Annotated in this window: 50 protein-coding genes; 34 read left to right on the plus strand and 16 right to left on the minus strand. The window is 52.4% G+C overall.

Annotated elements, in window-relative coordinates; translation table 11 throughout:
- Positions 1-159: 159 nt before the first annotated feature.
- On the minus strand, positions 160-1,818 hold the full coding sequence (gene sgrR / locus OQV04_RS09755; RefSeq protein WP_032280246.1) for a DNA-binding transcriptional regulator SgrR: 1,659 nt from the start codon (positions 1,816-1,818) through the stop codon (positions 160-162).
- A gap of 88 nt (positions 1,819-1,906) precedes the next feature.
- On the opposite strand from sgrR, the gene sgrT reads away from it, so the two are divergent.
- Positions 1,907-2,038: a glucose uptake inhibitor SgrT gene (gene sgrT / locus OQV04_RS09760; RefSeq protein WP_001248768.1), complete on the plus strand. Its 132-nt coding sequence runs from the start codon at positions 1,907-1,909 to the stop codon at positions 2,036-2,038.
- A 107-nt stretch (positions 2,039-2,145) separates the two neighbouring features.
- Here sgrT and leuD read toward each other — a convergent pair whose 3' ends face one another.
- The 5 genes from leuD to leuL form a co-directional block, all read right to left on the minus strand.
- The gene (leuD, locus tag OQV04_RS09765) at positions 2,146-2,751 is read right to left on the minus strand and encodes a 3-isopropylmalate dehydratase small subunit (RefSeq protein WP_032280247.1); all 606 of its coding nucleotides are present in this window, start codon (positions 2,749-2,751) and stop codon (positions 2,146-2,148) included.
- A 10-nt stretch (positions 2,752-2,761) separates the two neighbouring features.
- Complete coding sequence (gene leuC / locus OQV04_RS09770) at positions 2,762-4,162, minus strand: 3-isopropylmalate dehydratase large subunit (RefSeq protein ID WP_001140652.1); 1,401 nt, start codon at positions 4,160-4,162, stop codon at positions 2,762-2,764.
- A gap of 2 nt (positions 4,163-4,164) precedes the next feature.
- On the minus strand, positions 4,165-5,256 hold the full coding sequence (gene leuB, locus OQV04_RS09775; protein WP_000042351.1) for a 3-isopropylmalate dehydrogenase: 1,092 nt from the start codon (positions 5,254-5,256) through the stop codon (positions 4,165-4,167).
- Entirely contained in the window at positions 5,256-6,827 is a 1,572-nt protein-coding gene (leuA, locus tag OQV04_RS09780; RefSeq protein WP_000082846.1) for a 2-isopropylmalate synthase, read from the minus strand. The genes leuB and leuA overlap by 1 nt, the downstream gene beginning before the upstream one ends.
- A gap of 92 nt (positions 6,828-6,919) precedes the next feature.
- Entirely contained in the window at positions 6,920-7,006 is an 87-nt protein-coding gene (gene leuL, locus OQV04_RS09785) for a leu operon leader peptide (protein WP_001300467.1), read from the minus strand.
- Positions 7,007-7,663: 657 nt separating this feature from the next.
- Between leuL and leuO the strand changes: the two genes are divergently transcribed.
- Positions 7,664-8,608 carry a transcriptional regulator LeuO gene (gene leuO / locus OQV04_RS09790; protein ID WP_001115472.1) on the plus strand — a complete coding sequence of 315 codons (945 nt, stop codon included), beginning with the start codon at positions 7,664-7,666 and terminating at the stop codon, positions 8,606-8,608.
- A gap of 154 nt (positions 8,609-8,762) precedes the next feature.
- Here the strand turns inward: leuO and OQV04_RS09795 are convergent, their stop codons facing one another.
- Positions 8,763-8,807, minus strand: coding sequence for a hypothetical protein (locus tag OQV04_RS09795; protein WP_128566915.1), 45 nt, complete (start codon positions 8,805-8,807; stop codon positions 8,763-8,765).
- Positions 8,808-8,925: 118 nt separating this feature from the next.
- Here OQV04_RS09795 and ilvI point away from each other — a divergent pair, with 118 nt between their 5' ends.
- From ilvI to mutT, 23 genes are all read left to right on the plus strand, one after another.
- The gene (gene ilvI, locus OQV04_RS09800; RefSeq protein WP_032280248.1) at positions 8,926-10,650 is read left to right on the plus strand and encodes an acetolactate synthase 3 large subunit; all 1,725 of its coding nucleotides are present in this window, start codon (positions 8,926-8,928) and stop codon (positions 10,648-10,650) included.
- A gap of 2 nt (positions 10,651-10,652) precedes the next feature.
- Complete coding sequence (ilvN, locus tag OQV04_RS09805) at positions 10,653-11,144, plus strand: acetolactate synthase small subunit (RefSeq protein ID WP_001252744.1); 492 nt, start codon at positions 10,653-10,655, stop codon at positions 11,142-11,144.
- Between the two features lie 11 nt (positions 11,145-11,155).
- A complete protein-coding gene (locus OQV04_RS09810) occupies positions 11,156-11,242 on the plus strand; it encodes a fruR/shl operon leader peptide (protein WP_001303787.1) in 87 nt (28 codons plus the stop codon).
- 81 nt (positions 11,243-11,323) lie between these two features.
- Positions 11,324-12,328, plus strand: a complete 1,005-nt coding sequence (gene cra / locus OQV04_RS09815; protein ID WP_000762401.1) for a catabolite repressor/activator — start codon at positions 11,324-11,326, stop codon at positions 12,326-12,328.
- Between the two features lie 601 nt (positions 12,329-12,929).
- A complete protein-coding gene (mraZ, locus tag OQV04_RS09820; RefSeq protein WP_001295770.1) occupies positions 12,930-13,388 on the plus strand; it encodes a division/cell wall cluster transcriptional repressor MraZ in 459 nt (152 codons plus the stop codon).
- 1 nt (position 13,389) lies between these two features.
- Positions 13,390-14,331 (plus strand): 16S rRNA (cytosine(1402)-N(4))-methyltransferase RsmH, encoded by a 942-nt coding sequence (rsmH, locus tag OQV04_RS09825; RefSeq protein ID WP_000970479.1) that lies wholly within the window; start codon positions 13,390-13,392, stop codon positions 14,329-14,331.
- Positions 14,328-14,693 (plus strand): cell division protein FtsL, encoded by a 366-nt coding sequence (gene ftsL / locus OQV04_RS09830; RefSeq protein ID WP_000625658.1) that lies wholly within the window; start codon positions 14,328-14,330, stop codon positions 14,691-14,693. The genes rsmH and ftsL overlap by 4 nt, the downstream gene beginning before the upstream one ends.
- A gap of 15 nt (positions 14,694-14,708) precedes the next feature.
- Positions 14,709-16,475, plus strand: coding sequence for a peptidoglycan glycosyltransferase FtsI (gene ftsI / locus OQV04_RS09835; RefSeq protein WP_000642196.1), 1,767 nt, complete (start codon positions 14,709-14,711; stop codon positions 16,473-16,475).
- A complete protein-coding gene (gene murE / locus OQV04_RS09840) occupies positions 16,462-17,949 on the plus strand; it encodes a UDP-N-acetylmuramoyl-L-alanyl-D-glutamate--2,6-diaminopimelate ligase (protein ID WP_274446661.1) in 1,488 nt (495 codons plus the stop codon). The genes ftsI and murE overlap by 14 nt, the downstream gene beginning before the upstream one ends.
- Positions 17,946-19,304, plus strand: coding sequence for a UDP-N-acetylmuramoyl-tripeptide--D-alanyl-D-alanine ligase (gene murF / locus OQV04_RS09845; protein WP_028132504.1), 1,359 nt, complete (start codon positions 17,946-17,948; stop codon positions 19,302-19,304). Before murE ends, murF begins: the two co-directional genes overlap by 4 nt.
- Positions 19,298-20,380 (plus strand): phospho-N-acetylmuramoyl-pentapeptide-transferase, encoded by a 1,083-nt coding sequence (mraY, locus tag OQV04_RS09850; protein ID WP_000964134.1) that lies wholly within the window; start codon positions 19,298-19,300, stop codon positions 20,378-20,380. Before murF ends, mraY begins: the two co-directional genes overlap by 7 nt.
- Before the next feature lie 2 nt (positions 20,381-20,382).
- Positions 20,383-21,699, plus strand: a complete 1,317-nt coding sequence (gene murD / locus OQV04_RS09855) for a UDP-N-acetylmuramoyl-L-alanine--D-glutamate ligase (protein WP_000796483.1) — start codon at positions 20,383-20,385, stop codon at positions 21,697-21,699.
- Positions 21,699-22,943 (plus strand): cell division protein FtsW, encoded by a 1,245-nt coding sequence (gene ftsW, locus OQV04_RS09860; RefSeq protein ID WP_032280251.1) that lies wholly within the window; start codon positions 21,699-21,701, stop codon positions 22,941-22,943. Before murD ends, ftsW begins: the two co-directional genes overlap by 1 nt.
- Complete coding sequence (murG, locus tag OQV04_RS09865) at positions 22,940-24,007, plus strand: undecaprenyldiphospho-muramoylpentapeptide beta-N-acetylglucosaminyltransferase (RefSeq protein WP_000016559.1); 1,068 nt, start codon at positions 22,940-22,942, stop codon at positions 24,005-24,007. The genes ftsW and murG overlap by 4 nt, the downstream gene beginning before the upstream one ends.
- A gap of 53 nt (positions 24,008-24,060) precedes the next feature.
- Complete coding sequence (gene murC / locus OQV04_RS09870) at positions 24,061-25,536, plus strand: UDP-N-acetylmuramate--L-alanine ligase (RefSeq protein WP_001096044.1); 1,476 nt, start codon at positions 24,061-24,063, stop codon at positions 25,534-25,536.
- Positions 25,529-26,449 (plus strand): D-alanine--D-alanine ligase, encoded by a 921-nt coding sequence (gene ddlB, locus OQV04_RS09875; RefSeq protein ID WP_000130056.1) that lies wholly within the window; start codon positions 25,529-25,531, stop codon positions 26,447-26,449. The genes murC and ddlB overlap by 8 nt, the downstream gene beginning before the upstream one ends.
- Before the next feature lies 1 nt (position 26,450).
- Entirely contained in the window at positions 26,451-27,281 is an 831-nt protein-coding gene (gene ftsQ, locus OQV04_RS09880; protein ID WP_000075744.1) for a cell division protein FtsQ, read from the plus strand.
- Positions 27,278-28,540, plus strand: a complete 1,263-nt coding sequence (ftsA, locus tag OQV04_RS09885; RefSeq protein ID WP_000588474.1) for a cell division protein FtsA — start codon at positions 27,278-27,280, stop codon at positions 28,538-28,540. Before ftsQ ends, ftsA begins: the two co-directional genes overlap by 4 nt.
- Positions 28,541-28,600: 60 nt before the next feature.
- Positions 28,601-29,752: a cell division protein FtsZ gene (gene ftsZ / locus OQV04_RS09890; RefSeq protein ID WP_000462775.1), complete on the plus strand. Its 1,152-nt coding sequence runs from the start codon at positions 28,601-28,603 to the stop codon at positions 29,750-29,752.
- A gap of 100 nt (positions 29,753-29,852) precedes the next feature.
- Complete coding sequence (gene lpxC, locus OQV04_RS09895; RefSeq protein ID WP_000595482.1) at positions 29,853-30,770, plus strand: UDP-3-O-acyl-N-acetylglucosamine deacetylase; 918 nt, start codon at positions 29,853-29,855, stop codon at positions 30,768-30,770.
- A gap of 230 nt (positions 30,771-31,000) precedes the next feature.
- Entirely contained in the window at positions 31,001-31,513 is a 513-nt protein-coding gene (gene secM, locus OQV04_RS09900; RefSeq protein ID WP_000014320.1) for a secA translation cis-regulator SecM, read from the plus strand.
- Between the two features lie 61 nt (positions 31,514-31,574).
- Positions 31,575-34,280, plus strand: a complete 2,706-nt coding sequence (gene secA / locus OQV04_RS09905; RefSeq protein ID WP_000905780.1) for a preprotein translocase subunit SecA — start codon at positions 31,575-31,577, stop codon at positions 34,278-34,280.
- Between the two features lie 59 nt (positions 34,281-34,339).
- Complete coding sequence (mutT, locus tag OQV04_RS09910; RefSeq protein ID WP_000736046.1) at positions 34,340-34,729, plus strand: 8-oxo-dGTP diphosphatase MutT; 390 nt, start codon at positions 34,340-34,342, stop codon at positions 34,727-34,729.
- Between the two features lie 331 nt (positions 34,730-35,060).
- Here the strand turns inward: mutT and yacG are convergent, their stop codons facing one another.
- From yacG to coaE, 3 genes are read right to left on the minus strand one after another with little or no spacing between them, the layout of a single operon-like run.
- Entirely contained in the window at positions 35,061-35,258 is a 198-nt protein-coding gene (gene yacG, locus OQV04_RS09915) for a DNA gyrase inhibitor YacG (protein ID WP_000005042.1), read from the minus strand.
- Positions 35,259-35,267: 9 nt separating this feature from the next.
- Positions 35,268-36,011: a cell division protein ZapD gene (gene zapD / locus OQV04_RS09920; protein ID WP_001194734.1), complete on the minus strand. Its 744-nt coding sequence runs from the start codon at positions 36,009-36,011 to the stop codon at positions 35,268-35,270.
- Positions 36,011-36,631, minus strand: a complete 621-nt coding sequence (gene coaE / locus OQV04_RS09925; protein WP_001269510.1) for a dephospho-CoA kinase — start codon at positions 36,629-36,631, stop codon at positions 36,011-36,013. The genes zapD and coaE overlap by 1 nt, the downstream gene beginning before the upstream one ends.
- Before the next feature lie 24 nt (positions 36,632-36,655).
- Between coaE and OQV04_RS09930 the strand changes: the two genes are divergently transcribed.
- Entirely contained in the window at positions 36,656-36,700 is a 45-nt protein-coding gene (locus tag OQV04_RS09930) for a protein YacM (RefSeq protein WP_120795372.1), read from the plus strand.
- Between the two features lie 155 nt (positions 36,701-36,855).
- Positions 36,856-37,899: a GMP reductase gene (guaC, locus tag OQV04_RS09935; RefSeq protein ID WP_032222088.1), complete on the plus strand. Its 1,044-nt coding sequence runs from the start codon at positions 36,856-36,858 to the stop codon at positions 37,897-37,899.
- 34 nt (positions 37,900-37,933) lie between these two features.
- On the opposite strand, the gene hofC is transcribed toward guaC, so the two are convergent.
- The 4 genes from hofC to nadC all read right to left on the minus strand — a co-directional run bounded on the left by hofC (position 37,934) and on the right by nadC (position 42,057).
- Positions 37,934-39,136: a protein transport protein HofC gene (gene hofC / locus OQV04_RS09940; RefSeq protein WP_032280252.1), complete on the minus strand. Its 1,203-nt coding sequence runs from the start codon at positions 39,134-39,136 to the stop codon at positions 37,934-37,936.
- A complete protein-coding gene (gene gspE, locus OQV04_RS09945) occupies positions 39,126-40,511 on the minus strand; it encodes a type II secretion system protein GspE (protein ID WP_112919056.1) in 1,386 nt (461 codons plus the stop codon). The genes hofC and gspE overlap by 11 nt, the downstream gene beginning before the upstream one ends.
- 9 nt (positions 40,512-40,520) lie before the next feature.
- Positions 40,521-40,961, minus strand: a complete 441-nt coding sequence (gene ppdD, locus OQV04_RS09950; RefSeq protein WP_032280254.1) for a prepilin peptidase-dependent pilin — start codon at positions 40,959-40,961, stop codon at positions 40,521-40,523.
- A gap of 202 nt (positions 40,962-41,163) precedes the next feature.
- The gene (nadC, locus tag OQV04_RS09955) at positions 41,164-42,057 is read right to left on the minus strand and encodes a carboxylating nicotinate-nucleotide diphosphorylase (protein WP_001135168.1); all 894 of its coding nucleotides are present in this window, start codon (positions 42,055-42,057) and stop codon (positions 41,164-41,166) included.
- Between the two features lie 87 nt (positions 42,058-42,144).
- On the opposite strand from nadC, the gene ampD reads away from it, so the two are divergent.
- Together ampD and ampE are read left to right on the plus strand one after the other, a co-directional pair.
- On the plus strand, positions 42,145-42,696 hold the full coding sequence (gene ampD / locus OQV04_RS09960; RefSeq protein WP_000923726.1) for a 1,6-anhydro-N-acetylmuramyl-L-alanine amidase AmpD: 552 nt from the start codon (positions 42,145-42,147) through the stop codon (positions 42,694-42,696).
- Positions 42,693-43,547 (plus strand): beta-lactamase regulator AmpE, encoded by an 855-nt coding sequence (ampE, locus tag OQV04_RS09965; RefSeq protein ID WP_045176705.1) that lies wholly within the window; start codon positions 42,693-42,695, stop codon positions 43,545-43,547. The genes ampD and ampE overlap by 4 nt, the downstream gene beginning before the upstream one ends.
- Positions 43,548-43,589: 42 nt before the next feature.
- Here the strand turns inward: ampE and aroP are convergent, their stop codons facing one another.
- Entirely contained in the window at positions 43,590-44,963 is a 1,374-nt protein-coding gene (aroP, locus tag OQV04_RS09970) for an aromatic amino acid transporter AroP (protein WP_000969915.1), read from the minus strand.
- A 540-nt stretch (positions 44,964-45,503) separates the two neighbouring features.
- Here aroP and pdhR point away from each other — a divergent pair.
- From pdhR to lpdA, 4 genes are all read left to right on the plus strand, one after another.
- Entirely contained in the window at positions 45,504-46,268 is a 765-nt protein-coding gene (gene pdhR / locus OQV04_RS09975) for a pyruvate dehydrogenase complex transcriptional repressor PdhR (RefSeq protein WP_000331776.1), read from the plus strand.
- A gap of 160 nt (positions 46,269-46,428) precedes the next feature.
- Positions 46,429-49,092: a pyruvate dehydrogenase (acetyl-transferring), homodimeric type gene (gene aceE / locus OQV04_RS09980; RefSeq protein WP_000003820.1), complete on the plus strand. Its 2,664-nt coding sequence runs from the start codon at positions 46,429-46,431 to the stop codon at positions 49,090-49,092.
- 14 nt (positions 49,093-49,106) lie between these two features.
- Entirely contained in the window at positions 49,107-50,999 is a 1,893-nt protein-coding gene (aceF, locus tag OQV04_RS09985) for a pyruvate dehydrogenase complex dihydrolipoyllysine-residue acetyltransferase (protein WP_001624559.1), read from the plus strand.
- Between the two features lie 207 nt (positions 51,000-51,206).
- Entirely contained in the window at positions 51,207-52,631 is a 1,425-nt protein-coding gene (gene lpdA, locus OQV04_RS09990) for a dihydrolipoyl dehydrogenase (protein ID WP_000102485.1), read from the plus strand.
- A gap of 70 nt (positions 52,632-52,701) precedes the next feature.
- Here the strand turns inward: lpdA and OQV04_RS09995 are convergent, their stop codons facing one another.
- Complete coding sequence (locus OQV04_RS09995) at positions 52,702-54,555, minus strand: DUF3300 domain-containing protein (RefSeq protein ID WP_032280257.1); 1,854 nt, start codon at positions 54,553-54,555, stop codon at positions 52,702-52,704.
- A 354-nt stretch (positions 54,556-54,909) separates the two neighbouring features.
- Here OQV04_RS09995 and acnB point away from each other — a divergent pair, with 354 nt between their 5' ends.
- Positions 54,910-57,507, plus strand: a complete 2,598-nt coding sequence (gene acnB / locus OQV04_RS10000; protein ID WP_032280258.1) for a bifunctional aconitate hydratase 2/2-methylisocitrate dehydratase — start codon at positions 54,910-54,912, stop codon at positions 57,505-57,507.
- The last annotated feature ends 164 nt before the right edge of the window (positions 57,508-57,671 follow it).

Genomic DNA, 57,671 nt, shown 5'->3' on the forward strand with positions numbered 1-57,671 from the left:
CTGATAGAAACAGAAGCCACTGGAGCACCTCAAAAACACCATCATACACTAAATCAGTAAGTTGGCAGCATCACCAAACAGAGAAAATATAAAAGTAATGTATTTTATTCATTCCGTCTGAATATAAAAAACGCGCTCATGACCGCCAAAAGGCGCAAGCTACTCTGGATCCGGCGGCGCAAACCACGCTGATTTAAAATCGAACCAGCCGAGGGTATTCATACGCAGGCCGCGCATACTGCGTTGCCCCTGAATGATCAGCCAGTGGTGGATAAGCGGCACCATTGCTTTGCTGGCGACCAGTTGTTGGCACCAGTTCGCCAGGTTCATTTCGCCATTGCGCCAGCGGGCGGCGTCGGCTTGCCAGTCGATCGGAATACAGTGTTGGAGCAGCGGTACCTCGCACAAGTGCGCGAACAGCGAAAAATCCAGCGGCAGCGTAAAGTTGGCGCTGTTAAGCCAGATATCGCTCTCGATCTCTCCTTCATGCCACTGATCGTAGCTGATCTCTTTGATTTCCAGTGTGACCTGGTGGCTTGCCAGAATCTGCTGCATGATCCCGGCAATCACCCGATGCTCACTGTGATCCTGATAAAAGGTCAGGGTGAGGCTTTCCAGACCAGCCGGTTTTTCGCTCTTTATGGTGCGGGCATGGTGCCAACGGGGGAGCAGTCCATAAGCCGGGAACCACAGTTGCTGGTACTGTTCCTCAGCGAAATAGACCAGATTAGTTGGAGAAAGCACATAGCTTACCCAGTCCCTGACTTGCTGATTCGCCCCGCGGTGGGTGCGGTTGTCGAACAGTAAATAGTAGCAACCTTCCTCCAGCCGACTTTCAATTTCTTTTTCCTCGCCCTGCGGCCCTTTCAGCATCAGGCCTCCGGCTGGTTCATCGGCAATTTCCGGCAGAACCCAGACGTTAACTTCGTCGATTAATGCCCGATAACCAAAGAAGTCGTCGAATGCCTGAATTTTCAGTTGATTGCTGCTGTTGCGGATCACCGCATACGGACCAGTGCCGATGGGATGGCTGGCAAAGTTACTGAGGGTTTCCCATTCGCGCGGCAGGATCATCGCCGGAACTTGCCCCAGCAGTAATGGCAACCAGCGGTCCGGCTGCGTGAGATGGATATCCAGCGTCCAGGGCGTCGGTGACAAAATATCAGCAATGTGGGAATAGAGCGGCAGCGTGTTGATCCGTTTCAAAGAGGCGATCACGTCGTCCATTTCCAGTTCACGACCATGATGAAAATGGACTCCTGGTCGCAAAAAGAAGCGCCAGTGAAGCGGTGAAATTTGCTGCCAGTGGTGGGCGATGTCCGCCTCCAGTTCCCCATTTTCCTCATTTACGCGCGTTAGCGAACTGAAGATTTGTCGGGCGATATGGGTTTCTGAACGGCGTAATGCGCTACCCGGTAGTAAGTTACGCAACGGACGATAGTAGAGCACACGCAAAATATGCCGCCCTTGACGAAATGAGCGCCCCAGATGGGAAACCAGCATTTGCCGCACAGCCGCTTTATCGCCAACTAACTGCACCAGTTGGTCTATATGGTCCTGCTCAAGTAAATCTTCCGCGCGTTGTTGCTGGAGCGCCAGCCCGGTATAGAGGAACGTCAGGCGTGAACGTTTACCACGCCCAACTTCCGCTTCCCATGTCAACCAGCCGCGCTCCTGCATGGTGTTGAGCAGGGTGCGCATATGACGACGCGAGCAGCTCAATAACGCTGCCAGTTCGTTGAGCGTTGTGTCCTGCGATTTACCCTCGCAGCATTGCCACAGGCGGATGAACTGTTGTTGCAGACGAGCAGATGGCATAAAAGGGGAACTCCTGCGCAAAAGACAGCAATTTTATTTTCCCTATATTAAGTCAATAATTCCTAACGATGAAGCAAGGAGGTGCCCCATGCGTCAGTTTTATCAGCACTATTTTACCGCGACAGCGAAGTTGTGCTGGTTGCGTTGGTTAAGCGTCCCACAACGATTAACCATGCTTGAAGAACTGATGCAGTGGGAGGGGAGTCATTCTGACTACTGATTTGCGGACATCATGTGTGACTGAGTATTGGTGTTAATCGCCACGCCAGCAGTGATTATCTGCTGGCTTTTTTCTTTTTGGCGATTGAGTACCGGACGGTGTACAAACTAACGCATAAACGCGGGTTGCTTCGCTTCATAAGCCGCAATGGCGTCGTCGTGCTGCAAGGTAAGCCCAATGCTGTCCAGACCGTTCATCATGCAGTGGCGACGGAAGGCATCAATGGTAAAGCGATAGGTTTTCTTACCCGCTTTCACCTCTTGCGCTTCCAGGTCTACATCAAAATGAATCCCTGGATTGGCTTTCACCAGCGCAAACAGCTCATCCACTTCTGCATCGCTTAATTTCACCGGCAGCAGCTGGTTGTTAAAGCTATTGCCATAGAAGATGTCAGCAAAACTCGGCGCAATCACCACTTTAAAACCGTAGTCGGTCAATGCCCAGGGCGCGTGCTCACGCGAGGAGCCACAGCCGAAGTTTTCTCGTGCCAGCAAAATGGAAGCGCCCTGATACTGCGGGAAGTTCAGCACGAAGTCCGGGTTTGGCTGTTGGCCTTTTTCATCCAGAAAACGCCAGTCGTTAAACAGATGCGCGCCAAAACCAGTACGGGTCACTTTCTGCAAAAACTGTTTCGGGATGATTGCATCGGTATCGACATTGGCGGCATCCAGCGGAACCACCAGGCCTGTGTGTTTGATAAATTTCTCTGCCATGGTGTGCTCCTTATTTAATGTTGCGAATGTCGGCGAAATGTCCGGTCACAGCCGCGGCGGCAGCCATTGCCGGGCTGACCAGATGCGTGCGCCCGCCGCGCCCCTGGCGGCCTTCAAAGTTACGGTTGCTGGTGGAGGCACAACGTTCGCCCGGATTCAGACGGTCGTTGTTCATCGCCAGACACATTGAGCAGCCAGGCAAGCGCCATTCAAAACCGGCTTCAATAAAGATTTTGTCCAGACCTTCCGCTTCCGCCTGGGCTTTTACCGGGCCAGAGCCGGGAACCACCAGTGCCTGCACGCCTGGCGCGACTTTCCGGCCTTTGGCGATTTCAGCCGCCGCGCGTAAATCTTCAATGCGCGAGTTGGTGCAGGAGCCGATAAACACTTTGTCGATAGCCACTTCGGTCAGTGGAATGCCCGGTTTCAACCCCATATAGGCCAGCGCTTTTTCTGCTGACGCGCGTTCAACCGGATCGGCAAACGAAGCCGGATCGGGAATATTGTCGTTCACGGAAATCACCTGGCCTGGATTGGTGCCCCAGGTGACCTGCGGCGAAATCTCTTCTGCTTGCAGAGTGACAACGGTATCGAAAGTTGCGCCTTCGTCGGTTTGCAGGGTTTTCCAGTAGGCAACGGCGTCGTCGAAATCTTTGCCTTTCGGCGCATGCAAACGGCCTTTGACATAGTTAAAGGTGGTTTCGTCCGGTGCAACCAGACCGGCTTTCGCGCCCATTTCGATTGCCATATTGCACAGGGTCATCCGACCTTCCATGCTTAAATCACGGATTGCTTCGCCGCAAAACTCCACCACATGCCCGGTACCGCCTGCGCTACCGGTTTTACCGATAATTGCCAGCACGATATCTTTCGCGGTAATGCCCGGCGCAGCTTTGCCCTGGACTTCAATTTTCATGGTCTTCGCACGGCCCTGTTTCAGGGTTTGCGTTGCCAGTACGTGTTCAACTTCGGAAGTGCCGATACCAAAGGCCAGTGCGCCAAACGCGCCGTGAGTGGCGGTATGCGAGTCGCCGCAGACAATGGTCATCCCCGGCAAGGTCACGCCCTGTTCCGGCCCCATTACGTGGACGATCCCCTGATACGGGTGATTCAGGTCATACAGCTCGACGCCAAATTCTTTGCAGTTTTTGATCAGCTCCTGCATCTGGATGCGCGCCATTTCACCACAGGCATTAATGTCTTTGGTCTGGGTAGAGACGTTGTGATCCATGGTGGCGAAGGTTTTGCCCGGCTGACGTACCGGGCGACCGTGGGCGCGCAGACCATCGAACGCCTGCGGTGAGGTCACTTCATGCACCAGGTGGCGGTCGATATATAACAGCGGGGTTTCGTTTTCGGCTTCGTATACTACGTGAGCGTCGAATAATTTTTCGTATAACGTCTTAGCCATGATTACACCCCTTCTGCCACATAGCGGGCAATGATATCGCCCATTTCATCGGTACTAACGGCGGCAGCGCCACGGGCTAAATCCCCGGTGCGAATGCCTTCTTCTAATGCGCGGTTAATGGCGCGTTCAATGGCGGAAGCCGCATCATCGGCATCCAGGCTGTAACGCAGCAGCAGTGCCAGCGACAGGATTTGTGCAATCGGGTTGGCGATGTTTTTGCCTGCGATATCTGGTGCCGAGCCGCCTGCCGGTTCATACAGACCAAAACCTTGCTCGTTCAGGCTGGCGGAAGGCAACATGCCCATCGAGCCAGTGATCATTGCGCACTCGTCAGACAGAATGTCGCCAAACAGGTTGGAGCACAGCAGGACGTCAAACTGTGATGGATCTTTAATCAGCTGCATGGTGGCGTTGTCGATGTACATATGCGCCAGTTCGATATCCGGGTATTCCGTGGCGATCTCGTTGACGATTTCACGCCATAAAATAGAGGATTGCAGCACGTTAGCTTTGTCGATTGAGGTGACTTTGTGGCGACGCTTGCGAGCAGATTCAAACGCGATGCGGGCGATACGTTCAATCTCAAAACGGTGATACACCTCGGTATCAAACGCTTTTTCATATTGTCCGCTACCTTCGCGGCCTTTTGGCTGACCGAAATAGATGCCGCCGGTCAGTTCGCGCACGCACAGGATGTCGAAGCCGTTAGCGGCAATGTCAGCACGCAGCGGACAGAATGCTTCCAGCCCCTGATACAGTTTTGCCGGACGCAGGTTGCTGAATAATTTGAAGTGCTTACGCAAAGGCAACAGTGCGCCGCGTTCTGGTTGCTGGTCCGGTGGTAAATGTTCCCACTTCGGGCCGCCTACCGAGCCAAACAGCACGGCATCGGCTTGCTCACAACCTTCAACCGTCGCAGGCGGCAGCGGCTGCCCGTGGTTATCAATGGCTGCGCCGCCTACATCGTAATGGCTGGTGGTGATGCGCATCGCAAAGCGGTTGCGCACGGCATCCAGCACTTTCAGCGCCTGGGTCATCACTTCCGGACCAATACCGTCCCCCGGCAATACGGCAATATGGTAATTCTTCGACATCACACGGTTTCCTTGTTGTTTTCGTTGTGTTGAGCTTTGCGTTGCAACTCTTTTTCGACTTCTGCGGCGCGCCAGATATTGTTCAGTACGTGCACCATGGCTTTGGCGGAGGACTCGACAATATCGGTGGCCAGGCCGACGCCGTGGAAGCGGCGACCGTTGTAGTTGGCGACAATATCCACCTGACCCAGCGCATCTTTACCGTGACCTTTAGCGGTCAGGCTGTATTTCACCAGTTCGACGTTATAGTCAGTGATGCGGTTAATTGCCTGATAGACGGCATCGACCGGACCGTTACCGTTGGCGGCTTCTGCTTTGACTTCTTCGCCACAGGCCAGTTTGACGGCGGCGGTGGCGATATCGTTAGAGCCAGACTGCACGCTGAAGTAATCCAGACGGAAATGCTCCGGCTCTTCTTGCTGCTTACCGATGAAGGCCAGCGCCTCCAGATCGTAATCAAACACCTGACCTTTTTTGTCCGCCAGCTTCAGGAAGGCGTCGTACAAATTGTCTAAATTATATTCACTTTCTTTATACCCCATCTCATCCATGCGATGTTTCACCGCCGCACGCCCCGAACGAGAGGTCAGATTCAGCTGGATTTGGTTCAGACCAATAGATTCTGGTGTCATGATTTCGTAGTTTTCGCGGTTTTTCAGCACGCCATCCTGGTGGATACCGGAGGAGTGTGCGAATGCGCCGCTGCCAACAATGGCTTTGTTTGCCGGGATCGGCATATTACAAATCTGGCTAACTAACTGGCTGGTGCGCCATATCTCCTGGTGATTAATGGCGGTGTGGACGTTGAGAATATCCTTACGAACTTTGATCGCCATGATGACTTCTTCCAGGGAACAGTTACCGGCACGCTCGCCGATCCCGTTCATTGCACCTTCCACCTGGCGTGCACCGGCATGTACCGCCGCCAGTGAGTTGCCGACCGCCAGGCCCAAATCGTCGTGGGTATGTACGGAAATAATGGCTTTGTCGATGTTAGGCACGCGTTCATACAGGCCGCTGATGATTCCGGCGAACTCAAACGGCATGGTGTAGCCCACGGTGTCCGGAATGTTGATGGTGGTGGCACCGGCATTAATCGCCGCTTCGACCACTCGCGCCAGATCGGCAATGGGTGTACGCCCGGCATCTTCGCAAGAAAATTCAACATCATCGGTGTAATTACGGGCGCGTTTCACCATATAGATAGCGCGTTCGATCACCTCGTCCAGCGTGCTGCGCAGCTTGGTGGCGATGTGCATTGGCGAAGTGGCAATAAAGGTATGAATACGGAAGGCTTCGGCGACTTTCAGGGATTCGGCCGCCACGTCGATATCTTTTTCCACGCAGCGAGCTAACGCGCATACGCGGCTGTTTTTAACCTGGCGAGCGATGGTTTGCACTGATTCAAAATCACCCGGCGAAGAGACGGGAAACCCGACTTCCATCACGTCAACACCCATACGCTCAAGGGCCAGCGCAATTTGCAGTTTTTCTTTCACACTCAAGCTTGCCTGTAACGCCTGTTCACCGTCGCGCAATGTGGTATCGAAAATAATGACTTGCTGGCTCATGGTTTGGGTCCTTGTCTCTTTTAGAGCGCCTCGCTTCGGGCATAAAAAAACCCGCGCAATGGCGCGGGTTTTTTGTTTGACTGCGTGCTGGCTTAATGCTGGATGCCGCTCACTCGTCTACCGCGCAAAGAAGATGCGTTTAGTAGTAGTAGACCGATAAAGCGAACGATGTGAGTCATTAAATCAGCTCCAGATGAATGCGATATGCTTTTAGAGTTACTGGATACAAAAACGGATGTCAACCCTGACGCAATAAAAACGTCCCGCCAGCATGAGTTCTGCATCCGTAAAATTAGCTAATTGTGCTGCTGTGGTTAAAACAAGCGATATTAATTTCTGCTTAACTACCGACGCTTTTCATCGGTTGACATATTTCAGAATAAATTTTTGCATCTAATCCACGAGGAAAAAGGGGACAAAATGCACGCGTTGCAAAACCTATCCTGATGATTTGTATTGAATTATATGTTTTGCGGATTTTTTGATATTGATTTGGTGAATATTATTGATCAATTAATGTTAAGAATTAATGCATTAAACATATAAATAAATTATTAAAAAGCACATTTAATCCATTTTGTGGATGATTGAGTATTCGCGGTAGTTATGATTAGATTGTTTTCGCAACAAAAACATTATGGATTATTATGCTGTGGTGAGTGACGCTTTCCACGGCAATGGATTCTGTTTTTATAAGAACCCGTATCTTTATGTTTTCCTAATTTTACTCATTTTCCTTTTTCTTATTTTATATGCATGATAAATCATATTCTCGAGGATTATTTCTCTGCATTCCAATAAGGGAAAGGGAGTTAAGTGTGACAGTGGAGTTAAGTATGCCAGAGGTACAAACAGATCATCCAGAGACGGCGGAGTTAAGCAAGCCACAGCTACGCATGGTCGATCTCAACTTATTAACCGTTTTCGATGCCGTGATGCAGGAGCAAAACATTACCCGTGCCGCTCATGTTCTGGGAATGTCGCAACCTGCGGTCAGTAACGCTGTTGCACGCCTGAAGGTGATGTTTAATGACGAGCTTTTTGTTCGTTATGGCCGTGGTATTCAACCGACTGCTCGCGCATTTCAACTTTTTGGTTCAGTTCGCCAGGCATTGCAACTAGTACAAAATGAATTGCCTGGTTCAGGTTTTGAACCCGCGAGCAGTGAACGTGTATTTCATCTTTGTGTTTGCAGCCCGTTAGACAGCATTCTGACCTCGCAGATTTATAATCACATTGAGCAGATTGCGCCAAATATACATGTTATGTTCAAGTCTTCATTAAATCAGAACACTGAACATCAGCTGCGTTATCAGGAAACGGAGTTTGTGATTAGCTATGAAGACTTCCATCGTCCTGAATTTACCAGCGTGCCATTATTTAAAGATGAAATGGTGCTGGTAGCCAGCAAAAATCATCCAACAATTAAAGGCCCGTTACTGAAACATGATGTTTATAACGAACAACATGCGGCGGTTTCGCTCGATCGTTTCGCGTCATTTAGTCAACCTTGGTATGACACGGTAGATAAGCAAGCCAGTATCGCGTATCAGGGCATGGCAATGATGAGCGTACTTAGCGTGGTGTCGCAAACGCATTTGGTCGCTATTGCGCCGCGTTGGCTGGCTGAAGAGTTCGCTGAATCCTTAGAATTACAGGTATTACCGCTGCCGTTAAAACAAAACAGCAGAACCTGTTATCTCTCCTGGCATGAAGCTGCCGGGCGCGATAAAGGCCATCAGTGGATGGAAGAGCAATTAGTCTCAATTTGCAAACGCTAACTGAATGCAGAATAGGTCAGACATGAATGTCTGGTTTATTCTGCATTTTTTATTGAATGTAGAATTTTATTCTGAATGTGTAGGCTCTCTATTTTAGGATTAATTAAAAAAATAGAGAAATTGCTGTAAGTTGTGGGATTCAGCCGATTTATTATCAATTTAATCCTTCGTAATGGAGGATTTTATCGTTTCTTTTCACCTTTCCTCCTGTTTATTCTTATTATCCGGCGTTTATGTCTCTGGCTGCCAATTGCTTAAGCAAGATCGGACGGTTAATGTGTTTTACACATTTTTTCCGTCAAACAGTGAGGCAGGCCATGGAGATGTTGTCTGGAGCCGAGATGGTCGTCCGATCGCTTATCGATCAGGGCGTTAAACAAGTATTCGGTTATCCCGGAGGCGCAGTCCTTGATATTTACGATGCATTGCATACCGTGGGTGGTATCGATCATGTTTTAGTTCGTCATGAGCAGGCGGCAGTGCATATGGCCGATGGTCTGGCGCGCGCGACCGGGGAAGTCGGCGTCGTGCTGGTAACGTCGGGTCCAGGGGCGACCAATGCGATTACTGGCATCGCCACCGCTTATATGGATTCCATTCCATTAGTTGTCCTTTCCGGGCAGGTAGCGACCTCGTTGATAGGTTACGATGCCTTTCAGGAGTGCGACATGGTGGGGATTTCGCGACCGGTGGTTAAACACAGTTTTCTGGTTAAGCAAACGGAAGACATTCCGCAGGTGCTGAAAAAGGCTTTCTGGCTGGCGGCAAGTGGTCGCCCAGGACCAGTGGTCGTTGATTTACCGAAAGATATTCTTAATCCGGCGAACAAATTACCCTATGTCTGGCCGGAGTCGGTCAGTATGCGTTCTTACAATCCCACTACTACCGGACATAAAGGGCAAATTAAGCGTGCTCTGCAAACGCTGGTAGCGGCAAAAAAACCGGTTGTCTACGTAGGCGGTGGGGCAATCACGGCGGGCTGCCATCAGCAGTTGAAAGAAACGGTGGAGGCGTTGAATCTGCCCGTTGTTTCCTCATTGATGGGGCTGGGGGCGTTTCCGGCAACGCATCGTCAGGCACTGGGCATGCTGGGAATGCACGGTACCTACGAAGCCAATATGACGATGCATAACGCGGATGTGATTTTCGCCGTCGGGGTACGATTTGATGACCGAACGACGAACAATCTGGCAAAGTACTGCCCAAATGCCACTGTTCTGCATATCGATATTGATCCTACTTCCATTTCTAAAACCGTGACTGCGGATATCCCGATTGTGGGGGATGCTCGCCAGGTCCTCGAACAAATGCTTGAACTCTTGTCGCAAGAATCCGCCCATCAACCACTGGATGAGATCCGCGACTGGTGGCAGCAAATTGAACAGTGGCGCGCTCGTCAGTGCCTGAAATATGACACTCACAGTGAAAAGATTAAACCGCAGGCGGTGATCGAGACTCTTTGGCGGTTGACGAAGGGAGACGCTTACGTGACGTCCGATGTCGGGCAGCACCAGATGTTTGCTGCACTTTATTATCCATTCGACAAACCGCGTCGCTGGATCAATTCCGGTGGCCTCGGCACGATGGGTTTTGGTTTACCTGCGGCACTGGGCGTCAAAATGGCGTTGCCAGAAGAAACCGTGGTTTGCGTCACTGGCGACGGCAGTATTCAGATGAACATTCAGGAACTGTCTACCGCGTTGCAATACGAGTTGCCCGTACTGGTGGTGAATCTCAATAACCGCTATCTGGGGATGGTGAAGCAGTGGCAGGACATGATCTATTCCGGCCGTCATTCACAATCTTATATGCAATCGCTACCCGATTTCGTCCGTCTGGCGGAAGCCTATGGGCATGTCGGGATCCAGATTTCTCATCCGCATGAGCTGGAAAGCAAACTTAGCGAGGCGCTGGAACAGGTGCGCAGTAATCGCCTGGTGTTTGTTGATGTTACCGTTGATGGCAGCGAGCACGTCTACCCGATGCAGATTCGCGGGGGCGGAATGGATGAAATGTGGTTAAGCAAAACGGAGAGAACCTGATTATGCGCCGGATATTATCAGTCTTACTCGAAAATGAATCAGGCGCGTTATCCCGCGTGATTGGCCTTTTTTCCCAGCGTGGCTACAACATTGAAAGCCTGACCGTTGCGCCAACCGACGATCCGACATTATCGCGTATGACCATCCAGACCGTGGGCGATGAAAAAGTACTTGAGCAGATCGAAAAGCAATTACACAAGCTGGTCGATGTCTTGCGCGTGAGTGAGTTGGGGCAGGGCGCGCATGTTGAGCGGGAAATCATGCTGGTGAAAATTCAGGCCAGCGGTTACGGGCGTGACGAAGTGAAACGTAATACGGAAATATTCCGTGGGCAAATTATCGATGTCACACCCTCGCTTTATACCGTTCAATTAGCAGGCACCAGCGATAAGCTTGATGCATTTTTAGCATCGATTCGCGATGTGGCGAAAATTGTGGAAGTTGCTCGCTCTGGTGTGGTCGGACTTTCGCGCGGCGATAAAATAATGCGTTGAGAATGATCTCAATGCGCAATTTACAGCCCAACATGTCACGTTGGGCTTTTTTTGCGAAATCAGTGGGAACCTGGAATAAAAGCAGTTGCCGCAGTTAATTTTCTGCGCTTAGATGTTAATGAATTTAACCCATACCAGTACAATGGCTATGGTTTTTACATTTTACGCAAGGGGCAATTGTGAAACTGGATGAAATCGCTCGGCTGGCGGGAGTGTCGCGGACCACTGCAAGCTATGTTATTAACGGCAAAGCGAAGCAATACCGTGTGAGCGACAAAACCGTTGAAAAAGTCATGGCTGTCGTGCGTGAGCACAATTACCACCCGAACGCCGTGGCAGCTGGGCTTCGTGCTGGACGCACACGTTCTATTGGTCTTGTGATCCCCGATCTGGAGAACACCAGCTATACCCGCATCGCTAACTATCTTGAACGCCAGGCGCGGCAACGGGGGTATCAACTGCTGATTGCCTGCTCAGAAGATCAGCCAGACAACGAAATGCGCTGTATTGAGCACCTTTTACAGCGTCAGGTCGATGCCATTATTGTTTCGACGTCGTTGCCTCCTGAGCATCCTTTTTATCAACGCTGGGCTAACGACCCGTTCCCGATTGTCGCGCTTGACCGCGCCCTCGATCGTGAACACTTTACCAGCGTGGTTGGTGCCGATCAGGATGATGCCGAAATGCTGGCGGAAGAGTTACGTAAGTTTCCCGCCGAGACGGTGCTTTATCTTGGCGCGCTGCCGGAGCTTTCTGTCAGCTTCCTGCGTGAACAAGGTTTCCGTACTGCCTGGAAAGATGATCCGCGCGAAGTGCATTTTCTGTATGCCAATAGCTATGAGCGGGAGGCGGCTGCCCAGTTATTCGAAAAATGGCTGGAAACGCATCCGATGCCGCAGGCGCTGTTCACAACGTCGTTTGCGTTGTTGCAAGGGGTGATGGATGTCACGCTACGTCGCGATGGTAAACTGCCTTCTGACCTGGCAATTGCCACCTTTGGCGATAACGAACTGCTCGACTTCTTACAGTGCCCGGTGCTGGCAGTGGCTCAACGTCACCGCGATGTCGCAGAGCGTGTGCTGGAGATTGTCCTGGCAAGCCTGGACGAACCACGTAAGCCAAAACCTGGTTTAACGCGCATTAAACGTAATCTCTATCGCCGCGGCGTGCTCAGCCGTAGCTAAGCTGCGAACAAAAATACGCGCCAGGTGAATTTCACTCTGGCGCGTAGAGTACGGGACTGGACATCAATATCCTTAAAGTAAATAAGACTATTCCTGACTATTATTGATAAATGCTTTTAAACCCGCCCGTTAATTAACTCACCAGCTGAAATTCACAATAATTAAGTGATATCGACAGCGCGTTTTTGCATTATTTTGTTACATGCAGAGATGAATTGCCGATTTAACAAGCACTTTTCTTTGCTTTTGCGCAAACCCGCTGGCATCAAGCGCTACACAGACGCAACAGGGACTGTTAACCGGGGAAGATATGTCCTAAAATGCCGCTCGCGTCGCAAACTGACACTTTATATTTGCTGTGGGAAATAGTGAGTCATTTTAAAACGGTGATGACGATGAGGTTTTTTTTCTTACAGCTATTCATAACGTTAATTTGCTTCGCACGTTGGACGTAAAATAAACAACGCTGATATTAGCCGTAAACATCGGGTTTTTTACCTCGGTATGCCTTGTGACTGGCTTGACAAGCTTTTCCTCCGCTCCGTAAACTCCTTTCAGTGGGAAATTGTGGGGCAAAGTGGGAATAAGGGGTGAGGCTGGCATGTTCCGGGGAGCAACGTTAGTCAATCTCGACAGCAAAGGGCGCTTATCAGTGCCTACCCGTTATCGGGAACAGCTGCTTGAGAACGCTGCCGGTCAAATGGTTTGCACCATTGACATTCATCACCCGTGCCTGCTGCTTTACCCCCTGCCTGAATGGGAAATTATCGAGCAAAAATTATCGCGTCTGTCGAGCATGAACCCGGTTGAGCGCCGTGTGCAGCGCCTACTGTTAGGTCATGCCAGCGAATGTCAGATGGATGGCGCAGGTCGATTGTTAATCGCGCCAGTACTGCGGCAACATGCCGGGCTGACAAAAGAAGTGATGCTGGTTGGACAGTTCAACAAGTTTGAGCTGTGGGATGAAACAACCTGGCATCAACAGGTCAAGGAAGATATCGACGCAGAGCAGTTGGCTACCGGAGACTTATCGGAGCGACTGCAGGACTTGTCTCTATAAAATGATGGAAAACTATAAACATACTACGGTGCTGTTGGATGAAGCCGTTAATGGCCTCAATATCCGTCCTGATGGCATCTACATTGATGGGACTTTTGGTCGCGGTGGTCACTCACGTCTGATCCTCTCGCAGCTTGGCGAAGAGGGGCGTTTGCTGGCGATCGATCGCGACCCGCAGGCTATCGCCGTTGCGAAGACTATTGATGATCCGCGCTTCTCCATCATCCACGGACCTTTCTCCGCGCTGGGCGAATACGTTGCCGAGCGCGATCTTATCGGCAAGATCGACGGCATTCTCCTCGATCTTGGCGTCTCTTCACCGCAACTTGATGATGCTGAGCGCGGCTTTTCCTTTATGCGCGATGGCCCGCTGGACATGCGTATGGACCCAACCCGTGGGCAGTCAGCCGCTGAATGGCTACAAACCGCAGAAGAAGCCGATATCGCCTGGGTATTGAAAACCTATGGTGAAGAGCGTTTTGCCAAACGCATTGCCCGCGCCATTGTCGAGCGTAACCGCGAACAGCCGATGACCCGCACCAAAGAACTGGCGGAAGTCGTGGCTGCTGCAACGCCGGTGAAAGATAAGTTTAAACATCCCGCGACCCGTACCTTCCAGGCGGTGCGCATTTGGGTAAACAGTGAACTGGAGGAGATAGAGCAGGCGCTAAAAAGCTCGCTCAACGTGCTGGCCCCGGGTGGGCGGCTTTCGATCATCAGCTTCCACTCGCTGGAAGACCGTATTGTGAAACGTTTTATGCGTGAAAACAGCCGCGGTCCGCAAGTTCCGGCAGGGTTACCGATGACTGAAGAGCAGCTCAAAAAACTGGGTGGCCGTCAGCTGCGAGCACTAGGCAAATTAATGCCGGGCGAAGAAGAGGTGGCTGAGAACCCTCGTGCCCGTAGTTCAGTTCTGCGTATTGCAGAGAGGACGAACGCATGATCAGCAGAGTGACAGAAGCTCTAAGCAAAGTTAAAGGATCGATGGGAAGCCACGAGCGCCATGCATTGCCTGGTGTTATCGGTGACGATCTTTTGCGATTTGGGAAGCTGCCACTCTGCCTGTTCATTTGCATTATTTTGACGGCGGTGACCGTGGTAACCACGGCGCACCATACCCGTTTACTGACCGCTCAGCGCGAACAACTGGTGCTGGAGCGAGATGCTTTAGACATTGAATGGCGCAACCTGATCCTTGAAGAGAATGCGCTCGGCGACCATAGCCGGGTGGAAAGGATCGCCACGGAAAAGCTGCAAATGCAGCATGTTGATCCGTCACAAGAAAATATCGTAGTGCAAAAATAAGGATAAACGCGACGCATGAAAGCAGCGGCGAAAACGCAGAAACCAAAACGTCAGGAAGAACATGCCAACTTTATCAGTTGGCGTTTTGCGTTGTTATGCGGCTGTATTCTCCTGGCGCTGGCTTTTCTGCTCGGACGCGTAGCGTGGTTACAAGTTATCTCCCCGGATATGCTGGTGAAAGAGGGCGACATGCGTTCTCTTCGCGTTCAGCAAGTTTCCACCTCCCGCGGCATGATTACTGACCGTTCTGGTCGCCCGTTAGCGGTGAGCGTGCCGGTAAAAGCGATTTGGGCTGACCCGAAAGAAGTGCATGACGCTGGCGGTATCAGCGTCGGTGACCGCTGGAAGGCGCTGGCTAACGCGCTCAATATTCCGCTGGATCAGCTTTCTGCCCGCATTAACGCCAACCCGAAAGGGCGCTTTATTTATCTGGCGCGTCAGGTAAACCCTGACATGGCGGACTACATCAAAAAACTGAAACTGCCGGGAATTCATCTGCGTGAAGAATCTCGCCGTTATTATCCATCTGGCGAAGTGACTGCTCACCTCATCGGCTTTACTAACGTCGATAGTCAAGGTATTGAGGGCGTTGAGAAGAGTTTCGATAAATGGCTTACCGGGCAGCCGGGTGAGCGCATTGTGCGTAAAGACCGCTATGGTCGCGTAATTGAAGATATTTCTTCTACTGACAGCCAGGCAGCGCACAACCTGGCGTTGAGTATTGATGAACGCCTGCAGGCGCTGGTTTATCGCGAACTGAACAACGCGGTGGCCTTTAACAAGGCTGAATCTGGTAGCGCCGTGCTGGTGGATGTCAACACCGGTGAAGTGCTGGCGATGGCTAACAGCCCGTCATACAACCCTAACAATCTGAGCGGCACGCCGAAAGAGGCGATGCGTAACCGTACCATCACCGACGTGTTTGAACCTGGCTCAACGGTTAAACCGATGGTGGTGATGACCGCGTTGCAACGTGGCGTGGTGCGGGAAAACTCGGTACTCAATACCATTCCTTATCGAATTAACGGCCACGAAATCAAAGACGTGGCACGCTACAGCGAATTAACCCTGACCGGGGTATTACAGAAGTCGAGTAACGTCGGTGTTTCCAAGCTGGCGTTAGCGATGCCGTCCTCAGCGTTAGTAGATACTTACTCACGTTTTGGACTGGGAAAAGCGACCAATTTGGGGTTGGTCGGAGAACGCAGTGGCTTATATCCTCAAAAACAACGGTGGTCTGACATAGAGAGGGCCACCTTCTCTTTCGGCTACGGGCTAATGGTAACACCGTTACAGTTAGCGCGAGTCTACGCAACTATCGGCAGCTACGGCATTTATCGCCCACTGTCGATTACGAAAGTTGACCCCCCGGTTCCCGGTGAACGTGTCTTCCCGGAATCCATTGTCCGCACCGTGGTGCATATGATGGAAAGCGTGGCGCTACCGGGCGGCGGCGGCGTGAAGGCGGCGATTAAAGGCTATCGTATCGCCATTAAAACCGGTACCGCGAAAAAGGTCGGGCCGGACGGTCGCTACATCAATAAATATATTGCTTATACCGCAGGCGTTGCGCCTGCGAGTCAGCCGCGCTTCGCGCTGGTTGTTGTTATCAACGATCCGCAGGCGGGTAAATACTACGGCGGCGCCGTTTCCGCGCCGGTCTTTGGTGCCATCATGGGCGGCGTATTGCGTACCATGAACATCGAGCCGGATGCGCTGACAACGGGCGATAAAAATGAATTTGTGATTAATCAAGGCGAGGGGACAGGTGGCAGATCGTAATTTGCGCGACCTTCTTGCTCCGTGGGTGCCAGACGCACCTTCGCGAGCACTGCGAGAGATGACACTCGACAGCCGTGTGGCTGCGGCGGGCGATCTCTTTGTAGCTGTAGTAGGTCATCAGGCGGACGGGCGTCGATATATGCTGCAGGCGATAGCGCAAGGTGTGGCTGCCATTATTGCAGAGGCGAAAGGTGAGGCGACCGACGGTGAAATCCGTGAAATGCACGGCGTACCGGTCATCTATCTCAGCCAGCTCAACGAGCGTTTATCTGCACTGGCGGGCCGCTTTTACCATGAACCCTCTGACAATTTACGTCTCGTAGGCGTAACGGGCACCAACGGCAAAACCACGACGACCCAGCTGCTGGCGCAGTGGAGCCAACTGCTTGGCGAAACCAGCGCGGTAATGGGCACCGTTGGTAACGGTCTGCTTGGGAAAGTGATCCCGACAGAAAATACTACCGGTTCCGCAGTCGATGTTCAGCATGAGCTGGCGGGGCTGGTGGATCAGGGCGCGACTTTTTGCGCAATGGAAGTTTCCTCCCACGGGCTGGTACAGCACCGTGTGGCGGCATTGAAATTTGCGGCGTCGGTCTTTACCAACTTAAGCCGCGATCACCTTGATTATCATGGTGATATGGAACACTACGAAGCTGCGAAATGGCTGCTTTATTCTGAACATCATTGCGGTCAGGCGATTATTAACGCCGACGATGAAGTGGGCCGCCGCTGGCTGGCAAAACTGCCGGACGCGGTTGCGGTATCAATGGAAGATCATATCAATCCGAACTGTCACGGACGCTGGTTAAAAGCGAACGACGTGAACTATCACGACAGCGGTGCGACGATTCGCTTTAGCTCAAGTTGGGGCGATGGCGAAATTGAAAGCCATCTTATGGGCGCTTTTAACGTCAGCAACCTGCTGCTCGCGTTGGCGACACTGTTGGCACTCGGCTATCCATTGGCTGATCTGTTGAAAACCGCCGCGCGTCTGCAACCGGTTTGCGGACGTATGGAAGTGTTCACTGCGCCAGGCAAACCGACGGTGGTGGTGGATTACGCGCATACGCCGGATGCACTGGAAAAAGCCTTACAGGCGGCGCGTCTGCACTGTGCGGGCAAGCTGTGGTGTGTCTTTGGCTGTGGTGGCGATCGCGATAAAGGTAAGCGTCCACTGATGGGCGCAATTGCCGAAGAGTTTGCTGACGTGGCGGTGGTGACGGACGATAACCCGCGTACCGAAGAACCGCGTGCCATCATCAACGATATTCTGGCGGGAATGTTAGATGCCGGACATGCCAAAGTGATGGAAGGCCGTGCTGAAGCGGTGACTTGCGCCGTTATGCAGGCTAAAGAGAACGATGTGGTGCTGGTCGCGGGCAAAGGCCATGAAGATTACCAGATTGTTGGCAATCAGCGTCTGGACTACTCCGATCGCGTCACGGTGGCGCGTCTGCTGGGGGTGATTGCATGATTAGCGTAACCCTTAGCCAACTTACCGACATTCTCAACGGTGAACTGCAAGGTGCAGATATCACCCTTGATGCTGTAACCACTGATACCCGAAAACTGACGCCGGGCTGCCTGTTTGTTGCCCTGAAAGGCGAACGTTTCGATGCTCATGATTTTGCCGACCAGGCGAAAGCTGGCGGCGCAGGCGCACTACTGGTTAGCCGTCCGCTGGACATCGACCTGCCGCAGTTAATCGTCAAGGATACGCGTCTGGCGTTTGGTGAACTGGCTGCATGGGTTCGCCAGCAAGTTCCGGCGCGCGTGGTTGCTCTGACAGGTTCCTCCGGCAAAACCTCCGTTAAAGAGATGACGGCGGCGATTTTAAGCCAGTGCGGCAACACGCTTTATACGGCAGGCAATCTCAACAACGACATCGGTGTACCGATGACGCTGTTGCGCTTAACGCCGGAATACGATTACGCAGTTATTGAACTTGGCGCGAACCATCAGGGCGAAATAGCCTGGACTGTGAGTCTGACTCGCCCGGAAGCGGCGCTGGTCAACAACCTGGCAGCGGCACATCTGGAAGGTTTTGGCTCGCTTGCGGGGGTCGCGAAAGCGAAAGGTGAAATCTTTAGCGGCCTGCCGGAAAACGGTATCGCCATTATGAACGCCGACAACAACGACTGGCTGAACTGGCAGAGCGTAATTGGCTCACGCAAAGTGTGGCGTTTCTCACCTAATGCCGCCAACAGCGATTTCACCGCCACCAATATCCATGTGACTTCGCACGGTACGGAATTTACCCTGCAAACCCCAACCGGTAGCGTGGATGTTCTGCTGCCGTTGCCGGGGCGTCACAATATTGCGAATGCGCTGGCAGCCGCTGCGCTCTCCATGTCCGTGGGCGCAACGCTTGATGCTATCAAAGCGGGGCTGGCAAATCTGAAAGCTGTTCCAGGCCGTCTGTTCCCCATCCAACTGGCAGAAAACCAGTTGCTGCTCGACGACTCCTACAACGCCAATGTCGGTTCAATGACCGCCGCTGTTCAGGTACTGGCTGAAATGCCGGGCTACCGCGTGCTGGTGGTGGGCGATATGGCGGAACTGGGCGCTGAAAGCGAAGCCTGCCATGTACAGGTGGGCGAGGCGGCAAAAGCTGCTGGTATTGACCGCGTGTTAAGCGTGGGTAAACAAAGCCATGCTATCAGCACCGCCAGCGGCGTTGGCGAACATTTTGCTGAGAAAACTGCGTTAATTACGCGTCTTAAATCACTGATTGCTGAGCAACAGGTAATTACGATTTTAGTTAAGGGTTCACGTAGTGCCGCCATGGAAGAGGTAGTACGCGCTTTACAGGAGAATGGGACATGTTAGTTTGGCTGGCCGAACATTTGGTCAAATATTATTCCGGCTTTAACGTCTTTTCCTATCTGACGTTTCGCGCCATCGTCAGCCTGCTGACCGCGCTGTTCATCTCATTGTGGATGGGCCCGCGTATGATTGCTCATTTGCAAAAACTTTCCTTTGGTCAGGTGGTGCGTAACGACGGTCCTGAATCACACTTCAGCAAGCGCGGTACGCCGACCATGGGCGGGATTATGATCCTGACGGCGATTGTGATCTCCGTACTGCTGTGGGCTTACCCGTCCAATCCGTACGTCTGGTGCGTGTTGGTGGTGCTGGTAGGTTACGGTGTTATTGGCTTTGTTGATGATTATCGCAAAGTGGTGCGTAAAGACACCAAAGGGTTGATCGCTCGTTGGAAGTATTTCTGGATGTCGGTCATTGCGCTGGGTGTCGCCTTCGCGCTGTACCTTGTTGGCAAAGACACGCCCGCAACGCAGCTGGTGGTCCCATTCTTTAAAGATGTGATGCCGCAACTGGGGCTGTTCTACATTCTGCTGGCTTACTTCGTCATTGTGGGTACTGGCAACGCGGTAAACCTGACCGATGGTCTTGACGGTCTGGCAATTATGCCGACCGTATTTGTCGCCGGTGGTTTTGCGCTGGTGGCGTGGGCGACCGGCAACATGAACTTTGCCAGCTATTTACACATACCGTATCTGCGACACGCCGGGGAATTGGTTATTGTCTGTACCGCGATAGTCGGGGCAGGACTGGGCTTCCTGTGGTTTAACACCTATCCGGCGCAGGTCTTTATGGGCGATGTAGGTTCGCTGGCGTTAGGTGGTGCGTTAGGCATTATCGCCGTACTGCTACGTCAGGAATTCCTGCTGGTGATTATGGGGGGCGTGTTCGTGGTAGAAACGCTTTCTGTCATCCTGCAGGTCGGCTCCTTTAAACTGCGCGGACAACGTATTTTCCGCATGGCACCGATTCATCACCACTATGAACTGAAAGGCTGGCCGGAACCGCGCGTCATTGTGCGTTTCTGGATTATTTCGCTGATGCTGGTCCTGATTGGTCTGGCAACGCTGAAGGTACGTTAATCATGGCTGATTACCAGGGTAAAAATGTTGTCATTATCGGCCTGGGCCTCACCGGGCTTTCCTGCGTGGACTTTTTCCTCGCTCGCGGTGTGACGCCGCGCGTTATGGATACGCGTATGACACCGCCTGGCCTGGATAAATTACCCGAAGCCGTTGAACGCCACACGGGCAGTCTGAATGATGAATGGCTGATGGCGGCAGATCTGATTGTCGCCAGTCCCGGTATTGCACTGGCGCATCCATCCTTAAGCGCTGCCGCTGATGCCGGAATCGAAATCGTTGGCGATATCGAGCTGTTCTGTCGCGAAGCACAAGCACCGATTGTGGCGATTACCGGTTCTAACGGCAAAAGCACGGTCACCACGCTAGTGGGTGAAATGGCGAAAGCGGCGGGGGTTAACGTTGGTGTGGGTGGCAATATTGGCCTGCCTGCGTTGATGCTACTGGATGATGAGTGTGAACTGTACGTGCTGGAACTGTCGAGCTTCCAGCTGGAAACCACCTCCAGCTTACAGGCGGTAGCAGCGACCATTCTGAACGTGACTGAAGATCATATGGATCGCTATCCGTTTGGTTTACAACAGTATCGTGCAGCAAAACTGCGCATTTACGAAAACGCGAAAGTTTGCGTGGTTAATGCTGATGATGCCTTAACAATGCCGATTCGCGGTGCGGATGAACGCTGCGTCAGCTTTGGCGTCAACATGGGTGACTATCACCTGAATCATCAGCAGGGCGAAACCTGGCTGCGGGTGAAAGGCGAGAAAGTGCTGAACGTGAAAGAAATGAAACTTTCCGGGCAGCATAACTACACCAATGCGCTCGCAGCACTGGCACTGGCAGACGCAGCTGGTTTGCCGCGCGCCAGCAGCCTGAAAGCATTAACCACATTCACTGGTCTGCCGCATCGCTTTGAAGTTGTGCTGGAGCATAACGGCGTACGTTGGATTAACGATTCAAAAGCGACCAACGTCGGCAGTACGGAAGCGGCGCTGAATGGCCTGCACGTAGACGGCACGCTGCATTTGTTGCTGGGCGGCGATGGTAAATCGGCGGACTTTAGCCCACTGGCGCGTTACCTGAATGGCGATAACGTACGTCTGTATTGTTTCGGTCGTGACGGCGTGCAGCTGGCGGCGCTACGCCCGGAAGTGGCAGAACAAACCGAAACTATGGAACAGGCGATGCGCTTGCTGGCTCCGCGTGTTCAGCCGGGCGATATGGTTCTACTCTCCCCGGCCTGTGCCAGCCTTGATCAGTTCAAGAACTTTGAACAACGAGGCAATGAGTTTGCCCGTCTGGCGAAGGAGTTAGGTTGATGCGTTTATCTCTCCCTCGCCTGAAAATGCCGCGCCTGCCAGGATTCAGTATCCTGGTCTGGATCTCCACGGCGCTAAAGGGCTGGGTGATGGGCTCGCGGGAAAAAGATACCGACAGCCTGATCATGTACGATCGCACCTTACTGTGGCTGACCTTCGGCCTCGCGGCGATTGGCTTTATCATGGTGACCTCGGCGTCAATGCCCATAGGGCAACGCTTAACCAACGATCCGTTCTTCTTCGCGAAGCGTGATGGTGTCTATCTGATTTTGGCGTTTATTCTGGCGATCATTACGCTGCGTCTGCCGATGGAGTTCTGGCAACGCTACAGTGCCACGATGCTGCTCGGATCTATCATCCTGCTGATGATCGTCCTGGTAGTGGGTAGCTCGGTTAAAGGGGCATCGCGTTGGATCGATCTCGGTTTGCTGCGTATCCAGCCTGCGGAGCTGACAAAACTGTCGCTGTTTTGCTATATCGCTAACTATCTGGTGCGTAAAGGCGACGAAGTACGTAATAACCTGCGCGGCTTCCTGAAACCGATGGGCGTGATTCTGGTGTTGGCAGTGTTACTGCTGGCACAGCCAGACCTTGGTACGGTGGTGGTGTTGTTTGTGACTACGCTGGCGATGTTGTTCCTGGCGGGAGCGAAATTGTGGCAGTTCATTGCCATTATCAGTATGGGCATTTCAGCGGTTGTGTTGCTGATACTCGCCGAACCGTACCGTATCCGCCGTGTTACCGCATTCTGGAACCCGTGGGAAGATCCCTTTGGCAGCGGCTATCAGTTAACGCAATCGCTGATGGCTTTTGGTCGCGGCGAACTGTGGGGACAAGGTTTAGGTAACTCGGTACAAAAACTGGAGTATCTGCCGGAAGCGCACACTGACTTTATTTTCGCCATTATCGGCGAAGAACTGGGGTATGTCGGTGTGGTGCTGGCACTTTTAATGGTATTCTTCGTCGCTTTTCGTGCGATGTCGATTGGCCGCAAAGCGTTAGAAATTGACCACCGTTTTTCCGGTTTTCTCGCCTGTTCCATTGGCATCTGGTTTAGCTTCCAGGCGCTGGTTAACGTAGGCGCGGCGGCGGGGATGTTACCGACCAAAGGTCTGACATTGCCGCTGATCAGTTACGGTGGTTCGAGCTTACTGATTATGTCGACAGCCATCATGATGCTGTTGCGTATTGATTATGAAACGCGTCTGGAGAAAGCGCAGGCGTTTGTACGAGGTTCACGATGAGTGGTCAAGGAAAGCGATTAATGGTGATGGCAGGCGGAACCGGTGGACATGTATTCCCGGGACTGGCGGTTGCGCACCATCTAATGGCTCAGGGTTGGCAAGTTCGCTGGCTGGGGACTGCCGACCGTATGGAAGCGGACTTAGTGCCAAAACATGGCATCGAAATTGATTTCATTCGTATCTCTGGTCTGCGTGGAAAAGGTATAAAAGCACTGATAGCTGCGCCGCTGCGTATCTTCAATGCCTGGCGTCAGGCGCGGGCGATTATGAAAGCGTACAAACCTGACGTGGTGCTCGGTATGGGCGGCTACGTATCAGGTCCTGGTGGTCTGGCCGCGTGGTCGTTAGGCATTCCGGTTGTACTTCATGAACAAAACGGTATTGCGGGCTTAACCAATAAATGGCTGGCGAAGATTGCCACCAAAGTGATGCAGGCGTTTCCAGGTGCTTTCCCCAATGCGGAAGTGGTGGGTAACCCGGTGCGTACCGATGTGTTGGCGCTACCGTTGCCGCAGCAACGTTTGGCTGGACGTGAAGGTCCGGTTCGTGTGCTGGTAGTGGGTGGTTCCCAGGGCGCACGCATTCTTAACCAGACAATGCCGCAGGTTGCTGCGAAACTGGGTGATTCAGTCACTATCTGGCATCAGAGCGGCAAAGGTTCGCAACAATCCGTTGAACAGGCGTATGCCGAAGCGGGGCAACCGCAGCATAAAGTGACGGAATTTATTGATGATATGGCGGCGGCGTATGCGTGGGCGGATGTCGTCGTTTGCCGCTCCGGTGCGTTAACGGTGAGTGAAATCGCCGCGGCAGGACTACCGGCGTTGTTTGTGCCGTTTCAACATAAAGACCGCCAGCAATACTGGAATGCGCTACCGCTGGAAAAAGCGGGCGCAGCCAAAATTATCGAGCAGCCACAGCTTAGCGTGGATGCTGTCGCCAACACCCTGGCCGGGTGGTCGCGAGAAACCTTATTAACCATGGCAGAACGCGCCCGCGCTGCATCCATTCCGGATGCCACCGAGCGAGTGGCAAATGAAGTGAGCCGGGCTGCCCGGGCGTAATTGTAGCGATGCCTTTTGCATCGTATGAATTTAAGAAGTTAATGGCGTAAAGAATGAATACACAACAATTGGCAAAACTGCGTTCCATCGTGCCCGAAATGCGTCGCGTTCGGCACATACATTTTGTCGGCATCGGTGGTGCCGGTATGGGCGGTATTGCCGAAGTTCTGGCCAATGAAGGTTATCAGATCAGTGGTTCCGATTTAGCGCCAAATCCGGTCACGCAGCAGTTAATGAATCTGGGAGCGACGATTTATTTCAACCATCGCCCGGAAAACGTACGTGATGCCAGCGTGGTCGTTGTTTCCAGCGCCATTTCTGCCGATAACCCGGAAATTGTCGCAGCTCATGAAGCGCGTATTCCGGTGATCCGTCGTGCCGAAATGCTGGCTGAGTTAATGCGTTTTCGTCATGGCATCGCCATTGCAGGAACGCACGGCAAAACGACAACTACCGCGATGGTCTCCAGCATCTACGCAGAAGCGGGGCTCGACCCAACCTTCGTTAACGGCGGGCTGGTAAAAGCGGCGGGGGTTCATGCGCGTTTGGGGCATGGTCGGTACCTGATTGCCGAAGCAGATGAGAGTGATGCATCGTTCCTGCATCTGCAACCGATGGTGGCGATTGTCACCAATATCGAAGCCGACCACATGGATACCTACCAGGGCGACTTTGAGAATTTAAAACAGACTTTTATTAATTTTCTGCACAACCTGCCGTTTTACGGTCGTGCGGTGATGTGTGTTGATGATCCGGTGATCCGCGAATTGTTACCGCGAGTGGGACGTCAGACCACAACTTACGGCTTCAGCGAAGATGCCGACGTGCGTGTAGAAGATTATCAGCAGATTGGCCCGCAGGGGCACTTTACGCTGCTGCGCCAGGACAAAGAGCCGATGCGCGTCACCCTGAATGCGCCAGGCCGTCATAACGCGCTGAACGCCGCAGCTGCGGTTGCGGTTGCTACGGAAGAGGGAATTGACGACGAGGCTATTTTGCGTGCGCTGGAGAGCTTCCAGGGGACTGGTCGCCGTTTTGATTTCCTCGGTGAATTCCCGCTGGCGCCAGTGAATGGTAAAAGTGGTACGGCAATGCTGGTCGATGACTACGGCCACCACCCGACGGAAGTGGACGCCACCATTAAAGCGGCGCGCGCAGGCTGGCCGGATAAAAACCTGGTAATGCTGTTTCAGCCGCACCGTTTTACCCGTACACGCGACCTGTATGATGATTTCGCCAATGTGCTGACGCAGGTTGATACCCTGTTGATGCTGGAAGTGTATCCGGCTGGCGAAGCGCCAATTCCGGGTGCGGACAGCCGTTCGCTGTGTCGCACAATTCGTGGACGTGGGAAAATAGATCCCATTCTGGTGCCGGATCCGGCGCAGGTAGCCGAGATGCTGGCACCGGTATTAACCGGTAACGACCTGATTCTCGTTCAGGGGGCTGGTAATATCGGAAAAATTGCCCGTTCTTTAGCTGAAATCAAACTGAAGCCGCAAACTCCGGAGGAAGAACAACATGACTGATAAAATCGCGGTCCTGTTGGGCGGGACCTCCGCTGAGCGGGAAGTTTCTCTGAATTCTGGCGCAGCGGTGTTAGCCGGGCTGCGTGAAGGTGGTATTGACGCGTATCCTGTCGACCCGAAAGAAGTCGACGTGACGCAACTGAAGTCGATGGGCTTTCAGAAAGTGTTTATCGCGCTACACGGTCGTGGCGGTGAAGATGGCACGCTGCAGGGCATGCTCGAGCTGATGGGCTTGCCTTATACCGGCAGCGGAGTGATGGCATCTGCGCTTTCAATGGATAAACTACGCAGCAAACTTCTGTGGCAAGGTGCCGGTTTACCGGTCGCGCCGTGGGTAGCGTTAACCCGCGCAGAGTTTGAAAAAGGCCTGAGCGATAAGCAGTTAGCAGAAATTTCTGCTCTGGGTTTGCCGGTTATCGTTAAGCCGAGCCGCGAAGGTTCCAGTGTGGGAATGTCAAAAGTAGTAGCAGAAAATGCTCTACAAGATGCATTAAGATTGGCATTTCAGCACGATGAAGAAGTATTGATTGAAAAATGGCTAAGTGGGCCGGAGTTCACGGTTGCGATACTCGGTGAAGAAATTTTACCGTCAATACGTATTCAACCGTCCGGAACCTTCTATGATTATGAGGCGAAGTATCTCTCTGATGAGACACAGTATTTCTGCCCCGCAGGTCTGGAAGCGTCACAAGAGGCCAATTTGCAGGCATTAGTGCTGAAAGCATGGACGACGTTAGGTTGCAAAGGATGGGGACGTATTGACGTTATGCTGGACAGCGATGGACAGTTTTATCTGCTGGAAGCCAATACCTCACCGGGTATGACCAGCCACAGCCTGGTGCCGATGGCGGCACGTCAGGCAGGTATGAGCTTCTCGCAGTTGGTAGTACGAATTCTGGAACTGGCGGACTAATATGTCGCAGGCTGCTCTGAACACGCGAAATAGCGAAGAAGAGGTTTCTTCTCGCCGCAATAATGGAACGCGTCTGGCGGGGATCCTTTTCCTGCTGACCGTTTTAACGACAGTGTTGGTGAGCGGCTGGGTCGTGTTGGGCTGGATGGAAGATGCGCAACGCCTGCCGCTCTCAAAGCTGGTGTTGACCGGTGAACGGCATTACACGCGTAATGACGATATCCGGCAGTCGATCCTGGCATTGGGTGAGCCAGGTACCTTTATGACCCAGGATGTCAACATCATCCAGACGCAAATAGAACAACGCCTGCCGTGGATTAAGCAGGTGAGCGTCAGAAAGCAGTGGCCTGATGAATTGAAGATTCATCTGGTTGAATATGTGCCGATTGCGCGGTGGAATGATCAACATATGGTAGACGCGGAAGGAAACACCTTCAGCGTGCCGCCAGATCGCACCAGCAAGCAGGTGCTTCCAATGCTGTATGGCCCGGAAGGCAGCGCCAATGAAGTGTTGCAGGGCTATCGCGAAATGGGGCAGATGCTGGCAAAGGACAGATTTACTCTGAAGGAAGCGGCGATGACCGCGCGGCGTTCCTGGCAGTTGACGCTGAATAACGATATTAAGCTCAATCTTGGCCGGGGCGATACGATGAAACGTTTGGCTCGCTTTGTAGAACTTTATCCGGTTTTACAGCAGCAGGCGCAAACCGATGGCAAACGGATTAGCTACGTTGATTTGCGTTATGACTCTGGAGCGGCAGTAGGCTGGGCGCCATTGCCGCCAGAGGAATCTACTCAGCAACAAAATCAGGCACAGGCAGAACAACAATGATCAAGGCGACGGACAGAAAACTGGTAGTAGGACTGGAGATTGGTACCGCGAAGGTTGCCGCTTTAGTAGGGGAAGTTCTGCCCGACGGTATGGTCAATATCATTGGCGTGGGCAGCTGCCCGTCGCGTGGTATGGATAAAGGCGGGGTGAACGACCTCGAATCCGTGGTCAAGTGCGTACAACGTGCCATTGACCAGGCTGAATTGATGGCAGATTGTCAGATCTCTTCGGTATATCTGGCGCTTTCTGGTAAGCACATCAGCTGCCAGAATGAAATTGGTATGGTGCCTATTTCTGAAGAAGAAGTAACGCAAGAAGATGTGGAAAACGTCGTCCATACCGCGAAATCGGTGCGTGTGCGCGATGAGCATCGTGTACTGCATGTGATCCCGCAAGAGTATGCGATTGACTATCAGGAAGGGATCAAGAATCCGGTAGGACTTTCGGGCGTCCGGATGCAGGCAAAAGTGCACCTGATCACATGTCACAACGATATGGCGAAAAACATCGTCAAAGCGGTTGAACGTTGTGGGCTGAAAGTTGACCAACTGATATTTGCCGGACTGGCATCAAGTTATTCGGTATTGACGGAAGATGAACGTGAACTGGGTGTCTGCGTCGTCGATATCGGTGGTGGTACAATGGATATCGCCGTTTATACCGGTGGGGCATTGCGCCACACTAAGGTAATTCCTTATGCTGGCAATGTCGTGACCAGTGATATCGCTTACGCCTTTGGCACGCCGCCAAGCGACGCCGAAGCGATTAAAGTTCGCCACGGTTGTGCGCTGGGTTCCATCGTTGGAAAAGATGAGAGCGTGGAAGTGCCGAGCGTAGGCGGTCGTCCGCCGCGGAGTCTGCAACGTCAGACCCTGGCAGAGGTGATCGAGCCGCGCTATACCGAGCTGCTCAACCTGGTCAACGAAGAGATATTGCAATTGCAGGAAAAGCTTCGCCAACAAGGGGTTAAACATCACCTGGCGGCAGGCATTGTATTAACCGGTGGCGCAGCGCAGATCGAAGGTCTTGCAGCCTGTGCTCAGCGCGTGTTTCATACGCAAGTGCGTATCGGCGCGCCGCTGAACATTACCGGTTTAACGGATTATGCTCAGGAGCCGTATTATTCGACGGCGGTGGGATTGCTTCACTATGGGAAAGAGTCACATCTTAACGGTGAAGCTGAAGTAGAAAAACGTGTTACAGCATCAGTTGGCTCGTGGATCAAGCGACTCAATAGTTGGCTGCGAAAAGAGTTTTAATTTTTATGAGGCCGACGATGATTACGGCCTCAGGCGACAGGCACAAATCGGAGAGAAACTATGTTTGAACCAATGGAACTTACCAATGACGCGGTGATTAAAGTCATCGGCGTCGGCGGCGGCGGCGGTAATGCTGTTGAACACATGGTGCGCGAGCGCATTGAAGGTGTTGAATTCTTCGCGGTAAATACCGATGCACAAGCGCTGCGTAAAACAGCGGTTGGACAGACGATTCAAATCGGTAGCGGTATCACCAAAGGACTGGGCGCAGGCGCTAATCCAGAAGTTGGCCGCAATGCGGCTGATGAGGATCGCGATGCACTGCGTGCGGCGCTGGAAGGTGCAGACATGGTCTTTATTGCTGCGGGTATGGGTGGTGGTACCGGTACAGGTGCAGCACCAGTCGTCGCTGAAGTGGCAAAAGATTTGGGTATCCTGACCGTTGCTGTCGTCACTAAGCCTTTCAACTTTGAAGGCAAGAAGCGTATGGCATTCGCGGAGCAGGGGATCACTGAACTGTCCAAGCATGTGGACTCTCTGATCACTATCCCGAACGACAAACTGCTGAAAGTTCTGGGCCGCGGTATCTCCCTGCTGGATGCGTTTGGCGCAGCGAACGATGTACTGAAAGGCGCTGTGCAAGGTATCGCTGAACTGATTACTCGTCCGGGTTTGATGAACGTGGACTTTGCAGACGTACGCACCGTAATGTCTGAAATGGGCTACGCAATGATGGGTTCTGGCGTGGCGAGCGGTGAAGACCGTGCGGAAGAAGCTGCTGAAATGGCTATCTCTTCTCCGCTGCTGGAAGATATCGACCTGTCTGGCGCACGCGGCGTGCTGGTTAACATCACAGCGGGCTTCGACCTGCGTCTGGATGAGTTCGAAACGGTAGGTAACACCATCCGTGCATTTGCTTCCGACAACGCGACCGTGGTTATCGGTACTTCTCTTGACCCGGATATGAATGACGAGCTGCGCGTAACTGTTGTTGCGACAGGTATCGGCATGGACAAACGTCCTGAAATCACTCTGGTGACCAATAAGCAGGTTCAGCAGCCAGTGATGGATCGCTACCAGCAGCACGGGATGGCTCCGCTGACCCAGGAGCAGAAGCCGATTGCTAAAGTCGTGAATGACAATGCGCCGCAAACTGCGAAAGAGCCGGATTATCTGGATATTCCAGCATTCCTGCGTAAGCAAGCTGATTAAGAATTGACTGGAATTTGGGTTTCGAGGCTCTTTGTGCTAAACTGGCCCGCCGAATGTATAGTACACTTCGGTTGGATAGGTAATTTGGCGAGATAATACGATGATCAAACAAAGGACACTTAAACGTATCGTTCAGGCGACGGGTGTCGGTTTACATACCGGCAAGAAAGTCACCCTGACGTTACGCCCTGCGCCGGCCAACACCGGGGTCATCTATCGTCGCACCGACTTGAATCCACCGGTAGATTTCCCGGCCGATGCCAAATCTGTGCGTGATACCATGCTCTGTACGTGTCTGGTCAACGAGCATGATGTACGGATTTCAACCGTAGAGCACCTCAACGCTGCTCTCGCGGGCCTGGGCATCGATAACATTGTTATCGAAGTTAACGCGCCGGAAATCCCGATCATGGACGGCAGCGCCGCTCCGTTTGTATACCTGCTGCTTGACGCCGGTATCGACGAGTTGAACTGCGCCAAAAAATTTGTTCGCATCAAAGAGACTGTTCGTGTCGAAGATGGCGATAAGTGGGCTGAATTTAAGCCGTACAATGGTTTTTCGCTGGATTTCACCATCGATTTTAACCATCCGGCTATTGATTCCAGCAACCAGCGCTATGCGATGAACTTCTCCGCTGATGCGTTTATGCGCCAGATCAGCCGTGCGCGTACGTTCGGTTTCATGCGTGATATCGAATATCTGCAGTCCCGTGGTTTGTGCCTGGGCGGCAGCTTCGATTGTGCCATCGTTGTTGACGATTATCGCGTACTGAACGAAGACGGCCTGCGTTTTGAAGACGAATTTGTGCGTCACAAAATGCTCGATGCGATCGGTGACTTGTTCATGTGTGGTCACAATATTATTGGTGCATTTACCGCTTATAAATCCGGTCATGCACTGAATAACAAACTGCTGCAGGCTGTCCTGGCGAAACAGGAAGCCTGGGAATATGTGACCTTCCAGGACGACGCAGAACTGCCGTTGGCCTTCAAAGCGCCTTCAGCTGTACTGGCATAACGACATTTATACTGTCGTATAAAATTCGACTGGCAAATCTGGCACTCTCTCCGGCCAGGTTAACCAGTCGTTTTTTTTTGAATTTTATAAGAGCTATAAAAAACGGTGCGAACGCTGTTTTCTTAAGCACTTTTACGCACAACTTATCTTCATTCGTGCTGTGGACTTCAGGCTTTAATGATAAGATTTGTGCGCTAAATACGTTTGAATACGATCGGGATGGCAATAACGTGAGTGGAATACTGACGCGCTGGCGACAGTTTGGTAAACGCTACTTCTGGCCGCATCTCTTATTAGGGATGGTCGCGGCGAGTTTAGGTTTGCCTGCGCTCAGCAACGCCGCCGAACCAAACGCGCCCGCAAAAGCGACAACCCGCAACCACGAGCCTTCAGCCAAAGTAAACTTTGGTCAATTGGCCTTGCTGGAAGCGAACACGCGCCGCCCGAATTCGAACTATTCCGTTGATTACTGGCATCAACATGCCATTCGCACGGTAATCCGTCATCTTTCCTTCGCAATGGCACCGCAAACGCTGCCCGTTGCTGAAGAATCTTTGCCTCTTCAGGCGCAACATCTTGCATTACTGGATACGCTCAGCGCGCTGCTGACCCAGGAAGGCACGCCGTCTGAAAAGGGTTATCGCATTGATTATGCGCATTTTACCCCACAAGCAAAATTCAGCACGCCCGTCTGGATAAGCCAGGCGCAAGGCATCCGTGCTGGCCCTCAACGCCTCAGCTAACAACAATAAACCTTTACTTCATTTTATTAACTCCGCAACGCGGGGCGTTTGAGATTTTATTATGCTAATCAAATTATTAACTAAAGTTTTCGGTAGTCGTAACGATCGCACCCTGCGCCGGATGCGCAAAGTGGTCAACATCATCAATGCCATGGAACCGGAGATGGAAAAACTCTCCGACGAAGAACTGAAAGGGAAAACCGCAGAGTTTCGTGCGCGTCTGGAAAAAGGCGAAGTGCTGGAAAATCTGATCCCGGAAGCTTTCGCCGTGGTGCGTGAGGCAAGTAAGCGCGTCTTTGGCATGCGTCACTTCGACGTACAGCTGCTCGGCGGTATGGTTCTTAACGAACGCTGCATCGCCGAAATGCGTACCGGTGAAGGTAAAACCCTGACCGCAACGCTGCCTGCTTACCTGAACGCACTAACCGGTAAAGGCGTGCATGTAGTTACCGTCAACGACTACCTGGCGCAACGTGACGCCGAAAACAACCGTCCGCTGTTTGAATTCCTTGGCCTGACTGTCGGTATCAACCTGCCGGGCATGCCAGCACCGGCAAAGCGCGAAGCTTACGCAGCTGACATCACTTACGGTACGAACAACGAATACGGCTTTGACTACCTGCGCGACAACATGGCGTTCAGCCCTGAAGAACGTGTACAGCGTAAACTGCACTATGCGTTGGTGGACGAAGTGGACTCCATCCTGATCGATGAAGCGCGTACACCGCTGATCATTTCCGGCCCGGCAGAAGACAGCTCGGAAATGTATAAACGCGTGAATAAAATTATTCCGCACCTGATCCGTCAGGAAAAAGAAGACTCCGAAACCTTCCAGGGTGAAGGCCACTTCTCGGTGGATGAAAAATCTCGCCAGGTGAACCTGACCGAACGTGGTCTGGTGCTGATTGAAGAACTGCTGGTGAAAGAGGGCATCATGGATGAAGGGGAGTCTCTGTACTCTCCGGCCAACATCATGCTGATGCATCACGTAACGGCGGCGCTGCGCGCTCATGCGCTGTTTACCCGTGACGTCGACTACATCGTTAAAGATGGTGAAGTTATCATCGTTGACGAACACACCGGTCGTACCATGCAGGGCCGTCGCTGGTCCGATGGTCTGCACCAGGCTGTGGAAGCGAAAGAAGGTGTGCAGATCCAGAACGAAAACCAAACGCTGGCTTCGATCACCTTCCAGAACTACTTCCGTCTGTATGAAAAACTGGCGGGGATGACCGGTACTGCTGATACCGAAGCTTTCGAATTTAGCTCCATCTACAAACTGGATACCGTCGTTGTTCCGACCAACCGTCCAATGATTCGTAAAGATTTGCCGGACCTGGTCTACATGACTGAAGCGGAAAAAATTCAGGCGATCATTGAAGATATCAAAGAACGTACTGCGAAAGGCCAGCCGGTGCTGGTGGGTACTATCTCCATCGAAAAATCGGAGCTGGTGTCAAACGAACTGACCAAAGCCGGTATTAAGCACAATGTCCTGAACGCCAAATTCCACGCCAACGAAGCGGCGATTGTTGCTCAGGCAGGTTATCCGGCTGCGGTGACTATCGCGACCAACATGGCGGGTCGTGGTACAGATATTGTGCTCGGTGGTAGCTGGCAGGCAGAAGTTGCCGCGCTGGAAAATCCGACCGCAGAGCAAATTGAAAAAATTAAAGCCGACTGGCAGGTACGTCACGATGCGGTACTGGCAGCAGGTGGCCTGCATATCATCGGTACCGAGCGTCACGAATCCCGTCGTATCGATAACCAGTTGCGTGGTCGTTCTGGTCGTCAGGGGGATGCTGGTTCTTCCCGTTTCTACCTGTCGATGGAAGATGCGCTGATGCGTATTTTTGCTTCCGACCGAGTATCCGGCATGATGCGTAAACTGGGTATGAAGCCAGGCGAAGCCATTGAACACCCGTGGGTGACCAAAGCGATTGCTAACGCCCAGCGTAAAGTTGAAAGCCGTAACTTCGACATTCGTAAGCAACTGCTGGAATATGATGACGTGGCTAACGATCAGCGTCGCGCCATTTACTCCCAGCGTAACGAATTGCTGGATGTTAGCGATGTGAGCGAAACCATTAACAGCATTCGTGAAGATGTGTTCAAAGCGACCATTGATGCCTACATTCCACCACAGTCGCTGGAAGAAATGTGGGATATTCCGGGGCTGCAGGAACGTCTGAAGAACGATTTCGACCTCGATTTGCCAATTGCCGAGTGGCTGGATAAAGAACCAGAACTGCATGAAGAGACGCTGCGTGAGCGCATTCTGGCGCAGTCCATCGAAGTGTATCAGCGTAAAGAAGAAGTGGTTGGTGCTGAGATGATGCGTCACTTCGAGAAAGGCGTCATGCTGCAAACGCTTGACTCCCTGTGGAAAGAGCACCTGGCAGCGATGGACTATCTGCGTCAGGGTATCCACCTGCGTGGCTATGCACAGAAAGATCCGAAGCAGGAATACAAACGTGAATCGTTCTCCATGTTTGCAGCGATGCTGGAGTCGTTGAAATATGAAGTTATCAGTACGCTGAGCAAAGTTCAGGTACGTATGCCTGAAGAGGTTGAGGAGCTGGAACAACAGCGTCGTATGGAAGCCGAGCGTTTAGCGCAAATGCAGCAGCTTAGCCATCAGGATGACGACTCTGCAGCCGCAGCTGCACTGGCGGCGCAAACCGGTGAGCGCAAAGTAGGACGTAACGATCCTTGCCCGTGCGGTTCTGGTAAAAAATACAAGCAGTGCCATGGCCGCCTGCAATAAAAGCTAACTGTTGAAGTAAAAGGCGCAGGATTCTGCGCCTTTTTTATAGGTTTAAGACAATGAAAAAGCTGCAAATTGCGGTAGGTATTATTCGCAACGAGAACAATGAAATCTTTATAACGCGTCGCGCAGCAGATGCGCACATGGCGAATAAACTGGAGTTTCCCGGCGGTAAAGTTGAAATGGGTGAAACGCCGGAACAGGCGGTGGTGCGTGAACTTCAGGAAGAAGTCGGGATTACCCCACAACATTTTTCGCTATTTGAAAAACTGGAATATGAATTCCCGGACAGGCATATAACTCTGTGGTTCTGGCTGGTCGAAAGCTGGGAAGGGGAGCCGTGGGGTAAAGAAGGGCAACCCGGTAAGTGGATGTCGCTGGTCGGTCTTAATGCCGATGATTTTCCGCCAGCCAATGAACCGGTAATTGCGAAGCTTAAACGTCTGTAGGTCAGATAAGGCGTTTTCGCCGCATCCGACATTCGCACACGATGCCTGATGCGACGCTGGCGCGTCTTATCAGGCCTAAAGGGATTTCTAACTCATTGATAAATTTGTTTTTGTAGGTCGGATAAGGCGGTTACGCCGCATCCGACATTCGCACACGATGCCTGATGCGACGCTGGCGCGTCTTATCAGGCCTACGTGGATTTCTAACTCATTGATAAATTTGTTTTTGTAGGTCGGATAAGGCGTTCACGCCGCATCCGACATTTGCACAAGATGCCTGATGCGACGCTGTCCGCGTCTTATCAGGCCTACGTGCGGCATCAGACAAATGTCACTGCTTTGGTTCTTCGCTCCAGTCATCGCTTTCGGAAAGATCGCCACTGCTGGGGATTCGTTTTTCTTCAGCAGCCCATTCTCCGAGGTCGATCAACTGACAACGTTTGGAGCAAAATGGCCGAAACGGGCTGATTTCACCCCACACCACCGTTTTCCCGCAGGTTGGGCAATTCACCGTAATAGTTTCTGACATTTTTACTCCTTAGCAACAGGCCAGTTCGAAATCCAGACGTTCCGGTACCTGTCCGTTTTCAGTGTCCAGCGGCATAAAACGAATGGCAAAACGGCTCTTATGTCCGGAAATTTGCGGATAAAGCTGTGAATCGAGCGACAGATTCAGGCGCAGCAAGTCGGCATCGCCACCGTTATCCTGATAAAAACCATTCAGGCTGGTTTGTTTACGGAAGGGGGCCGACTGGCGAATTAAATCCAGCACCATGGTTAGTGCCTGGGTAAGCGGGTTCAGGCTGGCAATCCAGGTTTCTACCTGGCTGTCGCGCTGCGCCTGGGGTAGATGCAGCCAAATGTGCAATGTTGGTAAATCAAAGCTGCAACAGCCGCCTGGGATGCTCAGTCGCTGACGCACCAGAGCAATCAAACGATCTTCACGTAGAAATTGCCCGATACGCGGCGCGGAGATTAATACGCTACCCGCCGCTTTTAACTGCTGAATTAATGCTTCAATACGACTCTGGTCCACGCCGGGCACGCCAATCCAGGTCTGGAGTTTACGTTGCTGCCGGTCAAGTTCTTTCAACAGCTCAGTGCGGACTTCGCCGCGCTCGAAAACATCCAGTAATTCACTGACATTACGGAAGAAATGCAGCGCGCCAGCGTGGTCAACGATGGGTAAATTAACGGTGAGTTGCTGAATCAAAAACTCAATGCGCAGCCATGTACGCATTTTTTCATTTAGTGGATGTTCAAAAAGGACCTGGGTCTGCATTACGGTTTTTCCTGTGAGACAAACTGCGACGCAAGCTGCAAATAGTGTGCGTGCAGGCGGGCAACATCCGATGCGATAGCATCCGGTGCGCCGTTATTATCAATGACGTCATCTGCCACGGCAAGGCGGGCTTCGCGCGTTGCCTGAGCAGCAAGGATTTGTTCGACATGCTCGCGAGTTACATCATCGCGCTGCATGGTGCGCTTAAGTTGCGTTTCTGGGCTGACATCCACCACCAGCACTCGATTCGCTTTTTTATACAGTGAGTTTTCTACCAGCAATGGCACAACCCACAGTACATAGGGGGAAGTTGCTTGCTGGATCTGGTGTTGCGTCTCTTGCTGAATCAGCGGATGCAGCAGGGCGTTAAGCCAGTTTTTATCTTCCGGGTTGGCGAAGATCCGCTCGCGCAAGGCCCGGCGCTGCAATGTTCCATCAGCAGCAATCATGTTAGCGCCAAAGTGATCAGCAATGGCATGTAGCGCAGGTGCACCTGGTTCAACCACCTGACGCGCAATAATATCGGCATCAATGACGTTAATTCCGAGATCAGCAAACGCATTGGCAACGGTACTCTTGCCACTGCCAATGCCTCCCGTTAAGGCAACTATATACCTCATAATTTATATTCCCGGGAATTCATCATGATTATCAAAACGTTAAAAATGAGCGCACGAAAGCGAAATTGATGAAACGTTCGCTCACTATTTACCAGGTAAATTTATGGGATTGTAGCGTAAAAAAAGACAATTTCGCAGTCTTGCGCCGCATTGATTAGTGCGTATGATAGCGTCACTGGAGTTGCGCTCTTACCCTTATAGCCATTAACCCCAGGAATCCGCACATGCGTATTGAAGAAGATCTGAAGTTAGGTTTTAAAGACGTTCTCATCCGCCCTAAACGCTCCACTCTTAAAAGCCGTTCCGATGTTGAACTGGAACGTCAATTCACCTTCAAACATTCAGGTCAGAGCTGGTCCGGCGTGCCGATTATCGCCGCAAATATGGACACCGTAGGCACATTTTCTATGGCCTCTGCGCTGGCTTCTTTTGATATTTTGACTGCTGTGCATAAACACTATTCTGTCGAAGAGTGGCAAGCGTTTATCAACAATTCTTCCGCTGATGTGCTGAAACATGTGATGGTTTCTACCGGTACGTCAAATGCGGATTTCGAAAAAACTAAACAGATTCTCGACCTGAACCCGGCATTAAATTTCGTTTGTATTGACGTGGCGAATGGTTATTCCGAACACTTCGTACAGTTCGTTGCGAAAGCGCGTGAAGCGTGGCCGACCAAAACCATTTGTGCTGGCAACGTAGTGACTGGTGAAATGTGTGAGGAGCTTATCCTCTCCGGTGCCGATATCGTTAAAGTTGGCATTGGCCCAGGTTCTGTTTGTACAACTCGCGTCAAAACAGGCGTCGGTTATCCGCAACTTTCTGCGGTAATCGAATGTGCCGATGCTGCGCACGGTCTGGGCGGAATGATCGTCAGCGATGGTGGCTGCACCACGCCGGGCGATGTCGCGAAAGCCTTTGGCGGCGGTGCCGATTTCGTCATGCTTGGCGGCATGCTGGCGGGCCACGAAGAGAGCGGCGGTCGCATCGTTGAGGAGAACGGCGAGAAATTTATGCTGTTCTACGGCATGAGCTCCGAGTCTGCGATGAAACGTCACGTTGGCGGCGTTGCGGAATATCGCGCAGCAGAAGGTAAAACCGTTAAGCTGCCGCTGCGAGGCCCGGTTGAAAATACCGCGCGTGATATTTTGGGCGGCCTGCGTTCAGCTTGTACATACGTTGGGGCTTCACGCCTGAAAGAACTGACCAAGCGCACCACATTTATCCGTGTGCAGGAACAAGAAAACCGCATCTTCAACAACCTGTAATCTCCCAACGCTGGTGTGGAGCAACACGCCAGCGTTATCCCATCCCACTCATCGCATCGCCTAAATGGAAAATTGGCAGATACATCGCCACCACCAGCGTACCGATAATTCCTCCCGTTATGATCAGCAACGCCGGTTCCAGTAAGGCTGCTAGGTTATCCGCCAGCGCCATTGTGTTATCCCGATGATGATGGGCGAGGTTGTCTAACATGAGATCCAGCGAGCCGGAGGCCTCTCCCGTTCTCACTAATTGCAAACAGAGCGGGCTAAACTCACCGGCATTTTTTAGCGCCAGCCAGATGGGATGACCGTTACTGATATCGTGCTGGATTTGTGTCAGAAGTTGCACCCAGTACGGGCAGCGCATTGTTTCTCTGACGCTCTCTACGCCCTGTAAAAAAGTAATGCCTGCACTTTGTGTCAGCGCCAGAATCGTAAAGATCTGCGTGAGTTTTTGTCCCCGCATCAGTGAGCCCATAATCGGGATGTGTAACAGCAATTTCTGCCGCACGATAAGCCAGGTCGGTCGGCGCATCAGCAACTTATTGGCTATCGCCAGCAGAAAGCCGAACAACACCAGCAGCCAGCCCCATTCGCCACTAAAGTCTGCCAGCGTCATGATCCCCTGCGTTAGTGCCGGTAGTGGGGTGTTGAAGGTCTTATAGATAGCGGCAAACTCCGGCAGAACAAAATGCAGCATTGCCACAACCACCATGATTGCCATCGCTAAAATGATGATGGGATAACGCAACGCTGATTTCACTTTGTCGGTCAACTGACGCTGGGCTTTTTGCTGACGCGCCAGTTCAAAGCAGCATTCATCCAGCTTACCGGTCAGTTCACCCGTGCGGATCATCGCCTGATAGAGCGGCGGAAATACCTCTGACCAGGGTAATAAGGCATTGGAAAAAGCAATGCCCTGTTCGAGATCGTGCGCCAGCGATTGCAGCAACGCTTGCCATTGCTTACTGGGATGCTGTTCCGCCAGCAGAGCCAGCCCTTCAGAAAGAGTTAACCCGGCTTTAAGTAGCGTCGCCAGTTGATGAATGACTTCCGCGCTTTTATCTCCTCGCCACTGCGCAGAATTGATAGCAATTCGCTTCAGGCTTAGTGGAGTAACCATCTGTTGCTGTAGTGCCATGAGCAGCAAAGCACGGCTCTCTGCCCATCGCATCCCATCTTGCGCATTGCCGTCGCCGGTTATGCCATGCCAGCGCCAGAGTTGCTTACTCGCCATGCGGCATCCCCAGTACGCGGATTAACTCTTCAAAGGTGGTTAAGCCTTGCTCCACGGCCAGGCAGCCGTTTTCAAAAAGCGTTCGCATACCCGCCTGTCGGGCGTGCGTTTCCAGCGATTCAACGTCGGTATTAGCGGAAATAAGCTGACGTATGACCGGTGTTATGGGCAGAACTTCAAATAAGGCAGTGCGACCATAAAAACCGTGGTAGCAATGTACACAACCGGGTGCCTGCCAATGGGGCAGCGGCGACGGCCATACATTGTCTGGAATATGGATGGGCTCCCCTTGCTGGCGGCGACAATGTGGGCAAAGTTTACGTACCAGACGCTGGGCTATTACCAGCGTAAGCGCTGATGAGAGCATCCAGCGGGCGGCTCCCATTTGCTGTAAACGTACCAGCGTTTCAGTGGTGGAATTGGTGTGTAGGGTAGACAACACCAGGTGACCGGTTTGCGCGGCTTTAATGGCAATTTCTGCCGTTTCGCCATCGCGGATCTCTCCGATCATGATGACGTCAGGATCCTGGCGCAATAACGCACGCAAAACGCCCTGAAAGGTGAGTCCGGCACGCGGATGGATTTGCGTCTGGTTTAGTCCGGCTATGGGGATCTCAACCGGATCTTCGACGCTACAAATATTAATGTCAGCGGTATTCAGCTTTTGCAGGGCACTATAAAGCGTGACCGTTTTGCCGCTGCCTGTAGGGCCAGTTACCAGCACCAGTCCCTGTGGTTGTTGCAAGGCATGAGCAAAGTCCGCCAGTTGTAATGGCTGCATTCCAAGCGCGTTGACATCCAGTGCCTGGCTCACCTGCTGTAACAACCTTAATACCACCTTTTCACCCCCCCGACATGGTAAGGTCGCAATACGAAATGAGACGGCGTTTCCTGCCAGTTCGACAGTGAATTGCCCGTCCTGCGGCAGGCGATGTTCCGCAATATCCAGGTTTCCCAGTACTTTTAATCTGGCGGTTAATGCGACTCCGGCATCCGGTGAAACATCCGGTAAAGGATGCAATACGCCGTCGATACGCAAGCGGATGCGGTAGGCATTGTCCGCTGGTTCGATATGAATATCAGACGCGCGTTGTTCCAGCGCAGATTGTAACGTTCGAGTCAGCAACTCTGCTTTGGGCTGATGCTTCTCCTGAACAGCTACGGGCAATGTCTGTTGTGTGCGACTGGCGTGACCTTCCATTTGTTGGCGCGTCCAGCAGGTGATCTCAATACGTTTGGTGGTAGCGAAATGCAATGCGTCCAGCAATTCATGTGAGGGGGCATCGACCACCGCAACATGAACCACTTCTTCGCTGGCATCCAGCAAGACTCCCTGATAACGCAAACACAGGGCGGTGAGCTGTGGAATATTCATTGCCGTTCCTTAGTTGGCGTCATCAAAACGGAAGACATCTTCGCAGGCTTGCTGCAATGCGCTGTCATTTCGAATATTGCAGTTGCGCGTCCAGCCGGTGACGCCGTTTGCGTTATCCCAACCTGGCGTCATGACGACGCTTAGCCCATTGAGACTTTCTTGCCCGGTCAGCGACACCACGCCCTTTGCCACACTCATGGCTGAAACATAGCGGGTGGTGGTAGGCGAGGGAATGCCATTGCTGCCACCGTCGCAGGTATCTAATCCACCATGTTCCAGCGCGCACAACTCTACGGCGGTACGGTAAGGCACAAAGGTTTGTAGCATGTCGGTGAGTGCGGCTTTGCGCAGGTAGTTTTGATAAGCGGGAATACCAATGGCGCTTAAAATGGCAATGATGCCAATAACCACCATCAGTTCGATAAGTGTAAAACCGCGTTGCTTGTCCATCTGTTTCGCTCCTTGATTTGGTTGGTGCTACTTTGGCAAACGCCATCAGCACAGGCGAGGGGCAAAAAACGAAACGGGAAAGCTGCTTCCGAGGTTTTTTATTTCGTTGCAGTGAAAGACAAGAAATTTGCGAGGCGTTACGAAGAAGGTTGGGGAAGGGGAGATTATCCGCCCAGTATGGAGCGGATAAATCTGTCAGCTATTAGCGAAAACGCATTGAAAGGTCGAGTGCTTGTACGTGTTTAGTTAGCGCACCGACGGAGATAAAGTCCACGCCCGTTTCGGCAAATTCGCGCAGTGTTTTGTCAGTGACGTTGCCAGACACTTCCAGTAGCGCCTTGCCGTTGGTGCGTTTGACGGCTTCGCGCATCTGTTCTGTTTCGAAGTTATCCAGCATGATGATATCGGCTCCGGCTTTCAGGGCCTCATCAAGTTCTTCCAGATTCTCTACTTCGACTTCTACTGGCGCATCCGGATGCAGCCAGGACGCTTTTTCGACCGCCTGGCGCACTGAGCCGGAGGCAATAATATGGTTTTCTTTGATCAGGAAGGCATCAGAAAGCCCCAGACGGTGATTCGCTCCGCCGCCGCAAAGTACCGCGTATTTCAGAGCTGAACGCAGACCGGGTAAGGTTTTACGCGTATCCAACAACTGCGTGTTGGTGCCTTCCAGTAATTCGACATAGTGGCGTACCTTACTGGCAACTCCTGAAAGGGTTTGCACAAAATTAAGCGCAGTGCGTTCGCCCGTTAACAGCACGCGGGATGGGCCTTCAAGTTCGAACAAGGGTTGATTGGCGTTGATGACATCGCCGTCATCCACATGCCAGATTATGGTGACATCGTCGCCTGCCAGTTGAATAAACACCTCTTCAACCCAGCGTTTGCCGCAAAATACGCCATTCTCGCGGGTGATCACCGTGGCATGAGAGCGAGAATTTTCCGGTAAAAGTTTTGCCGTAATGTCATTGTTGGCATCGACTGTTCCGCCTAAATCTTCCCGCAGCGCCTGGGCCACCGCGCCGGGGATATCGAGATTAATGCGTTCCAGCAGCTCGTCACGTCGGGTGTCAGGGTTATAGCGGCGAGGCGGCATGTTAAAACTCCAGATAGCTAACGAATCATAAGGTAGAAACATGCTACTCTGAACCGGGTATTAGCACCACATATAAGGAGATCCTGCATGTTGTTAGAACAGGGGTGGCTGGTTGGCGCGCGCCGCGTTCCCTCACCACATTACGATTGCCGCCCGGATGACGAAACACCCACCCTGCTGGTGGTGCACAATATTAGCCTGCCGCCAGGCGAGTTTGGCGGTCCGTGGATCGACGCATTATTCACTGGAACTATTGATCCGCAGGCACATCCTTTCTTTGCTGAGATCGCCCATTTGCGCGTCTCCGCTCACTGTTTGATTCGCCGTGATGGTGAAATAGTCCAGTATGTTCCTTTCGATAAACGTGCCTGGCATGCGGGAGTCTCTCAGTATCAGGGGCGCGAACGCTGCAATGATTTTTCTATTGGGATTGAGCTTGAAGGCACCGATACGCTGGCGTATACCGATGCGCAGTATCAACAGCTTGCGGCGGTTACGCGGGCACTGATTGATCGCTATCCAGATATCGCTAATAACATGACGGGCCATTGTGATATTGCGCCGGATCGGAAAACCGATCCCGGCCCTGCATTTGATTGGGCACGGTTTCGTGCGCTGGTCAGCAAGGAGACAACATGACGCTATTTACAACCTTACTGGTGTTAATTTTCGAGCGCCTGTTTAAGTTGGGCGAGCACTGGCAGCTTGATCATCGTCTTGAAGCGTTCTTTCGGCGGGTGAAACATTTTTCTCTCGGGCGCACGTTAGGCATGACCATTATTGCGATGGGCGTGACTTTTTTACTGTTACGCGCATTGCAGGGAGTATTGTTCAACGTTCCCACGCTGCTGGTGTGGCTGCTGATTGGTTTGCTGTGTATTGGCGCAGGTAAAGTTCGTCTTCATTATCATGCTTATCTGACAGCTGCTTCACGTAATGATAGCCATGCCCGTGCCACGATGGCTGGCGAACTCACCATGATTCACGGCGTCCCGGCAGGCTGCGACGAACGTGAGTATTTGCGTGAGCTGCAAAATGCATTGCTGTGGATTAACTTTCGTTTTTATCTTGCACCGCTGTTCTGGCTGATTGTGGGGGGAACCTGGGGACCCGTTACGCTGATGGGGTATGCGTTCTTGCGTGCATGGCAATACTGGCTGGCGCGATACCAGACGCCGCATCATCGTTTACAGTCCGGCATTGATGCCGTGCTTCATGTACTGGATTGGGTGCCAGTTCGTCTTGCGGGTGTGGTATATGCCTTGATCGGTCATTGTGAGAAAGCGTTACCGGCCTGGTTTGCTTCGCTGGGTGATTTCCATACTTCGCAGTATCAGGTGTTAACGCGTCTGGCGCAGTTCTCTCTGGCGCGTGAACCGCATGTCGATAAGGTGGAGACGCCGAAGGCAGCGGTTTCAATGGCGAAGAAAACCTCGTTCGTGGTCGTGGTGGTGATTGCGCTACTGACGATTTACGGGGCGTTGGTGTAAAGATTATTGCCCTCACCGTGTACAGGTGAGGGCGTAGAGAGATTAATGCGCTTTTACGGCTTTGGCGGTTTTCTCTTTAAACAGATAGCCGATACCTAACACGATCAGCCATACCGGGATCAGGTATACCGAAATCGCCATTCCTGGGGTCATCAGCATAATCACCAGTACCGCCGCCATAAACAGCAGGCAGATCCAGTTACCCAGCGGATAAAGCAGAGCAGGGAAGCGAGTTACCACGCCTTGTTCCTGCTTGGCGCGACGGAATTTCATATGCGCCAGGCTAATCATCGCCCAGTTGATCACCAGTGCAGATACCACCAGCGCCATTAACAGGCCAAATGCGGATTCCGGAGCAAGATAGTTAATCAGTACGCACAATGCCGTTACCAGTGCAGACACCAGAATGGTGTTAACCGGTACGCCGCGTTTATCGACAGACGCCAGCGCTTTTGGCGCATTACCCTGTTGTGCCAGACCAAACAGCATACGGCTGTTGCAATATACGCAGCTGTTGTACACGGAGAGCGCCGCAGTCAGCACCACGATGTTCAGCGCATTCGCCACAAAGGTATCGCCTAACTCGTGGAAGATCAGCACAAACGGACTGGTATCGGCGGTAACGCGGGTCCACGGCATCAGTGAGAGCAGAACGGCTAACGAACCAATATAGAAAATCAGGATGCGGTAGATAACCTGGTTAGTTGCTTTCGGGATACTTTGCTCCGGGTTATCAGCTTCTGCTGCGGTGATCCCCACCAGTTCCAGACCACCGAACGAGAACATGATAATCGCCATCATCATCACCAGCCCGGTGAAGCCGTGCGGCAGGAAACCACCTTGATCCCACAGGTTGCTAACGGTCGCCTGCGGGCCGCCGTTGCCACTGAATAGCAGCCAGCCGCCGAAGATGATCATCGCTACTACCGCAATAACTTTGATAATGGCAAACCAGAACTCCATCTCACCAAACACTTTTACGTTGGTCAGGTTGATGGCGTTAATCACCACAAAGAACACGGCGGCAGAAACCCAGGTTGGGATTTCCGGATACCAGAACTGAATGTATTTACCCACAGCAGTCAGCTCTGCCATGGCAACTAAAACGTACAGTACCCAGTAGTTCCAGCCAGAAGCGAAGCCAGCAAAGCTGCCCCAGTATTTATAAGCAAAGTGGCTAAAGGAGCCTGCGACAGGTTCTTCGACCACCATTTCACCCAGCTGACGCATGATCAGAAAGGCGATAAAACCAGCAATGGCGTAACCCAGGATAATTCCTGGCCCTGCGGACTGTATTACGGAGGCGCTACCCAGGAATAGTCCTGTCCCTATCGCGCCACCCAGCGCGATAAGCTGAATATGGCGGTTTTTAAGGCCGCGCTTTAGCTGCTCGCCGTGCTGTTGACCTTCCATCATGAAACCTCGTGCGGTGATTGTTTTTTTGATCTACGCAGTGATGCGTGTGTAAGTTTGCAATTCCGTTTGTTGTATTAATTTGTTTACATCAAAGAAGTTTGAATTGTTACAAAAAGACTTCCGTCAGATCAAGAATAATGGTATGCGGCAGCGAATGCACCCGCTTTATGCATGGTTGAAGATGAGTTGCTTAAAAAGAAACCGTTTGTAAAGCTCAGCCTCAACCCCTCTCAATATGCAGAATGAATTTAAATTCGTTTTAATAGAATTAAAAATCACAAAATTGGTAAGTGAATCGGTTCAATTCGGATTTTTATAGTTTAATAATCGTTAAAAAATCCCTTTCCTACGTAAAGTCTACATTTGTGCATAGTTACAACTTTGAAACGTTATATATGTCAAGTTGTTAAAATGTGCACAGTTTCATGATTTCAATCAAAACCTGTATGGACATAAGGTGAATACTTTGTTACTTTAGCGTCACAGACATGAAATTGGTAAGACCAATTGACTTCGGCAAGTGGCTTAAGACAGGAACTCATGGCCTACAGCAAAATCCGCCAACCAAAACTCTCCGATGTGATTGAGCAGCAACTGGAGTTTTTGATCCTCGAAGGCACTCTCCGCCCGGGCGAAAAACTCCCACCGGAACGCGAACTGGCAAAACAGTTTGACGTCTCCCGTCCCTCATTGCGTGAGGCGATTCAACGTCTCGAAGCGAAGGGCTTGTTGCTTCGTCGCCAGGGTGGCGGCACTTTTGTCCAGAGCAGCCTATGGCAAAGCTTCAGCGATCCGCTGGTGGAGCTGCTCTCCGACCATCCTGAATCACAGTATGACTTGCTCGAAACACGACACGCCCTGGAAGGTATCGCCGCTTATTACGCCGCGCTGCGTAGTACCGATGAAGACAAGGAACGCATCCGTGAACTCCACCACGCCATAGAACTGGCGCAGCAGTCTGGCGATCTGGACGCGGAATCAAACGCCGTACTCCAGTATCAGATTGCCGTCACCGAAGCGGCCCACAATGTGGTTCTGCTTCATCTGCTAAGGTGTATGGAGCCGATGTTGGCCCAGAATGTCCGCCAGAACTTCGAATTGCTCTATTCGCGTCGCGAGATGCTGCCGCTGGTGAGTAGTCACCGCACCCGCATATTTGAAGCGATTATGGCCGGTAAGCCGGAAGAAGCGCGCGAAGCATCGCATCGCCATCTGGCCTTTATCGAAGAAATTTTGCTCGACAGAAGCCGTGAAGAAAGCCGCCGTGAGCGTTCTCTGCGTCGTCTGGAGCAACGAAAGAATTAGTGATTTTTCTGGTGAAAATTATCCAGAAGATGTTGTAAATCAAGCGCATATAAAAGCGCGGCAACTAAACGTAGAACCTGTCTTATTGAGCTTTCCGGCGAGAGTTCAATGGGACAGGTTCCAGAAAACTCAACGTTATTAGATAGATAAGGAATAACCCATGTCAGAACGTTTCCCAAATGACGTGGATCCGATCGAAACTCGCGACTGGCTCCAGGCGATCGAATCGGTCATCCGTGAAGAAGGTGTTGAGCGTGCTCAGTATCTGATCGACCAACTGCTTGCTGAAGCCCGCAAAGGCGGTGTCAACGTAGCCGCAGGCACCGGTATCAGCAACTACATCAACACCATCCCCGTTGAAGAACAACCGGAGTATCCGGGTAATCTGGAACTGGAACGCCGTATTCGTTCAGCTATCCGCTGGAACGCCATCATGACGGTTCTGCGTGCGTCGAAAAAAGACCTCGAACTGGGCGGCCACATGGCGTCCTTCCAGTCTTCCGCAACCATTTATGATGTGTGCTTTAACCACTTCTTCCGTGCACGCAACGAGCAGGATGGCGGCGACCTGGTTTACTTCCAGGGCCACATCTCCCCGGGCGTGTACGCTCGTGCTTTCCTGGAAGGTCGTCTGACTCAAGAGCAGCTGGATAACTTCCGTCAGGAAGTTCACGGCAATGGCCTCTCTTCCTATCCGCACCCGAAATTGATGCCGGAATTCTGGCAGTTCCCGACCGTATCTATGGGTCTGGGTCCGATTGGTGCTATTTACCAGGCTAAATTCCTGAAATATCTGGAACACCGTGGCCTGAAAGATACCTCTAAACAGACCGTTTACGCGTTCCTCGGCGACGGTGAAATGGACGAACCGGAATCCAAAGGTGCGATCACCATCGCTACCCGTGAAAAACTGGATAACCTGGTCTTCGTTATCAACTGTAACCTGCAGCGTCTTGACGGCCCGGTCACCGGTAACGGCAAGATCATCAACGAACTGGAAGGCATCTTCGAAGGTGCTGGCTGGAACGTGATCAAAGTGATGTGGGGTAGCCGTTGGGATGAACTGCTGCGTAAAGATACCAGCGGTAAACTGATCCAGCTGATGAACGAAACCGTTGACGGCGACTACCAGACCTTCAAATCGAAAGATGGTGCGTACGTTCGTGAACACTTCTTCGGTAAATATCCTGAAACCGCAGCACTGGTTGCAGACTGGACTGACGAGCAGATCTGGGCACTGAACCGTGGTGGTCACGATCCGAAGAAAATCTACGCTGCATTCAAGAAAGCGCAGGAAACCAAAGGCAAAGCGACGGTAATCCTTGCTCATACCATTAAAGGTTACGGCATGGGCGACGCGGCTGAAGGTAAAAACATCGCGCACCAGGTTAAGAAAATGAACATGGACGGTGTGCGTCACATCCGCGACCGTTTCAATGTGCCGGTGTCTGATGCAGATATCGAAAAACTGCCGTACATCACCTTCCCGGAAGGTTCTGAAGAGCATACCTATCTGCACGCACAGCGTCAGAAACTGCACGGTTATCTGCCAAGCCGTCAGCCGAACTTCACCGAGAAGCTTGAGCTGCCAAGCCTGCAAGACTTCGGCGCGCTGCTGGAAGAGCAGAGCAAAGAGATCTCTACCACTATCGCTTTCGTTCGTGCCCTGAACGTGATGCTGAAGAACAAGTCGATCAAAGATCGTCTGGTACCGATCATCGCCGACGAAGCGCGTACTTTCGGTATGGAAGGTCTGTTCCGTCAGATTGGTATTTACAGCCCGAACGGTCAGCAGTACACCCCGCAGGACCGCGAGCAGGTTGCTTACTATAAAGAAGACGAGAAAGGTCAGATTCTGCAGGAAGGGATCAACGAGCTGGGCGCAGGTTGTTCCTGGCTGGCAGCGGCGACCTCTTACAGCACCAACAATCTGCCGATGATTCCGTTCTACATCTATTACTCGATGTTCGGCTTCCAGCGTATCGGCGATCTGTGCTGGGCGGCTGGCGACCAGCAAGCGCGTGGCTTCCTGATCGGCGGTACTTCCGGTCGTACCACCCTGAACGGTGAAGGTCTGCAGCACGAAGATGGTCACAGCCACATTCAGTCGCTGACTATTCCGAACTGTATCTCTTACGACCCGGCTTACGCTTACGAAGTTGCTGTCATCATGCATGACGGTCTGGAGCGTATGTACGGTGAAAAACAAGAGAACGTTTACTACTACATCACTACGCTGAACGAAAACTACCACATGCCGGCAATGCCGGAAGGTGCTGAGGAAGGTATCCGTAAAGGTATCTACAAACTCGAAACCATTGAAGGTAGCAAAGGTAAAGTTCAGCTGCTCGGCTCCGGTTCTATCCTGCGTCACGTCCGTGAAGCAGCAGAGATCCTGGCGAAAGATTACGGCGTAGGTTCTGACGTTTATAGCGTGACTTCCTTCACCGAACTGGCGCGTGATGGTCAGGATTGTGAACGCTGGAACATGCTGCACCCGCTGGAAACTCCGCGCGTTCCGTATATCGCTCAGGTGATGAACGACGCTCCGGCAGTGGCATCTACCGACTATATGAAACTGTTCGCTGAGCAGGTCCGTACTTACGTACCGGCTGACGACTACCGCGTACTGGGTACTGATGGCTTCGGTCGTTCCGACAGTCGTGAGAACCTGCGTCACCACTTCGAAGTTGATGCTTCTTATGTTGTGGTTGCGGCGCTGGGCGAACTGGCTAAACGTGGCGAAATCGATAAGAAAGTGGTTGCTGACGCAATCGCCAAATTCAACATCGATGCAGATAAAGTTAACCCGCGTCTGGCGTAAGAGGTAAAAGAATAATGGCTATCGAAATCAAAGTACCGGACATCGGGGCTGATGAAGTTGAAATCACCGAGATCCTGGTCAAAGTGGGCGACAAAGTTGAAGCCGAACAGTCGCTGATCACCGTAGAAGGCGACAAAGCCTCTATGGAAGTTCCATCTCCGCAGGCGGGTATCGTTAAAGAGATCAAAGTCTCTGTTGGCGATAAAACCCAGACCGGCGCACTGATTATGATTTTCGATTCCGCCGACGGTGCAGCAGACGCTGCACCTGCTCAGGCAGAAGAGAAGAAAGAAGCAGCTCCGGCAGCAGCACCCGCGGCTGCGGCGGCAAAAGACGTTAACGTTCCTGATATCGGCAGCGACGAAGTTGAAGTGACCGAAATCCTGGTGAAAGTTGGCGACAAAGTTGAAGCTGAGCAGTCGCTGATCACCGTAGAAGGCGATAAAGCTTCTATGGAAGTTCCGGCTCCGTTTGCAGGCACCGTGAAAGAAATCAAAGTGAACACCGGCGACAAAGTGTCTACCGGCTCGCTGATTATGGTCTTCGAAGTCGCGGGTGAAGCAGGCGCGGCAGCTCCGGCGGCTAAACAGGAAGCGGCTCCGGCAGCGGCCCCTGCACCTGCAACTGGCGTGAAAGAAGTTAACGTTCCGGATATCGGCGGTGACGAAGTTGAAGTGACCGAAGTGATGGTGAAAGTGGGCGACAAAGTTGCCGCTGAACAGTCACTGATCACCGTAGAAGGCGATAAAGCTTCTATGGAAGTTCCGGCTCCGTTTGCAGGCGTCGTGAAGGAACTGAAAGTCAACGTTGGCGATAAAGTGAAAACTGGCTCGCTGATTATGATCTTCGAAGTTGAAGGCGCAGCGCCTGCGGCAGCTCCTGCGAAACAGGAAGCAGCAGCGCCGGCTCCGGCAGCAAAAGCTGAAGCCCCGGCAGCAGCTCCGGCTGCGAAAGCGGAAGGCAAATCTGAATTTGCTGAAAATGACGCTTACGTTCACGCGACTCCGCTGATCCGCCGTCTGGCACGCGAGTTTGGCGTTAACCTTGCGAAAGTGAAGGGCACTGGCCGTAAAGGTCGTATCCTGCGCGAAGACGTTCAGGCTTACGTGAAAGAAGCTATCAAACGTGCAGAAGCAGCTCCGGCAGCGACTGGCGGCGGTATCCCAGGCATGCTGCCGTGGCCGAAGGTGGACTTCAGCAAGTTTGGTGAAATCGAAGAAGTGGAACTGGGCCGCATCCAGAAAATCTCTGGTGCGAACCTGAGCCGTAACTGGGTAATGATCCCGCATGTTACTCACTTCGACAAAACCGATATCACCGAGCTGGAAGCGTTCCGTAAACAGCAGAACGAAGAAGCGGCGAAACGTAAGCTGGATGTGAAGATCACCCCGGTTGTCTTCATCATGAAAGCCGTTGCTGCAGCTCTTGAGCAGATGCCTCGCTTCAACAGTTCGCTGTCGGAAGACGGTCAGCGTCTGACCCTGAAGAAATACATCAACATCGGTGTGGCGGTGGATACCCCGAACGGTCTGGTTGTTCCGGTATTCAAAGACGTCAACAAGAAAGGCATCATCGAACTGTCTCGCGAGCTGATGACTATTTCTAAGAAAGCGCGTGACGGTAAGCTGACTGCGGGCGAAATGCAGGGCGGTTGCTTCACCATCTCCAGCATCGGCGGCCTGGGTACTACCCACTTCGCGCCGATTGTGAACGCGCCGGAAGTGGCTATCCTCGGCGTTTCCAAGTCCGCGATGGAGCCGGTGTGGAATGGTAAAGAGTTCGTGCCGCGTCTGATGCTGCCGATTTCTCTCTCCTTCGACCACCGCGTGATCGACGGTGCTGATGGTGCCCGTTTCATTACCATCATTAACAACACGCTGTCTGACATTCGCCGTCTGGTGATGTAAGTAAAAGAGCCGGCCCAACGGCCGGCTTTTTTCTGGTAATCTCATGAATGTATTGAGGTTATTAGCGAATAGACAAATCGGTTGCCGTTTGTTGTTTAAAAATTGTTAACAATTTTGTAAAATACCGACGGATAGAACGACCCGGTGGATAATGGGCGTCATAAAAAAAACGTCAGACCCGCCGGAGATAAATATATAGAGGTCATGATGAGTACTGAAATCAAAACTCAGGTCGTGGTACTTGGGGCAGGCCCCGCAGGTTACTCCGCTGCCTTCCGTTGCGCTGATTTAGGTCTGGAAACCGTAATCGTAGAACGTTACAACACCCTTGGCGGTGTTTGCCTGAACGTCGGCTGTATCCCTTCTAAAGCACTGCTGCACGTAGCAAAAGTTATCGAAGAAGCCAAAGCGCTGGCTGAACACGGTATCGTCTTCGGCGAACCGAAAACCGATATTGACAAGATTCGTACCTGGAAAGAGAAAGTGATCAATCAGCTGACCGGTGGTCTGGCTGGTATGGCGAAAGGCCGCAAAGTCAAAGTGGTCAACGGTCTGGGTAAATTTACCGGGGCTAACACCCTGGAAGTTGAAGGTGAGAACGGTAAAACCGTGATCAACTTCGACAACGCGATCATTGCAGCGGGTTCTCGCCCGATTCAACTGCCGTTTATTCCGCATGAAGATCCGCGTATCTGGGACTCCACTGACGCTCTGGAACTGAAAGAAGTACCAGAACGCCTGCTGGTAATGGGTGGCGGTATCATCGGTCTGGAAATGGGCACCGTTTACCACGCGCTGGGTTCACAGATTGACGTGGTTGAAATGTTCGACCAGGTTATCCCGGCAGCTGACAAAGACATCGTTAAAGTCTTCACCAAGCGTATCAGCAAGAAATTCAACCTGATGCTGGAAACCAAAGTTACCGCCGTTGAAGCGAAAGAAGACGGCATTTATGTGACGATGGAAGGCAAAAAAGCACCCGCTGAACCGCAGCGTTACGACGCCGTGCTGGTAGCGATTGGTCGTGTGCCGAACGGTAAAAACCTCGACGCAGGCAAAGCTGGTGTGGAAGTTGACGACCGTGGTTTCATCCGCGTTGACAAACAGCTGCGTACCAACGTACCGCACATCTTTGCTATCGGCGATATCGTCGGTCAGCCGATGCTGGCACACAAAGGTGTTCACGAAGGTCACGTTGCCGCTGAAGTTATCGCCGGTAAGAAACACTACTTCGATCCGAAAGTTATCCCGTCCATCGCCTATACCGAACCAGAAGTTGCATGGGTAGGTCTGACTGAGAAAGAAGCGAAAGAGAAAGGCATCAGCTATGAAACCGCCACCTTCCCGTGGGCTGCTTCTGGTCGTGCTATCGCTTCCGACTGCGCAGACGGTATGACCAAGCTGATTTTCGACAAAGAATCTCACCGTGTGATCGGTGGTGCGATTGTCGGTACCAACGGCGGCGAGCTGCTGGGTGAAATCGGCCTGGCAATCGAAATGGGTTGTGACGCTGAAGACATCGCGCTGACCATCCATGCGCACCCGACTCTGCACGAGTCTGTGGGCCTGGCGGCAGAAGTGTTCGAAGGTAGCATTACCGACCTGCCGAACCCGAAAGCGAAGAAGAAGTAATTTTTCGTTTGCCGGAACATCCGGCAATTAAAAAAGCGGCTAACCACGCCGCTTTTTTTACGTCTGTAATTTACCTTTCCAGTCGCCTTGCTCCGCGCTCAGAGAGACGTTCGCGTACTGCTGACCGTTGCTCGTTATTTAGCCTGGCAGTATGGTTACTGTCGTTTAGACGTTGTGGGTGGCTCTCCTTAACTTTCTCCCGAAAAACCTGACGTTGTTCAGGTGATGCCGATTGAACACGCTGGCGGGCGTTATCACGTTGCTGTTGGTTCAGTGGGCTCTGCTGTACTTTTTCCTTAAACACCTGGCGCTGCTCAGGCGAGGCTGACTGAATACGCTCACGCGCTGCCTCTCTTCGCTGCTGGATCTGTGGGTTAGTCTGCATTTTCTCGCGGACTGCCTGGCGCTGCTCAGGCGAGGCGGGCTGAATGCGCTCACGCGCTGCCTCTCTTCGCTGCTGGTTCTGCGGGTTAGTCTGCATTTTCTCGTGAACTGCCTGGCGCTGCTCAGGAGAAGCTGACTGATAACGCTGACGAGCGGCGTCCTTTTGTTGCTGGGTCAGTGGTTGGCGACGGCTGAAGTCGCGGAAGTCGTCATAGCTCCCATAGTGTTCAGCTTCATTAAACCGCTGTGCCGCTGCCTGACGTTGGGTATCTCGTGTAATGACGGGGGCGGCGTGTGTTCGTTGCTGAAACTGACTTGCTGCCGCCTGACGCTGGCTGTCGCGTGTTGGAGCAGGTAGCTGCGTGGCACTCATTCCGCCGTTGACATCAGTTTGATGAAACCGCTTTGCCATATCCTGATCATGATAGGGCACACCATTACGGTAGTTTGGATTGTGCCGCCATGCCATATTCTTATCAGTAAGATGCTCACCGGTGATACGGTTGAAATTGTTGACGTCGATATTGATGTTGTCGCCGTTATGTTGCCAGCCATTACCGTCACGATGACCGCCATCGTGGTGATGATAATTATCATCGTCATGATGATGATGGTCATGATCGTCGTCATCCCAGTCGATGCTGCTGAATAGTGCGTACGTGGTAGCAACGCCCATGCTATAGCCGAATCCGCGCACAAAGCTGTCAACAAACGGTTCTCCGGCTGGTGGTGGCAGATAAACCGGCGGATACGCAGTATTGGCCCAGTTCCCGTAAACCACGGTTGGGTTGTAGTTGGGAATATAGACTACATCAGGATTGGCGGGCTCAATGGAAATGACTGTTGTTGCAGGCTCTGTAATGACAGGGTTGGCAGTTGAAACGGTATTGGATGGTATGACGGGAGCCGTGACTGTCTGTGTTACCGGTACAGTTTTCTTTGTTGTGGTAATAACTTTCTGTTCGGTTGATGACTTCAGCGAACCGGTTTGTTGCGCCAGTTGCCGCAATCGCTGTACCGAGTCCATCACGTCCTGCGGCTGCGCCAGAAAAGCATCGCCCAGGTTTTGCACCCATTGCGGGTTTTCGCCCATCAACGCCATCAATTGTGGAAAGGCCACCAGTGATTTGACGCTAGCGTCCCACGGCTGGTCAGATACCGCCTGAATAGCAGCATCGCCTTGTTTAAGTGGATTATCGTGTGACCATTGCACTGCTTGAGCAACGTTTGCCGGATAGGTTGATGCCATTAACACTTGTGAAAGCAGAGAGTCGGGGTATAGCGCGACAGGTGCAACCCATTGATCTATTTGTGCAGTGCTGAATGCGGATTTAACGACGGCGGGTGTTACGGGAGGCGCGGAAACCGTTGCAGGAAGCGTAACCGCGGCAGCGTCAGACACAGCCAGTTGTGTCGATAGCGGTTCCACAGGCGCTTCCACTGTGCGGCTTTTTATATATAGCCCGGCAGAGGCGGCACAAAGCCCGGCACTGCAAATTAGCGCCAGCACATGGGGTTTAAACGGCAAAGTCATTTTCATAATTCGGATCTCAAGGAAATCGCAATGGTCGGCGAACTGCCACCCGCAGGTGCTGTAAATCTGAGTATAAAGAGGCGGTAGTTTAAATTTTGACTAATCTTGGGATTCGTTGAGAAAGGTGATTATCACCATGCGAATTAACGAAGTTTTTACGGAGGGAAACAATCTCTAGACCATCCTTAACGATTCAGCCACTTTTTTATGTTGCTTTTTTGTAAACAGATTAACACGTCGTCAAAATCCTGCTATTCTGCCCGTTGCGGTACTGGGCATTTACCCTACAAACTGCTGTCTCACAGGAGCGTGAAGAGAATCGCCTGCCGCACTATGACAATGAGAGCGAGGAGAACCGTCGTGCTAGAAGAATACCGTAAGCACGTAGCTGAGCGTGCCGCTGAGGGGATTGCGCCCAAACCCCTGGATGCAAACCAAATGGCCGCACTTGTAGAGCTGCTGAAAAACCCGCCCGCGGGCGAAGAAGAATTCCTGTTAGATCTATTAACCAACCGTGTTCCCCCTGGCGTCGATGAAGCCGCCTATGTCAAAGCAGGCTTCCTGGCTGCTATCGCTAAAGGCGAAGCCAAATCCCCTCTGCTGACTCCGGAAAAAGCCATCGAACTGCTGGGCACCATGCAGGGTGGTTACAACATTCATCCGCTGATCGACGCGCTGGATGATGCCAAACTGGCACCGATCGCTGCCAAAGCACTTTCTCACACTCTGCTGATGTTCGATAACTTCTATGACGTAGAAGAGAAAGCCAAAGCAGGCAACGAATATGCGAAGCAGGTAATGCAGTCCTGGGCGGATGCCGAATGGTTCCTGAATCGCCCGGCGCTGGCTGAAAAACTGACCGTTACCGTCTTCAAAGTCACTGGCGAAACTAACACCGATGACCTTTCTCCGGCACCGGATGCGTGGTCACGCCCGGATATCCCACTGCACGCGCTGGCGATGCTGAAAAACGCCCGTGAAGGTATTGAGCCAGACCAGCCAGGTGTTGTTGGCCCGATCAAGCAAATCGAAGCTCTGCAACAGAAAGGTTTCCCGCTGGCGTACGTCGGTGACGTTGTGGGTACGGGTTCATCGCGTAAATCCGCCACGAACTCCGTTCTGTGGTTTATGGGCGATGATATTTCACATGTGCCGAACAAACGCGGCGGTGGTTTGTGCCTCGGCGGTAAAATTGCACCAATCTTCTTTAACACGATGGAAGACGCGGGTGCACTGCCAATCGAAGTCGACGTCTCTAACCTGAACATGGGCGACGTGATTGACGTTTACCCGTACAAAGGTGAAGTGCGTAACCACGAAACAGGCGAACTGCTGGCGACCTTCGAACTGAAAACCGACGTGCTGATTGATGAAGTGCGTGCTGGCGGCCGTATTCCGCTGATTATCGGGCGTGGCCTGACCACCAAAGCGCGTGAAGCACTTGGTCTGCCGCACAGTGATGTGTTCCGTCAGGCGAAAGATGTCGCTGAGAGCGATCGCGGCTTCTCGCTGGCGCAGAAAATGGTAGGCCGTGCCTGTGGCGTGAAAGGCATTCGTCCGGGCGCGTACTGTGAACCGAAAATGACTTCTGTAGGCTCTCAGGACACCACAGGCCCGATGACCCGTGATGAACTGAAAGACCTGGCGTGCCTGGGCTTCTCGGCTGACCTGGTGATGCAGTCTTTCTGCCACACCGCGGCGTATCCGAAGCCAGTTGACGTGAACACGCACCACACGCTGCCGGACTTCATTATGAACCGTGGCGGTGTGTCGCTGCGTCCGGGTGACGGCGTAATCCACTCCTGGCTGAACCGTATGCTGCTGCCGGATACCGTCGGTACCGGTGGTGACTCCCATACCCGTTTCCCGATCGGTATCTCTTTCCCGGCGGGTTCTGGTCTGGTGGCATTTGCAGCCGCAACAGGCGTAATGCCGCTGGATATGCCGGAATCCGTTCTGGTGCGCTTCAAAGGCAAAATGCAGCCGGGCATCACCCTGCGCGATCTGGTACACGCTATTCCGCTGTATGCGATCAAACAAGGTCTGCTGACCGTTGAGAAGAAAGGCAAGAAAAACATCTTCTCAGGTCGCATTCTGGAAATTGAAGGTCTGCCGGATCTGAAAGTTGAGCAGGCATTTGAACTGACCGATGCGTCCGCCGAGCGTTCTGCTGCCGGTTGTACCATCAAGCTGAACAAAGAGCCGATCATCGAATACCTGAACTCTAACATCGTCCTGCTGAAGTGGATGATCGCGGAAGGTTACGGCGATCGTCGCACCCTGGAACGTCGTATTCAGGGCATGGAAAAATGGCTGGCGAATCCTGAGCTGCTGGAAGCCGATGCAGATGCGGAATACGCGGCAGTGATCGACATCGATCTGGCGGATATTAAAGAGCCAATCCTGTGTGCTCCGAACGACCCGGATGACGCGCGTCCGCTGTCTGCAGTACAGGGTGAGAAGATCGACGAAGTGTTTATCGGTTCCTGCATGACCAACATCGGTCACTTCCGTGCTGCGGGTAAACTGCTGGATGCGCATAAAGGCCAGTTGCCGACCCGCCTGTGGGTGGCACCGCCAACCCGTATGGACGCCGCACAGTTGACCGAAGAAGGCTACTACAGCGTCTTCGGTAAGAGTGGTGCGCGTATCGAGATCCCTGGCTGTTCCCTGTGTATGGGCAACCAGGCGCGTGTGGCAGACGGTGCGACGGTGGTTTCCACCTCGACCCGTAACTTCCCGAACCGTCTGGGTACTGGCGCGAATGTCTTCCTGGCTTCTGCGGAACTGGCTGCTGTTGCGGCGCTGATTGGCAAACTACCGACGCCGGAAGAGTACCAGACCTACGTGGCGCAGGTGGATAAAACTGCCGTTGATACTTACCGTTACCTGAACTTCAACCAGCTTTCTCAGTACACTGAAAAAGCCGATGGTGTGATTTTCCAGACTGCAGTTTAAAAAGTCAGCGCACGCGCTGCGCATAAACGACACAATGCCCGGTGAATGAGATTCCCGGGCATTTTTTATTTCTAAACCATCGCCGTTCCGCTGTTTTTCTCCGGTAAGGCTGCGATAATTACATCAATGGCGCAATGCGATTTCGGCGCATTGCCGGGAGCAGA

The sequence above is a fragment of the Escherichia sp. Lx600-2 genome (genome assembly GCF_036662595.1).
Taxonomy (GTDB): Bacteria; Pseudomonadota; Gammaproteobacteria; order Enterobacterales; family Enterobacteriaceae; genus Escherichia; species Escherichia coli.

What these genes read in the sequence shown, in the direction of transcription:
- sgrR (WP_032280246.1), bottom strand. Translation starts at nt 1,818, where the DNA reads ATGCCATCTGCTCGTCTGCAACAACAGTTCATCCGCCTGTGGCAATGC.
- sgrT (WP_001248768.1), top strand. Translation starts at nt 1,907, where the DNA reads ATGCGTCAGTTTTATCAGCACTATTTTACCGCGACAGCGAAGTTGTGC.
- leuD (WP_032280247.1), bottom strand. Translation starts at nt 2,751, where the DNA reads ATGGCAGAGAAATTTATCAAACACACAGGCCTGGTGGTTCCGCTGGAT.
- leuC (WP_001140652.1), bottom strand. Translation starts at nt 4,162, where the DNA reads ATGGCTAAGACGTTATACGAAAAATTATTCGACGCTCACGTAGTATAC.
- leuB (WP_000042351.1), bottom strand. Translation starts at nt 5,256, where the DNA reads ATGTCGAAGAATTACCATATTGCCGTATTGCCGGGGGACGGTATTGGT.
- leuA (WP_000082846.1), bottom strand. Translation starts at nt 6,827, where the DNA reads ATGAGCCAGCAAGTCATTATTTTCGATACCACATTGCGCGACGGTGAA.
- leuL (WP_001300467.1), bottom strand. Translation starts at nt 7,006, where the DNA reads ATGACTCACATCGTTCGCTTTATCGGTCTACTACTACTAAACGCATCT.
- leuO (WP_001115472.1), top strand. Translation starts at nt 7,664, where the DNA reads ATGCCAGAGGTACAAACAGATCATCCAGAGACGGCGGAGTTAAGCAAG.
- ilvI (WP_032280248.1), top strand. Translation starts at nt 8,926, where the DNA reads ATGGAGATGTTGTCTGGAGCCGAGATGGTCGTCCGATCGCTTATCGAT.
- ilvN (WP_001252744.1), top strand. Translation starts at nt 10,653, where the DNA reads ATGCGCCGGATATTATCAGTCTTACTCGAAAATGAATCAGGCGCGTTA.
- OQV04_RS09810 (WP_001303787.1), top strand. Translation starts at nt 11,156, where the DNA reads ATGCGCAATTTACAGCCCAACATGTCACGTTGGGCTTTTTTTGCGAAA.
- mraZ (WP_001295770.1), top strand. Translation starts at nt 12,930, where the DNA reads ATGTTCCGGGGAGCAACGTTAGTCAATCTCGACAGCAAAGGGCGCTTA.
- rsmH (WP_000970479.1), top strand. Translation starts at nt 13,390, where the DNA reads ATGATGGAAAACTATAAACATACTACGGTGCTGTTGGATGAAGCCGTT.
- ftsL (WP_000625658.1), top strand. Translation starts at nt 14,328, where the DNA reads ATGATCAGCAGAGTGACAGAAGCTCTAAGCAAAGTTAAAGGATCGATG.
- ftsI (WP_000642196.1), top strand. Translation starts at nt 14,709, where the DNA reads ATGAAAGCAGCGGCGAAAACGCAGAAACCAAAACGTCAGGAAGAACAT.
- murF (WP_028132504.1), top strand. Translation starts at nt 17,946, where the DNA reads ATGATTAGCGTAACCCTTAGCCAACTTACCGACATTCTCAACGGTGAA.
- mraY (WP_000964134.1), top strand. Translation starts at nt 19,298, where the DNA reads ATGTTAGTTTGGCTGGCCGAACATTTGGTCAAATATTATTCCGGCTTT.
- murD (WP_000796483.1), top strand. Translation starts at nt 20,383, where the DNA reads ATGGCTGATTACCAGGGTAAAAATGTTGTCATTATCGGCCTGGGCCTC.
- ftsW (WP_032280251.1), top strand. Translation starts at nt 21,699, where the DNA reads ATGCGTTTATCTCTCCCTCGCCTGAAAATGCCGCGCCTGCCAGGATTC.
- murG (WP_000016559.1), top strand. Translation starts at nt 22,940, where the DNA reads ATGAGTGGTCAAGGAAAGCGATTAATGGTGATGGCAGGCGGAACCGGT.
- murC (WP_001096044.1), top strand. Translation starts at nt 24,061, where the DNA reads ATGAATACACAACAATTGGCAAAACTGCGTTCCATCGTGCCCGAAATG.
- ddlB (WP_000130056.1), top strand. Translation starts at nt 25,529, where the DNA reads ATGACTGATAAAATCGCGGTCCTGTTGGGCGGGACCTCCGCTGAGCGG.
- ftsQ (WP_000075744.1), top strand. Translation starts at nt 26,451, where the DNA reads ATGTCGCAGGCTGCTCTGAACACGCGAAATAGCGAAGAAGAGGTTTCT.
- ftsA (WP_000588474.1), top strand. Translation starts at nt 27,278, where the DNA reads ATGATCAAGGCGACGGACAGAAAACTGGTAGTAGGACTGGAGATTGGT.
- ftsZ (WP_000462775.1), top strand. Translation starts at nt 28,601, where the DNA reads ATGTTTGAACCAATGGAACTTACCAATGACGCGGTGATTAAAGTCATC.
- lpxC (WP_000595482.1), top strand. Translation starts at nt 29,853, where the DNA reads ATGATCAAACAAAGGACACTTAAACGTATCGTTCAGGCGACGGGTGTC.
- secA (WP_000905780.1), top strand. Translation starts at nt 31,575, where the DNA reads ATGCTAATCAAATTATTAACTAAAGTTTTCGGTAGTCGTAACGATCGC.
- mutT (WP_000736046.1), top strand. Translation starts at nt 34,340, where the DNA reads ATGAAAAAGCTGCAAATTGCGGTAGGTATTATTCGCAACGAGAACAAT.
- yacG (WP_000005042.1), bottom strand. Translation starts at nt 35,258, where the DNA reads ATGTCAGAAACTATTACGGTGAATTGCCCAACCTGCGGGAAAACGGTG.
- zapD (WP_001194734.1), bottom strand. Translation starts at nt 36,011, where the DNA reads ATGCAGACCCAGGTCCTTTTTGAACATCCACTAAATGAAAAAATGCGT.
- coaE (WP_001269510.1), bottom strand. Translation starts at nt 36,631, where the DNA reads ATGAGGTATATAGTTGCCTTAACGGGAGGCATTGGCAGTGGCAAGAGT.
- guaC (WP_032222088.1), top strand. Translation starts at nt 36,856, where the DNA reads ATGCGTATTGAAGAAGATCTGAAGTTAGGTTTTAAAGACGTTCTCATC.
- hofC (WP_032280252.1), bottom strand. Translation starts at nt 39,136, where the DNA reads ATGGCGAGTAAGCAACTCTGGCGCTGGCATGGCATAACCGGCGACGGC.
- gspE (WP_112919056.1), bottom strand. Translation starts at nt 40,511, where the DNA reads ATGAATATTCCACAGCTCACCGCCCTGTGTTTGCGTTATCAGGGAGTC.
- ppdD (WP_032280254.1), bottom strand. Translation starts at nt 40,961, where the DNA reads ATGGACAAGCAACGCGGTTTTACACTTATCGAACTGATGGTGGTTATT.
- nadC (WP_001135168.1), bottom strand. Translation starts at nt 42,057, where the DNA reads ATGCCGCCTCGCCGCTATAACCCTGACACCCGACGTGACGAGCTGCTG.
- ampD (WP_000923726.1), top strand. Translation starts at nt 42,145, where the DNA reads ATGTTGTTAGAACAGGGGTGGCTGGTTGGCGCGCGCCGCGTTCCCTCA.
- ampE (WP_045176705.1), top strand. Translation starts at nt 42,693, where the DNA reads ATGACGCTATTTACAACCTTACTGGTGTTAATTTTCGAGCGCCTGTTT.
- aroP (WP_000969915.1), bottom strand. Translation starts at nt 44,963, where the DNA reads ATGATGGAAGGTCAACAGCACGGCGAGCAGCTAAAGCGCGGCCTTAAA.
- pdhR (WP_000331776.1), top strand. Translation starts at nt 45,504, where the DNA reads ATGGCCTACAGCAAAATCCGCCAACCAAAACTCTCCGATGTGATTGAG.
- aceE (WP_000003820.1), top strand. Translation starts at nt 46,429, where the DNA reads ATGTCAGAACGTTTCCCAAATGACGTGGATCCGATCGAAACTCGCGAC.
- aceF (WP_001624559.1), top strand. Translation starts at nt 49,107, where the DNA reads ATGGCTATCGAAATCAAAGTACCGGACATCGGGGCTGATGAAGTTGAA.
- lpdA (WP_000102485.1), top strand. Translation starts at nt 51,207, where the DNA reads ATGAGTACTGAAATCAAAACTCAGGTCGTGGTACTTGGGGCAGGCCCC.
- OQV04_RS09995 (WP_032280257.1), bottom strand. Translation starts at nt 54,555, where the DNA reads ATGAAAATGACTTTGCCGTTTAAACCCCATGTGCTGGCGCTAATTTGC.